Consider the following 57671-nt stretch of genomic DNA (forward strand, 5'->3'; position numbering starts at 1 on the left):
GCCGTACCGAACGTCCCCGCCGAACGACCCGGATACATCCACATCACATCGTCCGCATCCACCGCGACCAGATCCTCGAACCGGTCACCATTCACGCTCTCCGCCGGCCGATCCGGCGCCGGTGCCGGCGGGTTGCCGAAGTAGATGTAGCGGAAGCTGGACGCGGGGACCGTCCGGGTGCCGTACCCGCTCGGGGTCGCCCAGTTGTACTCCTCGATCAGCACCGTGCCGTTCGAGTTGACCCGGGCCACCCAGGCGACGTGGCCGAACGAGCCGGCGTCGGTCTGCGCGACCGCACCGGCCCGTGGCGTGCCGCTGACCGTCAGGCCGGCCCGTCGGGCGGCGTCGTCCCAGGTGTTGGCGTTACTGAAGTGCTGCCCCTTGTAGCGGTTGGTGAAATCGATGCCGAGGCGGTCGTTGAGCCGCCACGCCACGAACGAGGTGCACTGTCCCTTGTAGTAGTTCCACGGGTCGACGCCGCTGCTCTGCCCCCGGTAGGGGTAGTCGTCGACGACCGGGCCGGCATCGGCGGCGGCCGGGCGCGCGGTGACGGCCACGTCCACGGCACCGGTGGTGAACATGCTGAGCGTGAGCGCCGCGGCGAGCGCGACCACGATGGGTCGTAGCCCGGGCAGCCGTCTGGCTGTGCGTGTCAAGGTCGTACCTCCTGTGAGCGCGGGCGGGTTTGCCCAGCGCCGACGGTATGGAAGACCGGGCACACGCTGTGTCAGGTGAACACCCCACAGTCACGACACGGGGTCTGGTGCCGCGCCGAGTTCGTCGAGCGTGATCAGGCCGTCGTGGAGGGCGCGGGTGACGAGGTCGCTCTTGGTACGGGCGGCCCGGCCGACGTTGGCGTACTTGATCCGTACCCGCTCGATGTGGGTGTCGACGGTCTTGACGCTGATCCTCAGCCGCGCGGCGACGAGTTCCTTGGAGGAGGCGGCGAACCAGGCCCGCAGCACCTCCGCCTCCCGATGGGAGATCCGGGGGCGGCCCGGGTCGTCGTCACCGGCCAGCGCCCCGCCGAGCGACGGCGCGGTGTACGGCCGGCCGGCGGCGGCCGCGCGGATCGCCGGCACCAGGTGCTCCGGCCCCTCGGTCTTGGTCAGGTATGCGAGCGCGCCCAGGTTGACACACTTCAGCACGGTCGGGCTGTCCGAGTGCTGGGAGTAGACGACGACCCGGCGGCCATGGTCGGCGAGCCGGCGCAGCTCGCCGAAGGCGGGGTTCTTCGGCACCAGTTCCAGGTCGAAGATCACCACATCGGCGCCGGCGCCCGGCCCGGTCCACACGTTGGCCATCCGGGCCCGTGCGTCGATCAGTTCGATCGTCGGTCGCGCCTGCTCGCACCAGTAACGTACGCCGGCGGCGATCGCGGCATGGTCGTCGACGATCACCGCGGTGATGCGTCCGCCTGCCAGCGCACTTCCACCCATAGCTGCTCCTCGCTGCGAAACGTGTCGAGTCGTACCTGCGGTGTCACCGGCCGGGGCAGGTCCACCGGCCCGCAGTCGGCGAGTACGTTCACACAGACCAGGTCGGGTCCGCCGACCACGGTGACCCGGGCCCAGGAGGCGGCCGTGGCGAGGACCGTGAGCGGGGCCTCGGTGAGGTCGCGGCGGACCGGCGGCGGCAGGTCGGGCCACTGTCCCCGGGTGTCCAACTCCACCAGTACGCCCTTGCGGTCCGCGATGTCGGCACAGTGCCGCAGTTCGTGCAGCAGCCGGTTCGGCACGACGTCCACCTCGGCGAACAACCGCCGCATCCGGGCCGCCTCGATGGCACAGTCGTGCTGGACCCCCCGGTCGGTCGGGTCGAGCCGCCCGGTGGCCAGCCCCTCCAGCAGCGGGACCATGCTCAGGTCCAGGTCCGCGAAACGCTGCCGCCGCCGCTGGTGGGACTCGACCGCGGCGGCCTCCACCACGGCGACCTGTTCGGTCTGCCACTTCGCGGCGGCCGCCGACCGCGCGATCCCCCGGAACGCCGCGGCCGTCACCGCCATGCACAGCGGGTAGCCGATGACGCCGATCGACCCGGTCGCGAACCGGAGCACCGTGGCCCGGTCGGCGGCCGTGTTCAGCACCATGCTCGTCAACGCGATGCCCCAGTGCAGGGCGAGGAAGGCGAGAGGAACCGGCAGCGGCCGCCCGACCAGCGGCGCGAGGCCGACCCAGTTGGCCTGGCCGAAGATCCAGTCCCCGGCGGTGGCGGCGTGCCCGTACGGCAGCGCGGCGTACGACAGCACCGAGGCGGTGACCACCGTGCCGATGGCCGCCCACTGCCACCTGACCGGGGCGAGCCGGCCACGGAACACCAGCACCGCCTCGACGCACAGCACGGCGGCAAGCATCGCGAACGCGCCGGCCTGCGCCCACGCCGGCTCGTAGCGCTCCCAGTCCCGCAGCATGTTCGGCAGGCTCAGCAGCAGCAGGCCACCGGTCCCGGCGGCCAGGATCCCGATCCGCAGCCGGGCCATCAGCTGGGCCCGCGTCGTGCGTTCGATGACAGCCCGGTGCTGGTCACTCACCACGCCACTCCAGCGACACCGTGGTGCCCGCACCGATCCGGGAGGTGATCCGTACGGTGCCGCCGACCGCGGCGACCCTGCCCCGTACGCAGTCGCGCAGCCCGCGCCTGGTCGGCGCCACCCGGCCCGGCTCGAACCCCCGGCCATCGTCGACCACGTCCACCCGCAGCCGGCTGCCGTCCCCGCTCACCAGCACCCGCATCTCACCGGCGGCGGCGTGCCGCACGACGTTGTTCATCGCCTCCCGGGCCGCGTCGGCCACCGCCCGCCCGACCCGGCCGGGCACCGGCAGGACCGGCGGGGCGGAGAAGTGGACCGGCAGCCGGTTGACCGCCGCCACCTCCGCCCGCAGGAGCTCGACCAGGTCGGACCGCGACGGTGTCTGCCGGCCGTACGCGCGCAGCATCTCCAGGTCCCGCCGCGCCCGCGGTCGCAGCCAGTCGTCGTGCGCCCGGACCTGACCACCTCCCACCATCATCAGGGTGGACGCCGCCGTGTCGTGCAGTGCGTTGACGAGGTCGCGTTCGTCGGCCCGGACGGCGGTGGCGACCCGCTGCGCCTTACGGCCCGCCTCCGCCTCCAGCGCCAGCCGGTCCGCGCTCCCGGCCCCGCGTACGACCAGCGTCCACGCCGTCCGGGACAGCGTCGCGATGGCCAGCACCCAGATCGCCGCGTTCACCACGTCCGCCGCCGGCCCGGTCAGCAGCACGACGGCGAGCAGCGTTCCGGCCGCCCCCGCGGTCGCCACCACGCCGTGGACCAGCGGGGTGTGCCACTGGTACGCCACACACGCGAAACTCACCAGCAGCCGGATCCAGCCGACGTTGCCCTCCGCCGCCGCATCGGTCCAGAGGATGCTGAGGCACGCCGCCACCACCACCGCGACGTCGACCGCCGTCGCCCACAGTCCCGAACGGCGCAGCAGCCACCAGACGTAGACCGCGCTCCACACCGTCACGCCGCCGACCACGACGGCGGTCGGCACCAGGTGCTCACCGGTCGCCCGGACCAGCCCGAGTACGGCGACCGGGCCGAGAACCGCCAGCCGTACACCGGCGGCGAAGCGCCGCCCGAACCGGGACAGGAACACGACCGACTCGCCGCCCTCGACGGGCGCACCGCTCACCGCACCCGGCCCCTTCTTCTCGACCGGTCGCCTGCGGCGTTCCGGTGGACGGTCGTCGACCGGAACCCGTCGGACCATGCCGGGCACGATGGCAGCCCGTCCGCTGCCGGTCGAGAACTTCGATCAAACTCGACCAACGACGTGCCGCCGGACTTCCCCGAGGTCGCTGTCGCGGCTCCAGCGGGATCGCCGACAATGGCGGGGTGGCGGTCCAGAAAGCCAATCAGGCTCAGCCGGTCCCCGATCCCCCGCCCGGCCCCGCCGGTGCGCGTACCCTCGACGAGCTGGTCCGCCGGCTGCGCCGGCTGCACGCCTGGTCGGGCCTGTCCTACCGGGAGCTGCACCGCCGGGTGGTCCGATCCCGCCGCCGGCGGGGCGTGCCGGAGCTGCCGGCCTACAACACCGTCTACCGATCACTGCAGCCCGGCCGGAGCCGGCTCGACGTGGAGCTGGTCGAGGAGATCGCGGCGGTGCTGCGTGACCAGGTCGGCGACGCCGCGGCGGCCGGCGAGTGGCGGCAGGCATACCGGGCGATCACCGGCGGGGACGGCGACGCGGTCGTGGTACCCGCGCTCGAGACGCTCCCGGCCGACCTCGCCGAGTTCAGCGGACGCGACGACGAACTCGACAGGCTGCGTGACCCCGGTCCCGGAATCGTGGTGATCGAGGGCATGGCCGGAGTGGGCAAGACCGCCCTCGCCGTCCATGCCGCGCACCGGCTGCTCCGGTCCGGCCGGTACGGCGACCCGCAACTGGTCGTGGACCTGCGCGGCTTCGATCCCGAGCTGCCGCCGGCCGACCCGGCGGCGGTGCTGGACACCTTCCTGCGCCGGCTCGGGGTGCCCGGCGACCGGATCCACGGCCTCGATCTGGCCGGCCGGACGGCGGAGTTCCGGCGGATGCTGACGGACCGGCCGGCGCTGGTGGTGCTCGACAACGCCGCCAGCGCCGAACAGGTCCGGCCGCTGCTGCCCGACCGCCCGGCCGGCCTCACCCTGGTCACCAGCCGGGCCGAACTGACCGGCCTGCGGGTCACCCACCGGGTACGGCTGGACGTCTTCACCGCCGACGAGGCGCTGGCGTTCCTGCGCCGGGCGGCCGGCCCCGACCGGATCGACGCCGCGCCGGACACCGCCGCCCGCATCGCCGAGCAGCTCGGCCACCTGCCGCTCGCGCTCGGCCTGCTGGCGGGCCGGATCCGCGTCGACCCGGAGTGGACCCTCGAAGACCACCTGGAGCGGCTGGTCGAGCAACGCCGGACGCTCCGCCTGGACCGTGGCGTGGACGTCGCGCTGGCGCTGTCCTATCAGGGGCTGCCGGCCGAGCAGCAGCGGCTGCTCCGGCTCGTCGCGCTGCATCCCGGACGCGATCTCGACCAGTACGCCGCGGCGGCGCTCGCCGACACCGACGTGACCACCGCGACCCGCCGGCTCGACGCGCTGGTCACGGCCACCGTGCTGCGTCGACCGGCGGCCGGCCGGTACGAGCTTCACGACCTGGTCCGGATCTACGCCGGGCAGCGGGCCCGCGACGGGGACCCGGCCAGTGCCCGGCGGGCCGCGCTGACCAGGCTGCTCGGCCACTACCGCTACGCGGCGGCGCGGGCCATGGACCGGTACGCGCCGCACGAGGGGCACCGGCGGCCGGCGGTACCGGACCCGGGCGTGCCGATACCCGCGTTCGCCGACCGGTCGGCCGCCGGCGACTGGCTGGACCGGACCCGCACCAACCTGCTCGCGGCGGCGCGGTACGCGGTGGAGCAGCCGAACGGCCACGACGTACCCGAGTTCCCCAGTGACCTGTCCGGGCTGCTCTTCCGCTACCTGGATATCGGCGCGCACCACCAGGACGCCGGGATCGTCCACCTGCTCGCGAGCCGGAGCGAGGACCCGGTCCGGCGGGCCCGGGCGCTGAGCGACCTCGGTGTCACCAGCTTCCGGCTCGGCCGCTACGACGACGCCGTGGACCACCTCCGGCAGGCCCTGAGCGGGGCCCGGGCCACCGGCGACGAACGGGTCGAGGGGCGGACCCTCGGACACCTCGGCAACATCCTGCTGTGGCTGGGCCGCTACGAGGAGGCGCTGGAGTGCCACGAGCAGGCGGTCGCGGTCAGCCGGACACTCGGCGACCGGCCCGCCGAGAGCGCGAACCTGAGCGGCCTCGGCAACGTCTGCTGGCGGCTGGGCCGCTACGAGGAGGCGATCGGCTACTACCGGCAGGATCTCGACATCGCCCGCGAACTCGGCGACCGCCCTGGCGAGGGACTCACGCTGGGAAATCTGGGGGCGACCTTCGAACGGATCGGGCGGTTCGAGGAGGCGATCGACCACCACCGGCAGGCGCTCGCCATCGCCGACGAGGCCGGCGACCGGATCACCGCGGGCCGGACGCTGGGCAACCTCGGTTCCACCTATCACGCCCTGGGCAACGACACCGAGGCGCTCACGCACTACCGCGACGCGCTGGCGATCGCCCGTGACCTCGACGACCAGCACGGTGAGACCGAGATGCTCAACGGTGTCGGCAACAGCCTGTGCGCGCTGGGGCGCCCGGCCGAGGCGACCGCACACCACGAGCGGGCGCTCACGCTGGCCACCGGTCTCGGCGAGCCGTTCGAGCGGGCGCGCGCCCACGACGGAATCGCCCGGGCCCGGGCCGCGCTCGGCGAGCCCGCCGCCGCCCGTACCCACTGGAGGGTGGCGCTCGACGGCTATGCCGCGCTGGGCACCCCGGAGGCGGCAGAGGTCGCGGCCCGGCTGCGGGAACTCGACCCGGGTCCCGCCGGCCCGGACCGCTGACGCTCCTCTGGTCAGCTCCCGATGCGGTAGACGCGGCGGGCGGTGCCGCCGAACACCGCGGACCGCTCGGACTCCGGGCGGCCGGCCAGGGCGGCGGTCACGACGCCGAGCCAGTCCGGATAGGTGACGGCGAGGGTCGACACCGGCCAGTCGCCGCCGAACATGCAGCGGTCGGCGCCGAACACGGCCAGCGCGTGTGCCAGGTAGGGCACGAGGTCGGCGGTGGTGTGCCCGGGTGCGGCCTCGGTGGCCAGGCCGGACAGCTTGCACACCACGTTGGGTGCCGCCGCCAGCCGGGCCAGGTCGGCCCGCCACGGATCGGGTCGGGCGGCGGCGACCGGGGGCTTGCCCAGGTGGTCCAGCACGATCGTGACGTCGGGCGCCCGTCGGGCCAGGGTGGTGACCTCGGCCAGCTGGTGGTGGCGTACGCACAGGTCGAAGGTGAGGCCGTACCGGGCAAGGGTGCGGACACCGGCGACGAAGGCGTCGGTGGTGGCGAAGCCGGCGGGCTCGTCCTGCACGTTGCGGCGTACGCCGCGGACCAGGGGGCGTCCGGCCAGTTCGGCGAGGCGCGGTGCCGCGCCGGCACCGTGTTCGAGTGGCGCGTGCGCGACGACGGCCCGCAACACCGGCCAGTCGGCGGCCAGTTCCTCGACCCAGTCGACCTCGCGGGCGGCGTCGCCGTCGGCACGCCCGGCCTCGACGAAGACCGCGGCGGCCAGTTCGTGCCCGCCCGTGTCGAGGTCCCGCGGCCGGTAGGGGCGGTGCAGCGCCGGTACGGCGGCCAGCCACGGGTAGTCCATCCGCGCCGGGTCCCAGAAGTGCACGTGTGAGTCGACGACCTGCACGGCGGCCTCCACGGTCTCGTCGTCCTCCGACCGCACGCGGTCACCACCATCCTCGGCGTCCGGGGCCGGCCGCGCCAGGCGCCCGTCCCGCCACCGGGGTCAGGCCCCGATCCGCAGCCGCCGCGGCGGTGGGCCGGGCCGGACCGGTCGGCCCGGCGGCGGCCCCGGCGTCCACGAGCCGAGTACGGCGGTGGCACCGGCCCCGGTGACCGACGGCAGCGCGCCCGGCAGCCCGTGCGCGGACAGCCAGCCCAGCAGCGCGAACGCGTACGCCTCCTTCGCCTGGGCCGGTATCCCCCAGTCGTCGGTGGTGCGCAGCACCCGGTGGCCGGCCCCGAGGTCGCGCAGCCGGCGCATGAGCACCGGGTTGCGGACCCCGCCGCCGGCCGCCAGCACCTCGACGACGCCGTGCCGGTCGCATTCGGCGGCGACCGTACGCGCGGTCAGCTCGGTGAGGGTGGCGATGACGTCGTCGGGCCGGACCGGGTGGCCGTGGGCCGCCAGGCGGTCGTCGAGGTAGCCGGCGTGGAAGAGTTCCTTGCCGGTCGACTTGGGCGCCGGCCGGCTCAGGTAGGGCTCGGCGAGCAGCAGCGCGAGCAATTCCGGGTCGACGGTGCCGGCCGCCGCGAATCGGCCGTCGTGGTCGTACGGCGCCGCGTGGTAGCGGAGGGTGGCGGCGTCGATGAGCGCGTTGGCCGGCCCGACGTCGTACCCGATCACCGGCCGGTCCGGTGCGACGACGGTGAGGTTGGCGATGCCGCCGAGGTTGAGTGCCGCCCGGGGGCCGGCCGGGGCCGGCCGGTCCGGGTCGGGTGCCAGCAGCAGCGCGTCGAAGGCCGGGACCAGCGGGGCGCCCTGCCCGCCGGCGGCGATGTCGGCGCCGCGCAGGTCGGACAGGACCGCAAGCCCGGTCCGGGCCGCGACCCAGGCGGGTGCGCCGAGTTGCAGGGTCCCCATCGCCCGGCCGTCGGCGATCCAGTGGAAGACAGTCTGTCCGGGTGAGACGACCAGGTCGGCGGCGCCACCGGCCAGTTCGACGCCGGTGGCCGCGGCCCGGGCGAAGACCTGGCCGAGCCTGGTGTCGAGTCGGCAGACCGCCTCGATGGTGGTCGGCCGGGGTGGCAGGACGGCGGCGATCTCCGTGCGCAGCGCGTCGTCGAACGGCTGGCTGACCGTGCCGAGTGGCTCCATCCACAGTGTGTCGCCGGCGCGGCGGAACCGTGCGGCGGCGACGTCGACGGCGTCGTACGAGGTTCCCGACATCAACCCGACGATCAGCATCCGGTCACCGTAGCCGTCGCCCGGCCGGTGGGCCGGGCGGGCGCCGCGCCGCCGCCGGATCCCGGTCGGCGCGGCACCGGACCCGGACGCGCGGCACCGGGCCTGTCGGTCGGCGGGACCGACAGGCCCGGTGCGTCGGTGCGACGGTCAGCTCGTGACGATCGAGGCGCCGTAGCTTCCCAGCGAGACGTTGATCGGGATGTAGTACACGTAGTTGTAGCCCGGCGAGAAGAGGGTGCCGGGGCAGTTGGCGGCCGGAACGGGGTTGGAGCCGGCGGTGATGGTGCCCAGGGCGTCGGCCTTGCCGTCGGCGCGGTAGGCGATCACCGGGCCGCCGCTGTCACCGGGAGCGACCGCGCACAGGCCGGCGGTCTGGCGAGCCTGGACCAGCGGTCCGACGGAGCCGCACGGGATGCCGCCGATGGACAGGTAGAGGTTGACCGCGGTGATCTGGACGTTGTTGTGCTCGCCGCTGGTGGAGCCGCTGGTGACGACCCAGTTGCCGACGAAGCTGCCGGCGGTGCCGCCGATGGCGACGCTGGTGGACGAGTTGTTCGGGCCGGTGAAGACCCGGCCCCAGGAGCCGGTGTTGATGATCTCGATGTCCTGGCAGGCGATCTTGCTGTGGATGGTGCCCATCGGGACGTTGGCGCCGGTGGTCACGGTCTGGCCGTTCTCGCCACAGTGTCCGGCGGTGAGCATCTGCTGGGAGCCGCCCACGTGGATCGCGAAGCCGGTGCTGCACCCGCCGCCCGGCGACCAGAACCGGCCGCCGCCGTAGTAGTTCGGGGTGTCGGCCTGCCGGCTGAAGGTGGCGACGGGCTTTCCACCGGCCACGATGGTGACCGGTACGGCGGAGTTGCGGACGGCCGGAGCCGCGCTGACCTGAGCGCTGTTGCCCTCGACGGTGAGCTGGATGCCGCTTCCGTCGACCGCCGGGGTGACGTTGACGACGTTGGGTACGGCGGCGAGGCCGCGGGCCGCGGAAGCCAGTTCGGCCTCGGAGAACCGGGCCGGGATGAGCTTGACGGGCACGTTGCGGTTCAGGTCGGTGACCAGTGAACGCACGCTGGCGCCGGCGTCGCCCTTCCAGTAGACCCGCACCTCGCGGTTCTCCGGAGCGGCGACGATCCCGGCGAAGCCGGCGTTCTTGGCCGCTGCCACCTTCTCGGCGGCGGCGTTGAGCTTGGTCTGGACGGCGATCAGCTCCGACCAGTCGGCGAAGCCACCCGGTACGGCGCCGACCGGCCCCGCGCCGGGCGTGACCGGCTTGGCGTTCGGCGCCGCCGACGCCGGGCTGGTGAGCGACGCGGCGACGAGTACGGCGACGCCTGCCGTGACAAGCGCGCGATGCAGAATCGCGCGCCTGTTCGCGGACCGTGATCCGATCATCTGTGCGACCTCCTACTGCGGAATCGCGGCGGTCGATTGGCCGCCGCGATTCCGTAGTGTTCCGGCCGAGATGCGGCAAGTCACTATCAGTAAAGATTCTTTCGCACACGTCCGCAGTCGTCATTCGAAACAATTGCATTGATCTCAGTTAATGGATATATACAGGTCAACTTCGTTGCGAACATCATTCACATCCCGCCCGCGAATATCATTTCGAAGCGACGCGGACGGTTTCATGAGTGATTCATCAACTCGAACCCGATCGACGCCGCGGACACTTTCCCGACACCGGACCGCCCACCACGATCAGGCCCCGGGCCGGACGGCGGCACCGTCCGGCCCGTCGCCCGCCGCCGGGATCGGTCATTGCCCGGCGGCCGAGCCGATGCACCCGTGGAGTTGGTCGATGAGGTCCGCGTACTCCTCGCCGGGACCGTCGACAGGATGGACGATGGCGCAGACGTGGTCCTGGTAGTGCGTGGAGTAGTGCTCGGTTCCCGCGCAGACGCGGTAGCCGAAGCGCTGGTGGAAACGGTGTTGCCCGTCGTCCATGCCACAGATGGCGACGATGCCGGCCGCGCCGAGTGCCCGGGCGGTGGCGATGGCGCCGGCGTTCAGCACGGCTCCGAGGCCCAGGCCACGGGCCCACTCGGCGACCACGAGCCGGCTGGGCTCGTAGACACCGTCCTCGGACATCCGATGGAGGTCCAGAAGGGCGGCGAGCCGGTCGGGACCGAGCAGGTCCCGGGTCTGGAACTGGCTGTTCAGGGCGGGTGGAACCAGGCGGATGTAGCCGCTGGGTGGCGCGGTCGGCGTGGCGTGGGCCGTGATGTGGTAGGCACCGAAGTCCAGCAACTGGGCGTCGACGTACTGACCCGCCGGGTTGCGGAACTCCGGCCGGCGGCCGCCGGCGTAGAGGATTTCCGCGCGGAAGGCGCGCAGCTCCTGCAGCAGCCTCGTGTTGTTGCACGCGGCCAGCGGTAGCTGGCGGATGCGCAGGTGCCAGCCCCGTTGCTCGACGACCACGTCCCACAACGGGCCGGCGACGGGGGCGGACGTGCGGACCGGTGCGCTCATGCGGAGACCGGGACCTTGCCCAGGTCCTCCTGCGCCAGCCGCAGGCACTCCGCCATGAAGGCCCCGTAGCAGGCCAGCGCGGTCCGGCCGGCCTCGATCATGGTGGGCAGCGCCTCCGGCGACTCGGCCAGCACGCCCTGCAACTGCCGGCGGTTGAACGCGGTGTGGCCGGCGTCCAGCTCGACGTGTTCGGCGAGGAAGCTGTAGAAGCTCTGGTCTCCGCCGAAGACACGCTCGCAGTTGCGCAGGATGTGCGGGGCCATGGTGACCGACAACTGCTCGATCTCGTACTCGATGGCGAGCTGCCCCTGCGGGTTCGGTCCGGCGATCACCCGCTCGTGCAGCTCGATGTACGGAACGGTGCTGGCCAGGGCGGGCTCGGCGAGCAGCGCCTCGACGTCGACCGTGCCGGGCGCGTCCGCGTTGAGCCGGGCGGCGATCGCGCGCGCGTCGGCGACCATCATCTGGTCGTGGCCCGCCTCGGCGCGGGCGTGCGCCTTCAGCGCCTTGCCCAGGGCCTCGTTGCCGAGCTGCGCGCACCGCTCCCCCGCACCGGCGATCCAGGACTCGACGGGGGCGGTCATCGCGACCCCGTGCACGCTGTAGCGCAGCATCCAGCGGACGAGCAGGCGCTCGTCGCACGACGGCGACATCAGCAGGTTCACCGCCTCGTCGGCGGCGAACGCCGCCCGGTGGCCGGCAAGCTCCGCCTCGTACCGCTCGAAGGTCTCAGCACTCACTGGGTATCCCCTTTTTGTGTAAGCCCTCGTGGGTGAAGGGCTTTTCCGGAACATTCCTGCGGGTTTCCGCACCGGGTTCCACGGGCCCGGATCATTCTCCGGGCACCGCGGACCTGCCCTCAAACAATGATCATTACGCCGGCCGTACGCATCGGTAGCCGCTACTCATCAGCATATGACAGCGCGTAACTCCCGTCGATGTTCAGCCCCGGGCGCCCGTCCGGAAACTTGCCGGACATATAGCCGTGTTAGCGGCGGAGAAATCGTCAGGCGTTGGGCGGTTAGCGGGCGACTATTGGTTCGCCCGCTGGATACGGCGCTGGACCAAACCGCGAATACCGGGAAGAAGGATGGCCCGAATCGTCAGATCGCGGGCCCAGACGTGTGCCTTGCTGGGCGGGGCATACTGCGCCATTCCCCTGCGGGCCAGCGCCTGCCGCCGCTGGACCTCGGGGCGCAGCAGCGCCTCCCAGCGGGCCAGCGCCGCCGGGATGTCGCCGCCGTGCTCGCGCAGGGCGGTGCCGAGTTGGTCGGCGCCGGCGAGCGCCAGGGCCGCTCCGGCACCCGCGAAAAGGGTCACGCACCAGGCGGCGTCGCCGAGCAGGACGACCCGGCCGTGGCTCCACCTGTCCATCACGATCTGGCTGACCGAGTCGAAGTAGGCGCGGGTCGGCTCGGCCTCGAACTGGGCGAGGGCGTCGGGCACTCCCCCGCCGAGATCCGCGAAGGCCGCGGTGAGGGCCCGCACCGGCCCGCTCGCCAGTTCGGCCGGCGGATCGGGGCTGCGGTAGGCGAAGAACGCCGACGACCGTCCCGGCCCCAGGTTGACCACCGCCGCGGTCCGCCCCGGACCGATGAAGGTCGTGCCGCTCCCGACCGCGACATCGCCCGGGACCCGCTGGAGCGGGAACGCGGCCACCAGGTGCCCGAAGTCCACCCGGAAATCCGTCTCGGCGCCGAACACGATCTCGCGGACGCCGGAGTGCAGGCCGTCGGCGGCGACGAGCAGGTCGGCACGCTCCGGTGTGCCGTCGCTCAGCGTGGCCCGGACCTCGCCGGGGTCCTGGGCGACCGCCCGCACGGTGGTGCCGAAACGGATCTCGGCGATGTCACGCACCGCCTCGTACAGCACGGATTCCAGGTCGCCACGGAAGACCGAGACCGCCCGCGGGCCGAGCGCCGCCTGCGCGATCGAGGTCGGAATCCTGAACTTCTCCCGGCCGTCGGCCTTGACCAGGATCGAGGTGAACAGCCCGAGGTCCTTGTCGGCCAGCGCGGGCAGCAGCCCCAGCCGCTCCGCCGCGGTGTAGCCCGGTCCGAGCAGGTTCACCAGGTAACCGCCACCGCGGCGGTGCGGGGCGCGCTCGATCACGAGCACGTCGGCTCCCGACCGGGCGAGCCGGAGCGCGGTGGCCAGACCGGCGATGCCGGCTCCCACGACGATCACCCGCTTCCCGCGTACGCCGCTGTCCGCGTCACCCGTCACTGCCACTCCTCACTCCCGACCAATATGAGCGGATGCTCAAAGTCAGTATGAGCATCCGCTCATACTTGGCGCAAGGCGATCGGCGGGCGCCGTGGAACGCATAGGGTGGACGCCATGCCCAGAGGTGTCGCCATCCCGCAGATCAGGCAGCACCTGTTCGCCGCCGTCGAGCGGGTGATCGTCCGCGACGGGCCCGGCCGGCTCAACGGCCGGGCCATCACCGGCGAGGCCGCCGTCGCGACCGGACTGCTGTACGCCCACTTCGCCGACCTCGACGACTTCCTGGCCGGATACGCCGTCGACCGGACCTTCTCGGTCTCCGCCCACGCGGCGGCGCTGCCCGAACGGGCCGGCACGGGCGACATCGCCGCGAACCTGTGCGACGCCGCCCTCGCAACCCCGCCGGCGACCCTCACGGCACTGACCAGGCTTCTCGTCGCACGACCGGACCTCATCGCGCGTGTCCACGCGGTGCTCGGGGACGACACGAGCGGCATCGACGCCATCGAGGGCGCGGTGACCACATACCTGACCGAGGAGCAACGGCTCGGGCGCCTCGCCGCGGCCGTTCAGCCCGCCCCGCTCGCGCTGGCGGTGGTCGGCGTACTCCACCGCCTCGCGCTCACCGCCGACACCGGGTCGGACCTGCCCGCGTCGGTCCGGCAGGCGGTCACCGCGCTCGTCGGCAACTTCACCACCGCCGTACCGCGCCGGTAGGCGGCGGCGACGGCTAGGGTGCCGCTCCCGCGTGGACGGCCCGGGCGAGGCGACGTACGGCCTCGTCCATCAGGTCGGGTGGCGCCGCGGCGTAGGTGAGGCGAAGATGCGGGGCCGGGGGTTCGGCCGCATACCAGGGGCGGCCGGGGAAGACGACGACGCCCTCGCCGGCCGCGGCGGCGGCCAGTGCGATGTCGTCGGTACCGTCGGGCAGGCGGACCCACAGGTGCAGTCCGCCGCGCGGGACCGGCTGGCCGGCGAGTTCCGGCAGGTGACGGTCCAGCGCGGCCAGCAGCGCGTCGCGGCGGTCGCGCAGCGCGGTGCGCAGGGTCTTCCGGTGCCGGGTCCAGGCGGGCGCGGTGACGAAGTCGAGCGTGGCCTGCTGCAGCGGGCCGGCGACGTAGAGGTCGTCGAGCAGCCGGGCCGCCCGCAGCCGGGCGCCGGCCGGGCCACGGGCGCCGATCGCGGCGACCCGCAGCCCCGGAGCCGCCGACTTGGTCAGCGAGCGCAGGTAGACGACGTGCCCGTCCGGGTCGTCGGCGGCCAGTGGCGGCGGGGCCGGCCCGTCGATGGTCAGGTCGCGGGCGTAGTCGTCCTCGATCAGGAACGCCTCGGCGTCGCGGACGGCCCGCGCCACCTGGTCCCGGCGGTGACCCGCCAGCGTCGCGCCGTGCGGGTTGGCGTGCAACGGCTGGCAGTAGAACAGCCGGGCGCCGGTACGGGCGAACGCGGCCGCGAGCTGGTCGGGCCGTACGCCGTCGGCGTCGGCGGGCACGGGGACGATCCGCAGTCCGGCCGCCCGGCCGGCGGCCAGCGCGCCCAGGTAGGTCGGGGACTCGACGAGCAGGGTGTCGCCGGGCCCGGCGAGCGCGCGCAGCGCCGTCGACAGGGCGGCCTGCCCGCCGGGGCAGATCACCATGTCGTCGGCGCGCAGCCCGGCGCCGACCTCCCGGGCGAACCAGGCACGCAGATCCGCCCGTCCCTCGGTCGGTCCACGCTGCCACGACGCGGGCTGCCGGGCGGCCCGGGCGAGGGCGGCGCCGAGCGCGGCGGCCGGCTGGAGATCGGCGTCCGGGTAACCGCCGGACAGCGGGATCGCCCCGGCGGATGGTAACGCCAGTAACGCCTGCATCTCCTCCTCGCCGGGCCGGCGGGGGCCGAGCGCGACGGTCTGCCAGGACAGGTCGGGAGCGGGTCGCCGGTGCGGCGGGGCGGCCACGAAGGTGCCTCTGCCGGACCGTGTCTCGACCAGTCCTTCCGCCACCACCTGCCGGATCGCTCCGGCGACGGTGACCGGCGAGGCCCGGTGCCGGGCGGTCAGCTCGCGCACCGACGGCAGCCGGGTGCCGGGCTCGGCGGCGGCCACGAGGGCACGCAGATCTTGGATAACGCGATCGGCGGCGTTACCGTTATTCATGAATGAACAGAGTAGCGCTACCGACCGGACGACGGTAACGGCACACCGGGCGGCCGGCCTCTCCCTCGGCGCGCTGGGCGTGCTCGCGTTCAGCCTGTCGCTGCCCGCCACCCGCGTCGCCGTGCAGCAACTCGACCCGTGGTTCGTCGCCTTCGGCCGGGCCGTCGGCGCGGCGCTGCTGGCCTTCGCGTACCTGCGTCTCACCGGTGCGCCACGGCCCACCCGCGACCAGTGGCGGCGGCTGTCGGTCGTCGCCGTCGGCGTTGTCGCCGGCTTCCCGCTGTTCACCTCGCTGGCGCTGACCACCCAGCCGTCCGCGCGTGGCGCGGTCGTCATCGCCGTACTGCCGGCGGCGACCGCCGTGTTCGCGGTGCTGCGGGCCGGCGAGCGACCACCGGTGCTGTTCTGGGTCGCGAGCACCGGCGGCCTGGTGGCGGTGCTCGCCTTCCTGACCACCGGCGGGGCCGTCCACGGCGCACTGTCCGCCGCCGACCTGTTCCTGCTCACCGCGGTCGTCCTATGTGGACTCGGGTACGCCGAGGGCGGAGCGCTCGCCCGCGAACTCGGTGGCGCCCGCACGATCTGTTGGGCGCTGCTGCTCGCACTGCCGGTCACCGTTCCCGTCACCGCCGTCGCCGCGATCGCCGCTCCCCCGCGCGCCGACGTCGTGACCTGGTCGGCGTTCGGTTACCTCACCGTGGTCTCCATGTTCCTCGGCTTCTTCGCCTGGTACGCCGGCCTGGCCCGGGGCGGCATCGCGTACGTCGGCCAGGTCCAGCTGGCCCAGCCGGTGCTCACCCTGATCTGGTCGGCGCTGCTGCTCGCGGAGGCCGTCACGCCGGCCTCGATCGTGGCGGCGCTGGTGGTGCTGACCTGCGTCGTGTTGATCCAGCGCACCCGCGGTTCGGCACGTCCCGACCGGGACGGACTGCAAAAAACCTGCAAACAGTAACTATTGCATTCATGGAAACCGCTTTCCTACGATTGCGTTTCATTGATGTTTCATTGTGGAGCCGGGCGAGGGCATATCGGGCGATGCCACCAGCGGCGCGGGCAGTACGGCGGTGTCCGCTCCGCCATCACAGCATGGGAGATTCTGATGAGACGCAAACCGTTCCCGGCGGACCCCGCCGACGCGGTCGGCGCGGACCTCGGCCCGCCGTCGCCCGGGGTGGCCGCCACATCGACCCCGCACGGGGCTGACCGGCTGTCGGGATCCGCACCACCGCGATCGACACCCGCAACGTCCCGGTAGCGGCGACCGCCGTCGCCGCCGGCACCCCCCGATTCACTCCACCCCGACGGTGATCGCCGCGCGGGTGGCACTCCGTGCCCGCAACCGCGAGCCGACCGTGTATGGCGACACGGGCGGCGAGGCGGCGAACCCGGCACGGTGCCCGCGACGCGACGTCGACCCGATTCATCGACAGGAACACCGGGGTCCGGGGCGACCGCTACGCCCCGCCGACCTGACCGGCCCCTACCAGCGAACGAGCATTCGAAGACAAAGGAGAGGCGAGATGAGACGACCAGTCGCACTGCGACTCCTGGCGGCGCTGTCCACGGCGGCCGTCGGAGGCGCGATCGTCGTCGCCCTGCCGTCGCCGCAGGCGTCGGCGGCGACGGGCACCGTCACCGGCTACGCGACCCAGAACGGCGGGACCACCGGCGGGCGGGGCGGACAGACGGTACGGGCCACCACGGGAACCGCGATCCACGCCGCCCTGTGCAACCGGGCCAGCAGCAGCACCCCGATCATCATCCAGGTCGAGGGGACCATCAACCACGGCAACACCACCAAGGTGTCCGGCTCGAGCTGCAACACCGCCGCCGGCGTGATCGAGCTCAAGCAGATCAGCAACGTCTCGATCATCGGGGTCGGTGGCGGAGCCGTCTTCGACCAGATCGGCATCCACATCCGCGAGGCCAGCAACATCGTCATCCAGAACGTGACCGTCCGGAACGTCAAGAAGTCGGGTTCCCCCACGTCCAACGGCGGCGACGCCATCGGCATGGAGAGCGACGTCCGCAACGTCTGGGTCGACCACGTCACCCTGGAGGCCTCGGGCGGCGAGTCGGAGGGCTTCGACGGCCTCTTCGACATGAAGGACAACGTCCAGTACGTGACGCTGTCCTACAGCATCCTGCGCAACTCCGGCCGGGGTGGCCTGATCGGGTCCAGTGAGAGCGACCGCTCGAACGGCTACGTCACCTACCACAACAACCTGTACGAGAACATCGACTCCCGTACGCCCCTGCTGCGGGGCGGCATCTCCCACATCTACAACAACCACTACGTGGGCATCCACGAGTCCGGCATCAACTCCCGGGCCGGTGGCCGCGCCAAGGTGGAGAACAACTACTTCAAGAACGCCAAGGACGTGCTCGGCACCTTCTACACCAGCGAGCGCGGCTACTGGCAGGTCGCCGGCAACATCTTCGACAACGTGACCTGGTCCAGCCAGGGCAGCGACAACTACCCGGCCGGCCCCAACCCGCAGTCCAACACCACCGTCAGCATCCCGTACTCCTACCGCCTCGACGGGGCGAACTGCGTGCCGGACATCGTCCGCCAGACGGCCGGCGCCAACAAGGGCATGCGGGTGTCGGACGGCAACTGCACGCCGACCAACCCGACCCCGGGTCCGACCAACCCCACGCCGGGGCCGACGACCCCGACCCCCGGTCCCACCACCCCCACGCCCGGACCGACCCAGCCCGGCGGAACCAACCTCAGCCTCGGCGCCGGCGCCGACGGCTCCAGCAAGGGCAGCGGGACGAGCTACGGCAACGTGATCGACGGCAACATGAGCAGCTACTGGTCGCCGTCCGGCTCGACCGGTGACATCTCGGTGAAGTGGGGTTCCGCCACCCGGGTCGGCAGGATCTCGATCCGCGAGGCGTCCGGCGCCGTGGGCGCCATCGGAAACTGGCAGGTCATCAACCACGACACCGGTGCCGTCCTGGCCTCCGGCAGCCGGGCGGGCGTCGTCAGCTTCACCCCGACCTCGCTGAAGAAGATCACCTTCCGGATCACCAGCGCGAGCGGTACGCCGCGGGTCGCCGAGTTCGAGACCTACGCCGGGTAGCACCCACCGGGTTTCGACCCGGTGACCACCGGCCACGGCTGACCGCCCACCACGGGGGCGGGGGCGTCGGAGACGACGCCCCCGCCCCCGTCGCCGTGGCCCGGTGCGGCCACGGGCGCCCCCGGCCCCGCCGGGTCTCGTAACCTGCTTCCTGGACAACCTCGTCGATGGGAGGGCAGGAACCGTCGTGCCACAGGTGAGCGCAGCCACGCCAGCGGACGTCCCGGCCCTCGCCACCCTGATGGAGGAGATGGGCCGCTTCTACGGCGACACGGTGTTCGAGCCGCTGGCGCGACGGATCGCGCAGATCGAGCAGGCTCTCTTCGGCCCCCGCGCCGTCGCCGACGTGCTGCTGGTCAGGAATACCGACGAGCCGGTGGGATTCGCGTCCTACACCTTCCTGTGGCCCGCGGTCGGCGTCACGAGATCCCTCTACCTCAAGGAGCTCTACATCGGCCGGAGCCACCGCGGCCACGGGCTGGGAACTCTCCTGATGAGCCACGTCGCCGCCGTCGCCGTGCGGCACGACTGCAGCCGGATGGAGTGGGCGACCGGCCTGGAGAACAGGGACGCGCAGGAGTTCTACCGCTCGCTCTCGGCGACGGTGCACGCCGGCAAGGTCTCCTACCGGCTCGGCCCGGCGGAGATCTCCACCCTGAGCGGTCCGGCCCGACGGGCCACCTGACGGTCCGCCGGGCCAGCTGCGCTCAGTTGGACCAGGTGTATCCCGCCAGGTTCCAGGCTTCCTGCGCCCGCGTGAACCCGAGGACGGCGGCCACCCCGACGGCGACCAGGAGAACAGCGGTGGTCCTGACCATGGTTCGTGCCCCCATGACGATCTCCTATGGACAGCGATGCGATTCCATGTCGGCACTCATCTTCATCGACGCCGGACGCTGCGCGCAACGGCCGTAAGGGCGACCCCGGCGGCCGGCCGCCACGGGGACCGGGCGGGTCCCCGTGGCGGGTCGTCGTTCACAGCATGGACATGTGGACGTGGTCGGTGTGGTCCGAGGCTCCGACGTACGGTTGCCAGCCGGTCGCCGGCATCCAGATCTGCTTGTACCAGATGACGTAGTAGATGCCGAGCTGGTCGGCGTTGCGGACCAGGAAGGCGGCCAGGTTGTTGCCGTAGAGCCGCTGGTCGGTGGTGCGGGCGGGACTGAATCCGCGGGACTGGAGCGACCAGTCGCAGGCGCGTCCCTTCGGATGCTCCCAGCGGTCGCCGGTGCGGAAACAGCCGACGAACCGGTTGAAGCCGGCCCGCTTGACCTCGTTGTACGCGTGCAGGGTGCGGCGGGTCAGGCAGCCGGAGGTCGTCGGGTCCTTCTGGTTGCAGGCCTCGGACGGCCAGTTCCCGTTGCCACCGTTCGGGGCCGGGCGGGCCACCGGCGAGTCGGCCACGACAAGTCCGCCGGCGGTCAGGCCCGAGCCGCCGAGCAGTGCGAGTTCCTTCTCGGCGTCGCGTTTCTGCTTGCCCATGAGGGCGTGCTGCCGCTGCTGCTGGGCGACCTCGGCGTCGATGGCCTGCTTGGCCTGCTCGGCGCGGGACCTGGCGGCGTTGAGGTCGCGGACCTTCCTCGCGTTCACCATGTTCAGTTCTTCGAGCATGATCATTCGGGACAGGAAGGAGTCCGGTGTGGCGCTGTTGAGCATGACGGCCGCCGCCTGCAGGCGCCCGTCCCGGTAGGACTGGGCACCCATGACCTGGACCTGACCGCTCAGACCTTCCAGGTCGTGTTCGGCCTTGTTCAGCTCGAGGGTGAGATGCAGCTGCCGGGCGCGGGATTCCTCGAGTGCCGCCTTGGCCTTCACGAACTCCCGGTTGGTGGATTCGAGTACGTCCCGAAGCAGCGGCGGCCCGTCGGTTCCGTGCCCGGACGGCGGCGGCTCGGGGGGAACCGCGAGGGCGGGCGTGCCCAGGGTGACGACCGCGAGCCCGGCGGCGACCGCCCGGACCAGCGCCCGTACCGGCCAGCGCGGCCGGACCGGCCGTAGCCGTTCGGGTGGGTGCTTGGAAGTGTTCATCGTGGTCTCCAGAAGGACTTCCGGCCGGGCCGGCGGGGCGGGCGCGTGGGGGGCGCGCCGGTGCGACTCCTCTTGTGGAGATCTGCCTACGTTCGACTGACGGCCAACCGGATCAGGCTGGGACGCAGATGTGCACCCACCGCCGGCTCGCCGACGCTCCTGCCGGACGTGCCCCCGGGGGCGGACTGGAGCGACCGGGTGGCGGGGATCGCGGTCTCGGGTGCCGCGGTGCCGGACGGGAGGGCGGCGCAGCGCTGGACGTCGTGGCCCGACGAGTCGGCGGCGCAGTGCTGGTTGGAGAGTGCGTCCAGCACGACGGTGGCCGAGCCGGCGGGATGGGAGCCATGGTGATCGGCCGGGCACGTGCCGCAGATGCCGGGATGAACGATGATCATGCCGACGAGGACGGCGGTGAGCAGGCACAGGCGACGGAGGTGTTGCCGCAACCGCCATGGCGCCCCGGATCTCATCGCCGCCGATCCTAATGGCCCGCGGTCCGGCCCGGAGCGGGTGGTCCCGTCGATCACGGGCGGGCGCGGCCCGGTCACCGGCGCCGCCCGGTGCGGCCGCCGGGGACCCGGTCGTGCGTTCAGCAGCCGCAGCCGCTGCCGGCGCAGTTGCCGGCGGCACCGGTCCCGGCGCCGGCCCGGGTGCCGCGCTGCCGGTGCAGCCACCACATGCCGAGAGCTGCCACGGTGAGCGCGGCGGAGACGGCGAGAAGGGCATTCCTGAGTACGGCCGCGCCGGCGGCGGTGACCACGCCGGTCGCGATGAGCAGGGGGATGACGCAGCAGGCGGCGCAGGCGAGGGCGGCGAGGCCGCCGGTGATCTTGCTGCGGGTGGGCGGGTCGCCGTCCGTCCGGTGCGGCTTGTGCCCGGGGCGAGTGGCGGGCGGCGGGACGGTCTGGTTCACGCGGGGTCTCCGTCGGGGTCGGCGGCGCTGCCGATGGTCAGGAACGGGATCGGGCAGTCGGCGCAGGTGCAGTCGGTGAGGCTGTCGCAGCGGGCGTCGACGACCTCGACCAGGGTCGTCCGGATGGCGTTCAGGTCGGCGATCCGCGCGTCGATCTCGGCGATCTTGTCGATCGCGCGCTGTCGCAGGTCGGCGGTCGGGTGCCGGCGGCGGCCGGTGTCGAGAAGGTCGGCCACCTCGTCGAGGGTGAATCCGAGCCGCTGCGCCGCCTTGATCACCTGGAGCAGGGCGACGGTGTCCGGCGGGTAGAGCCGGTGGCCGCCGTTGGAGCGGGCCGGTTCGGCGAGCAGGCCCCGGCGCTCGTAGTAGCGCAGGGTCTGGATGTTCACCCCGGCCTGTTCGGCGACCTCGCCGCTGCGTAGCCCGGGGGTCACCGGGCCGGCCCGGGCGCGGCCGCGGCGGCCCGGCCGACCAGGGACCGCAGTACGTCGGCGTGGCCGGGTGGCACCCGTACGTCGAGGGTCAGCGGGCTGTCGTCGTGGGCCGGGCTGACGGTGAAGGTGAAGAACGAGCAGCAGCTCGCTTCGCGCGCGGTGAGATCCCGTACCGCCGTTTCGAGGTCGGGCGGGCCGGCCAGGCTGAGTCGGGCGTGGGTCGGGGTGAGCGACTCGACGGCGCGCACGGCGGTGGTGAGCAGGGCGTCGAACTCGGCCAGCCGGGGTGGCCGGTCGGCGGTGGGCAGGGTACAGGTGTCCGGGACGACGAACGGCATCACAGCCTCCTCGTACGGGCGGTTCCGGTGCCGGGTCGGCGCCGGCCATCCGACGGTAAGCCTGTACCCGGGTACCGGATGCAACAGCCCGGACCGCCGCGGGCCCGCACCCGCGTGCCCGACGGGTCGGCGCCACCCGTCGGGCCGGCGGCCGGTCAGGGTCGCGACGGCTCCCGTCGCGCCCGCAGGACGGTGTCGTTGCGGTGGTGCGTCCCCGGCGGCGCGGGAACCGTCCGTGGCCGGATCTCGTCGACCAGGACGGCCCAGTCGTCGTCGAGCAGCCCGGCGACCTCTCCGGGTTGGTAGAAGTCGGCCGGGTCGACGTCGAGGTCGTGCCGCGGCGGAAGATCGGCCAGATCGTGACTGACGACGAGCAGGGTTCCGCCGGGTGCGACCGTGGCCAGCAGGCTGTGCAGTACGGCGTGGCCCGGTTCGCGGCGCAGCGGGAAGTACTGGGCCGAGACCAGGTCGAACGGGCCGGCCGGTGGTGGCTCGGTGGCCAGGTCGACCCGGGTCCATGTCACCCGGCCGGTGTCGTCCCCGGTCGCGGCGCGGCGCAGGGCCACGTCCGAGATGTCGACGGCGGTCACCTGCCAGCCGCGCCGGGCCAGCCAGAGCGCGTCGGCACCCTCGCCGCATCCGAGGTCGAGGGCCCGCCCCGGCGGCAGGTCGGCCACCTCGGCGACGAGGACGCCGTTGGGGTTGCCGCTGAAGAGCCGTTCCCGGCTGAGGTACCTGTCGTCCCAGAACTTCGCGTCCATGGTTACCACCCTCGGGTTCGTTAGTGCCGGAGGTGACCACCTCCGGCGCCAACATGCCGCACCCCGGACGGGTTGACAAAGAAGTTTGCGGAAACCGCAAAGTGGCACCCCTGCCGTCCCGTACGTCGGACACCGTCACCCGGGCACCGCCCGAAGGCCCGTACGATGTCGGACGGTGCTGGTTCGCCCGACCCGTGAGGGTGGGGCGTCGTAAGAGGGAACCCGGTGCGAGACCGGGACTGCCCCGCAGCGGTGAGTGGGAACGAACGCCGTCAACAGAGCACTGGACCGCGAGGTCTGGGAAGCGACGGCCAGTAGGCGACCATCGGGTCACGCCCACGAGTCCGAAGACCTGCCAGCGCCGCGCACGCCGCCGGTGTGCGCCGCCGGCGGCCTCTCGGGAGGGCCAGGGCGGAAGCCGGTACCGACCCGTACCCTGCCTTCCCCCTCCCGTGCCCCGCCGGGCACCTCGAGGGAAGGACCCACCGTTGAGCACCGCATTCGGCCAGAGCACCGTGCTCGGCTATCCGCGCATCGGCACCGACCGAGAGCTGAAGAGGGCCGTCGAGGCCTACTGGGCCGGCACCGTCGACGCCGGCGAACTGGAGCGCACCGCCGCCGGGCTACGCGCCGAGGTCTGGCGGGCGCTGCGGGACGCCCGTCTCGACGCGATCCCGTCGAACACCTTCTCCTACTACGACCACATGCTCGACACCGCCGTCGCCGTCGGCGCGGTTCCGGACCGGTTCGCCCGGCTCGGACTGTCCGAGTTGGACACCTACTTCGCCATGGCCCGTGGCGTCGACGCCGAGCCGGCGCTGGAACTGACCAAGTGGTTCGACACCAACTACCACTACCTGGTGCCGGAGATCGGCCCGGACACCGCCTTCGTCGCCGACCCGGCCAAGGCGCTGCGCGAGTACGGCGAGGCCCGCGAATTGGGCATCACCACCCGGCCGGTGCTGGTCGGGCCGGCCACGTTCCTGCTGCTGGCCAAGGGCGACGATCCGTTCGCCCGCCTCGACGACCTGGTCGAGGCGTACGCCGGGATCCTCACCGCCCTGGCCGACGCCGGGGTGGCCTGGGTGCAGCTGGACGAGCCCGCGTACGTCGCCGACCGCGCCCCGGCGGAGATCGACGCGCTGCGCCGCGCCTACACCCGGCTCGGTGGGATCGAACACCGGCCACGGATCTTCGTGGCCACCTACTTCGGCGAGCTGGGCGAGGCCCTGCCGGCCCTGCTGGACACGCCGGTCGAGGCGATCGGCGTGGACCTGGTCGCCGGGCGGGGCAACCTCGACCGGCTCGCCGCCGCGGGGCCACTGCGCGGCAGGACCATCGTCGCCGGCCTGGTCGACGGACGGAACATCTGGCGTACCGACCTGCGTGCCGCGGCGACCGCCGGGGCGGCGGTCGCCGGGCTCGCCGACCACGTCGCCGTCGCCACGTCCTGCTCGTTGCTGCACGTCCCGGTCGACCTGTCCGTCGAGACCCGCCTCGACCCGCACCTGTACGAGCGGCTCGCGTTCGCCCGGCAGAAGGTGGACGAGGTCGTCCTGCTCGGCCGCGCGGTGCGCGACGGCACCGGGCACCTGCCGGCACCGCCGCGCCCGGCGCCGGCGGCGTGGCGGCACGACGACGTACGGGCCCGGCTCGCCGCGCTCGGTCCCGCCGACCGGCGGCGCGGTGACCACGCCGACCGCGCCGCCCGCCAGCAGGAGCGGCTGGGGCTGCCGGAACTGCCCACCACCACCATCGGGTCGTTCCCGCAGACCGTCGAGCTGCGTAGGGCGCGCGCCGCCCACCGGGCCGGCACCCTCGACGAGGCCGGCTACACCCGGCGGATGCGCGCCGAGATCGAGCACGTCATCCGGCTCCAGGAGCGGCTCGGTCTGGACGTGCTCGTGCACGGCGAACCGGAACGCAACGACATGGTGCAGTACTTCGGCGAGCAACTCGACGGGTTCGCCGCCACCGAGCACGGCTGGGTGCAGTCCTACGGCTCCCGCTGCGTGCGACCGCCGGTCATCCACGGCGACGTGACCCGTAAGGCGCCGATGACCGTCGCCTGGTCGACGTACGCCCAGTCGCTGACGAGCCGGCCGGTCAAGGGCATGCTCACCGGCCCGGTCACCATCCTCGCCTGGTCGTTCGTCCGCACCGACCAGCCGCTGGCCGACACCGCCGACCAGGTCGCGCTCGCCCTGCGGGACGAGTGCCACGACCTGGAGGCGGCCGGGATCAGGGTCATCCAGGTCGACGAGCCGGCGCTACGGGAAACCCTGCCCCTGCGCGGGGCCGACCAGAAGACCTACCTGGACTGGGCGGTGGCGGCCTTCCGCCTGGCCACCAGCGGCGTCGCCGACGACACCCAGATCCACACCCACCTGTGCTACTCCGAGTTCGGCGAGGTGATCACCGCGATCGACGCCCTCGACGCGGACGTGACCAGCATCGAGGCGTCCCGTTCCCGGATGGAGGTCCTCGACGACCTCGCCGCGGTCGGCTACCGCCGGGGTGTCGGCCCCGGGGTGTGGGACATCCACTCGCCACGGGTGCCGTCCCACGCCGAGGTGGTCGAGGCGCTGCGCCGCGCCGTCGCGGCCGTGCCGGCCCGGCGGGTGTGGGTCAACCCGGACTGCGGCCTGAAGACCCGCGGCTACCCCGAGGTCGAGGCGTCGCTGCGGCACCTGGTCGCGGCCGCCGCCGAGGTACGCGGCAACTGACGGCACCAGGTCGGGCGGGCTCTCTCCGGTCCGCCCGGCCGGGCGCCGGCGACTTCGGCGTACGGCACGGCGTCCGGGACGCCCCCGGCGGATTCACCTGCGGCGGCTGAGCGTACGCAGCCCGGCGCCGGCGCCGACCAGGGCCGCGCCGAGGACCAGGATGCCGCCGATGGCGAGCCCGGTCTGCGGGAGCCGGCCGCCGGGGTCGGGTGACACCGACGGGGTCGGTGGCGCGGGGGTGCCGGTCGGCCCCGGGCCGGGGGTCCCGGTGGGGGTCGGTTCCGGGCCGGTGGGGGTGGGTCCGGGCGTGGTCGGCGCCGGTGCGATCGACACCGTGACCTCCGTCCGGCGCGCGGTCCCGGAGTCGGGCGCCGCCGACACGGCCCGGAATCCGCCGGCCAGCGGTGCCCCGAGGGCGGCCGAGACCACGGCCGGCGGCACGGGCGCGGCCGGCGCGGCGGTGGCCGTGGCCGCACCGGTCATCCCGGCGGTGAGCAGGAGCCCCACCGCGACCCGTGGGACGGCCGCCCGGTTGGCCGGACGCGGGGCGCGGCCGGCCGGTGTCATGACGCCACCGGTCGGACGGTCGGCGCCGCCTCCGGCGTGGCGTCGAAGCCGCCGGCGGCGACGATGCGGTGCCAGCGCCGGTTTCGCAGCCACCAGCCGAGCAGCAGCGCCCCGGCCAGCAGCAGCCCGGCCGCCAGCGGCCACGGCACCGCCCACAGCGCCGAGTCGCGGCTCAGCGAGGGCAGCGGCGCGCCGCTCTCCTCCGGGTTGACGGTGACGGTGGTGGTCAGCAGGCCGGCCGGGAACACGCCGGGGAACCGTTGCGTCAGGCGCAGTTCCGAGTCGGGCAGCAGCTCGGGGATGTCGATGACCTCGCTGTTGGCGACGCGTATCCCGAACGGTCCGGTGACCTGGACCCGGGCCTTGCCGGAGAAGCGGACGTTGCCGTCGTTGGCGATCCGGTACGTCACCGTCATGTCGCCGCCGAGCGACAGCGGCGGGTTGGCATAGTCGACGTCCAGGGCGGAGATCAGGGCGGCCGGTTCGACCGGGCCGGCGACCCGCAGGTAGATCCGGGCGGCGATGCGTCGCTCGACGTTGACGGTCTGCCCGTCCTCCTGCCGTTCCTCGGTGTTGACCGAGGCGATCACGCCACCGATGTGGTCGCCGGGGCTCGCGTTGGCCGGTACCGCGAGTTCGAACGGGACGTCGGCCCGCTTGCCGGCCGGCACCGTGTACGACTTCTTCGGCAGGGTGACCCAGCTTCCGACGCCGGTGGCCGGCTCGTCGGCGGTCAGCAGGGCGAATCCGCCGTCCGGGGCGGTGAAGGCGTCGGTCGCGTACACGTTGACGGTCAGCGGCTTTCCGGTGAGGTTGCTGACCGCGACCCAGTCGGTGATCTTCTCCTCGGGGTTGAGCTCGTACGCGAACTCGTTGCGCCCGTTCGGTCCGCGCGGGCTCGACGGCTGCACGCTCCACCGGAACTCCTCGGCCGGGGCGTACCCGGGCAGCGCCGGTGGCGGGGCGGGCGCGGCGGCGGCCGGACCGGTGGCGCCGAGGATGACGGCCGACCCGACGAGCAGCCGGACGACCAGGCGGGTGGCACGGGAGTGGGTCATGTCAGCGGCTCCGTGGAGTCGGTCCGGCAACGGTGGTGGGGATGCCGGGCCCGGCGGGCCCGGCATCCCCCGGTTGCGGAAAGGTCAGGCCAGGGTCAGGGTCAGGGTCGCCTTGTACTCCCCCGGCGCCACGTTGTCGGGGATGGCGAGGTCGAGGTCGGCGCCGCAGGCGAAGACGCCCGCGCTGGCACCGGCCGCCGACGAGCACAGCGTGCGGGTGTCGCCGAGGTCGGCCGCGGTTCCCGCGGTGACCGCGCCGGAGCCGCTGGTCTTGCTGGCCGACGGCGTCCAGGACAGGTTGCCGCCGGCGATGGTCGCGTCGGGTCCGACGAAGTCGGCGAGCTGGCCGGTCAGGTCCCAACCGGCGTTGCTGCCCCGAAGGTCGGTGACGGTGGCGCCCTGGAGCGCGCCGGTGGCGTTGCCGCCGACGGAGCCGCCGGCCAGGATGGCGGTATCACCGGCGAGGTCGAGGGTGAACGCACCCGGGGCCACGTCGGCGATGATCTCCTGCTGCTTGGTGATCACATCGTCGCCGGGCTGGATGGTGAACGAGGTGGACGAGGAGGTGGACGCGCCGAAGACGGTCGCGTCCGACGGCACGAACGCCGCGGTCAGCGAGTGGGTGCCGACCGGGAGCGCGGTCGTGGTGAGGGTGGCGGTGCCGGCCGAGACCGGGGCCGAGCCGATCACCGAGGCGCCCCGGCGGAACTCGACGGTGCCGGTGGCGGTGTTCGGGGTGACGGTGGCGGTGAGGGTGACCTCGGTGCCCTGCTCGACCGGGCTCGCCGGCACGACGGCCAGCGCGGTCGAGGTCGCCTCGGCGACCGGGATGCGCCAGGTGTCGCCGGTGACGACGATCGCGGTGCGGTACTCGTCGGGGTGCCGGCCCTCGGTGAGGCTGAAGCACTCGACGATGACCCACCACTCACCGGCCGCCGGAGCCGTGCCGCCCAGCGCCGTGGTGAACGACCGGTTGGCCTCGATCGACACCGGAGCGGCGTCGAACCCGCCACCACCCAACGGACGACCCAGGTTCGAGTACGGCCCACCCGGCCGGCCGACCCGCAGGCCGGCGTTCTCGCCGTACCCGGTCGGGCAGGCGGCGCTGCCGGCGGTGGCGAACATCGGGGTGTCGTTGACGTTGCCGCTGGTCTGCGACAACTGCACTTCGCCGAGCGAAGCCGCCTGCGCGGGACCGGCGACACCGACGAGGACGCCGCCGGCGAGCGCGGCTGCCCCCAACAGCGCGACCGCCCGAGCCAAGACACGCTTGCTCATGAATCACTTCCTCTCGTGAGGGTGATGGTGCCGGCCGGACCCTGCTGGTCCGACCGGCAATGAGGCTCTACACGGGCAGTGACCCGGCATTCAGGCCAACATCTCCGCCGGACGTGCGGAAGGAGAACACTGGGTGCCGCCTGAAGGCGGGGCCGGCTCACCCGAATCGGCCGTTCACATAGTCGGCGGTGCGCTGGTCCTGTGGCCGGTCGAACATCAGCTCGGTCGGTCCATGTTCGACGATGACACCGGGGGTGCCGTGTGCGGCGAGGAAGAACGCGCACCGGTGGGACACCCGGGCCGCCTGTTGCATGTTGTGCGTGACGATGACGATGGTGACCTCGTCGGCGAGTTCGGCGATCGTCTCCTCGATGCGGCGGGTCGAGGTCGGGTCGAGTGCCGAGCACGGTTCGTCCATCAGCAGCACGCGGGGACGTACGGCGAGGGACCGGGCGATGCAGAGCCGTTGCTGCTGCCCGCCGGACAGGGCCCCGCCGGGTGAGCGGAGCCGGTCGCGTACCTCGCGCCACAGGCCGGCCTTGGTGAGGCTTTCCTCGACCAGGTCGTCGCGGGCGGCGCGGCCGACCCGGGTGCCGGTGAGTCGCAGGCCGGCGACGACGTTGTCGTAGATGGACATGGTGGGAAACGGGTTCGGTTTCTGGAAGACCATGCCGACCTGGCGGCGGGCGTCGGTGAGCCGGCGGTCCGGGGAGTAGAGGTCGTGGCCGTCGAGCAGCACCTCGCCGGCCAGTGACGCGCCGGGGACGAGTTCGTGCATCCGGTTGAGGATGCGCAGGAAGGTCGACTTGCCGCAGCCGGACGGGCCGATGAGTGCGGTGACCCGGCCGGCGGGCATGGTCAGCGACACCCGGTCGAGGACCTTGTGGTCGCCGAACCAGGCGGACACGTCACGTGCGTCCAATGTGGCCAGTTCGGGGGCCGGGACGGGGTCGACGAGGGTCGGGTCGGTGGTCTGGGTCACCGCGGCGCCTTCCGGTCGGGGTGGTTACAGCAGGTTGGGCAGGAGTCGGGCGACCTGGTCCGCGGCGGCGCCGCCGAGGGCGGCGACCAGCGGCACGCCGACGGTCCACGCCGGCCAGCCGCCCCACCGGCCGCGCAGGTAGGCGACGGCGAGGGTGGCCAGCAGCAGTGCCTGGCTCCACAGCATCAGCGGGGTCCAGGCGTCCGGGTCGGTCGCCATCGGCTGCTCGGCGGCGGGCAGCGAGGCGGCGCCGAACCTGCGGGCCGGGGCGGGTTGGGCCGGTGACACCAGGTCGGCGTCGACCCGGAGCAGGTCCTGTGGCAGGTACCGGTCGCCGTCGGCGGTGATCAGCGTGAGCCGTCCGGCGCCGGACGGCAGTCGCGGCGGGGTCGGGTCGCCGGGGCGGCGGGTTCCGGTGACCCGGTAGCTGTGCTCGCCCTGCCCGGTGACGACGGTGACCAGGTCGCCGGGGATGAGCAGGTCCAGGTCCCGGAACGGGCCGCCGTACGCGGCCTGGCGGCCCATGACGACGCTGGTGCCGGGCTGGCCGGGCAGCACGGTGTCGCGGCGGTGGCCGGGGCCGTCGCGCAGCACCTCGGCGTCGCTGCCCTCGAGGACGACGGCCCGCAGCCCGATGGCCGGTATCCGCAGCACCGCGACCGGGGAGCCGGTCTCGACGATCCGTTCGTCGCCGGCGATGCCGTCGGTGAACTCGAGCCGGGTCTGGCCGACGGGGGCGGTGCCGCGGGCGAGTTCGGCACGGTAGTCGGAGTAGAGCGTCTGCTGGCCGCGGGCGTACTGGAGGTGCGAGACCAGGGTGAGGTGGACGACGAAGCCGAGCGTGAGCATGGCCAGGATGGTCAGGGCGGTGCCCGGCAGGTAGAAACCGAGCCGCCCCGTCCTGGACGGGGCGGCACCGGGTGGTGTCGTCGGTGTTGCGGTGGTCACCGGTCCGGCCCGTTCCCGACGGACGGGTCCGGTGCGCCGGTGCCGGCCGGGCCGTCCGGCCAGGTGACCGGGGCCGGTTCGGGGCGCCGCCGCCGGGTCAGCAGCATCGCGCCGGAGCCGGCACCGACCAGGGACAGGCCGGCCATCCCGAAGGTGATCAGCGAGATACCGGTCTTGGGCAGCATGCCGCCCCCGCCGTCGGGGTCACCGCCGGGGTCGTCACCCGGGTCGTCCGGGTCGCCGCCCGGGTCGTGGGCGGTGATCTCCACGGTCCGGACCGCCGACTCCGACGGCCGGTACGCGGTGGCGTCGGCCGGGGTGAACACCGCCTTGAGCGAATGGGTGCCGACCGCCAGGGTGGCGGTGAAGGCCGCGGTGCCCTGCGCCACGGCGGCGGTGCCGAGTTCGGTCTGGCCGTCGAGGAAGCGGACGGTTCCGGTGGCGCTGTTCGGGGCGACCGTCGCGGTCAGGGTCAGCGGGGTGTCGGCGGGCTGGCTGCCGTCGGGGGTGACGGTCAGGGTGGTGGTCGTGTCGGTGGCCGGCAGGCCGTCGGCACCGATCCGGTAGCCGTTGACGCTGTTCGACACCGCCTGCGTGTGGCGGTCGGCGTCGGCCGGCCGGAAGGTCGCCTGGAGGTCGTACGCGCCGTCGGCGAGGCCGGTCATGGTGAGGGTGGCCCGGCCGTCGGCGACCGGCACGTCCTGCACCGGGGCGAAGGCGGCCTCGCCGGAGTCGCGCCGTTCGAAGGTCACGGTGCCGGCCGCGCCGGCGGGGTCGACGGTCGCGGTGAGCACGGGCTGGCCGCCGCTCGGCGCCGGGCTGGCCGGGTCGACGGTGAGGTCGACGGTGACCGGTTCGGCGCCGACGTAGACGACGAGTGGCTGGTTGGCGGCGGAGACCGCGTGCGTCTCGCTGTTGGTGGGGGTGAACGTCGCGATCAGGCTGTACTCGACCTTGCTCGCGTTGAACAGTGGCAGGTCGCTGGTCTGGAGAACCGCGGTGCCGGTGTCGGTGACCGGCACGGTGCCGAGTTCGCCGCTGATGCCGTTGCCCGAGTCGGTGGCCCGGCGGAAGGCGACGGTGCCGGGTACGGGCGGTGTGACGGTCGCGGTGAGCGTGACGGGCGCCCCGGCCGCGACCCGGTTGGCGGGTTCGACGAGGAGGGTGGTCTGGGTGGCGGTCGCGGTGCAGTCGGTGCCGACCCGCCATCCGGTTCCGCAGACCTGGATGCTGGTCTGGAACTCGTCGGGGTGCCGGCCCTCGGTGAGGCTGAAGCACTCCACGATGACCAGCCATTCGCCGGCGGCCGGAGCCGCACCACCGAGTGCGGTGGTGAAGGACCGGTTCGCCTCGATCGAGACCGGGGCCGTGTCGAAGCCGCCGCCGCCCAGCGGACGCCCCAGGTTCGAGTACGGCCCACCGGGACGGCCGATCCGCAGGCCGGCGTTCTCCCCGTACCCGGGGGGACATGCCGCACTGCCGGCCGTGCCGAACATCGGGGTGTCGTCGACGTTGCCGCTGGTCTGCGACAGCCGCACCTCGCCGAGCGAAGCCGCCTGCGCGGGACCGGCGGCGACGAGCACCACCCCGGCGACGACGGCGCAGAGGCTCAGGGCGGTGGTCACCAGCGCGGCCAGGATTCGCCTGCTCATCGGTTTGCTTCCTTTGCGTGACGGATGCACCGGTCCGGGCGGCCCGTAGGCCGCCCGGACCGGCGGGGAACTAGCTGTTGAACCGCAGGTTGGTGTAGCCGCAGGCGGCGTTGAGGTCGTCGAGGGTGGTGGTGCGCAGGCCGAAGCCGAACAGCTGCACGACGTTGCGGTTGGTGCCGCCGTCGTTGACGGTCGCGGTGCAGACCGCCGAGTTGGCGCCGACGAACGTGGCGGCGATCGTCGGGTCGGTGAGCTTCGCGGTCGGTACGACGTTGTAGACGTCGCGCCGGAGCCCGAAGTTGGGGTTGGTGGTGCCGCCGACCAGCGGCTGCTGCACCGACTGGCCGGGCATGCTGATGCCGACGAGGCGGGCGGCGCCGCGCCGGTCGGTGACCGGTACGCCGGTCAGGTTGGCGATGGCGGTGACGTTGCTCTGGGCCACGAACTGGCCGGAGGAGAACGGCACGACGTGGGTCAGGTTGCCGGTCAGCGCCGAGCCGTCGTGCTCCTGGGTCCGGGGCGGCCCGGTGAGGCACGGGTAGTCACCGAGGCCGATCTCGGTCTCGTTGATCTGCATCTTGCTCATCCAGAACTCCCAGGTGCCGGAGCCGGCCTGGATGGTCCGGGGCTGCACCGGGTTGCCGGCGACGGTGGTGTCGAAGCACTTGTAGACCCGCTGGATCTGGGCGAACGACATGTTGAACGGCAGGTCGCCGTTCTGGTTGACGGCCAGCGAGACGGCGTCGACGCCGAACGGGATGTAGGTGTAGTTGCCGGTGCTCGACGGGGTGCCGCCACCGCCGTACGACGACGAGCGGGCGTAGTCGACGCAGTTGCGGATGTCGGCGCCCTCGTAGAAGCCGGGGCCGCCGTTGGTGCCGCCCAGGTTCTCGCCGTTGGCCGCCCGCAGGGCGCGCCGGCCGTTGCCGGAGCCGTTCGGCCGGTTGAGGGTGCAGCCGGCCGACTTGACCTTGATGGTGTCGGTGCCCCGGGCGTCCCAGGAGGCGACGACCTTGCCACCGCCGGAGGTGATGACGTTGCCCAGGCCGTTCATCACGTCCTGGGTGGTGTCCGAGCCGACACCGGCCAGGACGCGGTAGTCGGTGGCCGGCGACGGGTCGGCGGCGGCCGGGGTGGCGGCCATGACGACGGCGAGTGCCGCGCCGAAGCCCGCCGCCGCCATCTTGCCGAAGGTGTGGACCTTCATGCTTGCTCCCTTTCTGGTGACAGGTGAGTCGGGAGAATCGTCTGTCGCCGTGCCGGTGGCCGAAACCGCGTGCGGGCGAACGTTTCGGGCCGCTGTCTTCCGCCAACACGTAGGCCGGATGAACGACTGTTTGCGGACCGGTGGGCCGGCCCGGGACCGTCGTTCATGGACGGTTCCGGGGTGTGCGTACGGCCAGGCGGCGCAGTACGGGGCCGGCCACGCCGCCGAGCAGGCCGACGACGAGCGCGCCGACGAGTACGTACCGGATCGCTCCGGCGGCGCTGCCGAGGGTGGTTCCGGCGACGGGCCGGACGGACGGGGCCGGCGACGGTGCGACCGGACCGGGCGACGGCGGTGCCCCGGTGGCCGGTACGCCGGTCGGCAGGCCGCCGGCCGGCGGCGGCGGTCCGGCCGGGTCCTCCCCGCCGGGCGGTGGGGTCGTCGGCGCGGTCGCCTTTTCGAGGGTGTCGGCGGCGGTGCGGGTCAGGTCGCGCATCGGCTGCGGCAACGGCACGTACCCTTCGGGCAGGTTGCCGGGTGCGACCCCCGTGGTCTGGCCGGGGCCGGCGGCGTGCCGCAGCATCGCCGCGTAGTCGCGTCGGGCGTCGGCCGGGGCGCCGGTGTTCGCGATCGCGTACGTGACCATGGTCAGCGGGTACGCGCCCGGGGTGGCCCGGACCCGTTCCGGGTCGACGGCCACCACGCCCGGCACCTCGGTCGGCGTCATGGCCGCCAGGGCGGCCGTCATCTGCGCGGTGGTCGCGCTACGGCAGTCGGTGGCGACGTACGTGCCGGCCGCGTCGGGTGCGGCGGCGCAGAGTTCGGCGGTGTGCAGGCCGTACCGGGCGGCGGAGGCGGAGTCGGTGACCGACATCGCCAGCCGGAAGCCGGGCTCCTGGCGCGCGATCCGGGTCCACTTCGGCTGTTCGCCGGCCGGCAGGTTGATCGTCTGCAGCGGTACGGCGGTGCCCTTGCTGTCGGCGCGCAGGGTCAGCAGGGCGGCTTCGCCGAGGGAGCCGGCGTACGGCCGGTAGTCCAGTGTGCAGTTGGTGTACTCGACGTCCTGGAAGGACTCCTTGGCGCAGGTCTGGTCGGCCTTCGGGAAGTAGTCGACGGCTCCGGAGGCGAACAGCCGCTGGTAGGCCGGATTGACCACCATGCCGGGCCTGCCGGTGCCCTGGTCGTCCGCGGTGCCGGCCAGCCAGGCGCGGGCCGCCGGGTCGGCGAGGACCCACCGCCACAGTTCCCGGGTCGCCATCGAGTTGCCGACCGGGGTCATCAGGCCGTTGAGGGTCGCCGAGGGGGTCTGGTCCCAGAACCGGAAGACCGGGTTGAGGTCCAGGAACTCCTTGTCGTACTTGATGCTGTTGGGGTTGTCGGCCGGGCCGCCGATGCCGGACACGTCGCGGCGGTACGACTGGGTGAGGAGTTTGGCGACCAGCCGCGGGGTCAGCCGGAGCTGGGACAGCACCGCGCCGCGCAGCCGCTCCTGTTCCCCGCCCGAGGCGTACGGGTCGAGGTTGCCGTCGACGTTGAAGGCGACGACGACGCCGCTGGCGGCGACCGGGGCGTGCACCAGCGGCGGTTCGGTGCCGGGCACGGGGGCGGAGCTGAACACCACGCCGGGTGCGCCGGCGGACGGCGACAGCACCTGGTTCTGCGCCTCGAAGTCACCGATCGCCGAGTAGCCGATGACCGGGCCCGAGTTGGCGCACAGGGCCGGCTGCCAGGAGGTGATCGCCTCGGCGACGAGTTCGGTGCCGGCGGTACGCCGTTCGGCCTGGGTCAGCGAGCAGGCGGCGCCGACCGCCCGGAAGTCCAGCGGGACCACGATCCGGTGCCGCCACACCGGCGGGCTGAACGGTGAGCCGTGGACGGCGGCGGTGGTGGAGACGTCGGTGCCGGCGTACGGGTCGTGGCGGCCGCGCGGCACGATCACGAGGTGGCAGCGGCGGGGTCCCGCGCCGGCCGGGGCGCCGCAGCCGAGGTGGGGCGCGCGGGCCGCGTTCTGTACCTCGAAGGCGACCCGGCCGGTGCCGTCGGCGGCGCTGAGCGCGTAGGGGTACTCGTTCGTCGACGCCTCGTTGAAGTGGGCCCGCAGGACGTCGTCGTCGGTCTGGTCCATCGTGCCGCCGGGCACGTTGGGGTTGGGCTTGGTGCCGAACGGCTGCCGTGGGCTGCCGTCCGGGGTCCGGGCACCGCCGACGGTGCGGAACGGCACCATCTGCGCGTCGGCGGGCAGCGGCTCGGCGGGGTCGGGGTGCGGGTAGCCGGCGATCGCGTCGAGCCGCCGCCGGCTGGCGTTCTTGCCGGCCGGCGCGTCCGAGCCCTGGGCCATCGCCGGCTGCGGCAGGCCGAGACCGAACTGGCAGGTTTCCCGGAACGCCAGGCCGAGCGGGTCGTCGGGGGCCTGCGGGTCGCCCCAGCACTGCATCAGCTGGAGGTAGTCGACGCCGACCGGCCGGTTGCGCGGGGTCGGTTCGGCGCCGGTCCAGGTGACCAGGATCGCCTGGTTGGTCAGGTCCCGGGTCTGCGAGACGGTGATCTGCAGGGCGGAGAAGTCCTCGTACCCGTCGGCCCGGCCGGGGACGGTGACGGCCGAGCCGGCGCCGTCCTCGCCGCGCGCGGGCCCGGCCGCCGGCGGTACGGCCAGCAGCGGTGCGAGGGCCAGCAGGCCGAGGACGAGCGTGGCGACGCGGGACCGGCGGGGGGCCCGGGTCCGGCGGGCGGTCATCGCCGGTCTCCGCGGTCGCGGCGCCCGGCGAGGGTGTGTGCCAGCAGCGGTGGGCCGAACAGTACGCCGACCAGCAGGACGCCGGCGATCAGCATCACCGTGTGCCGCAGCCGCCAGCCGCCCTCGCCGTCGAGGGACACCGGTACGGCGGCGACCTGTTCGCCACCGCCGCCGGTGCCGGGGTCGACGACCTCGCCGGTCTCCGGGTCGACGATGCCGCCGGTCGGGTCGACGGTCGCGCCCGCCGACGGGGCGGCCGACGGGCCGCCGGACGGCGTGGGTCCGCTGGGGCGTGGGTTGGCGCCGGCCGTGCACCGGGCGGCGGCCTTGACCGGCGTCTCCTGCCGGGCGCCGGCGGTGCCGGTGGGACTCTGCGTCGGCCCCTGCCGGTCGCAGGCGGCCGGTTGGGGCGCGTTGCGGGCCAGCGTGTTGGTGCCGTCGCGGGAGAAGGTCGGGTTGTTGCAGTTCTCGATGCCGATGTTCCGCTGCGGCGCCCCGGGGATCTTGCGGACCTGCTCCATGCCGGCCCGGACCAGGTTGATCGGCAGCGGCGAGTAGCCCAGGACGTCGGCCTGCTGCTGGCCCTCGCACAGGAAGTAGTTCGCGAAGGAGGCGAGGGTGAAGCCCTTGTTCTCGGTGACGTTCATCTCGATCCGCTGTGGAACGATCATGTACGAGTACGACGACAGTGGATAGACGCGCGGGTCGTCGTAGGTGTAGACCCCGTCGAGGATCTGGGTCAGGTAGTCCGGCGACGACGGGTTGTCGTTGATGGTCGCCCGGGTCAGCGCGACGGCGACGTTCGCGGCCGTCGGTTCGACGTAGTAGTTCGCGGCGTTGAGCATCTTGACGACCGGGAACCGGGCGTTGAGCGCGTACGAGTACTCGACGTAGGTGATGGCGCCCTCGGCGTTGTCCTGTCCGACGTAGCCGGAGACGCCGGTCGAGCCGGTGGCCCCGACGAATCCGTCGGCGGACCGGAACGGGTAGGTGGAGGTGATGCCGCACGGCGCGGGCTTGCCGAACCTGGCGCAGTAGGCGTTCCAGATCTGCGGGTGCTGCTTGCTCATCCACAGGGTCAGTTGGGCGCTGGTGCCCGACCCGTCCTGCCGCACCACCGGGACGATGTTGCGGGCCGGCAGGGTCAGTCCGGGGTTGTGCGCGGCGATCTGCGGGTCGTTCCAGCGTTTGATGGCCCCGGTGAAGATCTTGGCGATGACCTCGCCGGACAGCCGCAGGTTGGTGACCCGCCGGCCGCCGATGGTCAGGTTGTACATGAACGCCGTGCCGCCGGCGACGATCGGCATGTACCCGAACCCGCGGTCCGGCCGCAGGTCCGAACCGCCGAAGACGTCCCGCAGGCCGTACGGGATCTCCGAGACGCCGAAGTCCGAGGTCCCGTTGCGGAACTGGTTGCGGCCGTCGGTCGAGCCGGTCGCGTCGTAGTTGACGTAGATGCCGCGCTGCTCGACGTTGCGCCGCCAGTTGTCGAGCGCGTTGGCGCTCCACGACGATCCGGTGCCGCTGATCTGCACCAGCGTCGGGGCGGCCCGGGCGGGCACCGGCGCCGCCGCCAGCACGACCATGACCGCCGCGAGGGCGGCCAGGAGGGAACGGCTGCTACGCATCACTTACCTCGCTGTCACTTGCGTGGACTCCGGGTGCCTGACGGGCCCGGGCGCGGGCGGCGAACCGGGCCGCGTCGCGGCGGGACGCCCGGACCCGGGCGCGGGCCGCGCGGCGGCTGAGCTGGCCGGGCGCCCGCCCGCCGACCAGTCGGGCGATCGCGAACAGGATCAGGACCAGCCCCATCAGTACGGCGGCCGCCCCGAAGCCGCGCGCGATCATCGCCTCGTCCGGGCGACGTACGGCGTCGAAGACGAACAGCGGCAGCGATGTCTGGGGGCCGCTGGTGGGGTTGGCGTTGGTGTACGCGGCGAAGCCGGCGGTGAGCAGGACCGGGGACGTCTCGCCGATGCCGCGGGCGGTGCCGAGGATGACCGCCGTGGTCAGGCCGGAGCGGGCGGTCGGCACGACCACGTGCCAGATGGTCCGCCACTGCGAGGCGCCCAGCGCGAGCGACGCCTCCCGCAGGGTGCCGGGCACCAGCCTGATCACCACGTCGGCGGCCCGGATCATGATCGGCAGCATCATCACGCCGAGCGCGAGCGACGCGGCGAACCCGGACTTGCCCATCCCGAGGGCGAGGACGACGGTGGCGTAGACGAACAGCCCGGCGACGACCGACGGCAGCGCGGTCATCGCCTCGGCGATCGTGCGGACCAGCCGGCTGAACGGGCCGGGGAGTTCGCTGAGGAAGACCGCGCAGACCAGGCCCAGCGGCACGGTGACCGCGAGCGCGATGGCGATCTGCATGAGGGTGCCGATGATCGCGTGCCGGATCCCGCCGACGCTCAGCGGCTGCAGCGGCCCGGCCCGCCCCATGTCGTCGGCGAAGAAGTTGAGGTAGACGAGGGCCTCGCGGCCCCGCCACAGGGTGAACACGACGACCACGACCAGCGCCAGCAGCATCAGGGCGGCGAGGCTGTGCACCACGGCGGCGGCGAGCCGGTCGCGGACCGTCGGCCCGCTCTCGTCGAACGAGACGAGCAGGGTGTAGAAGCCGAGGAACGCCAGGTAGGACACGACCACGAAGCCGAGTGCGCCGTCGAACGGCGCCAGCCGGGTGAACAGCAGGGCGGTCAGGCTCACGCCGGCGACGGCGGCACCGGCCAGCGCGTATCCGTCGGTGCGGCGCGGTCGTCCGATCACCCGGCGCCGCTCGGGGACGTCGGGGCGGGGTTCGGCGGCCGGCAGCACCGTCGACCCCGGCACGGCCGGTCCGGCCTTGGTCAGGTCAGGCGATGTCGACACGTCACACCTCGCTCGCGGCGCCGGAACGGCTGCGGCTGATGACGATCGACGCCACGAAGTTGACCACGAGGGTCATCAGGAACAGCACCAGACCGGCGGCCATCAGGGCGGCGATCCCCAGGGCGGTCGAGTCGCCGTACCGCAGCGCGATCAGCGCGGAGATCGAGCCGGCGCCGTTCTGCAGGATGTGCGGCTGCACGACGAAGACCATCGACACGATGAGGTAGACGGCGATCGTCTCGCCCAGCGCCCGGCCGAGCCCGAGCATGGTGCCGCCGATCATGCCGCCACGGCCGAACGGCAACACGACCGACCGGATCATGCCCCAGCGGGTCGCGCCGAGGGCGTACGCGCCCTCCCGCTCGCCGACCGGTGCCTGGGAGAACACCTCGCGCATGACCGAGGTGATGATCGGGGCGACCATCATCGCCACGACGACACCCGCGATGAACGTCGACGAGGTCAGCGCGGTCGGGCTCGCCACCGGGTCACGCGGGTCGTAACCGTCCACCTTGAACAGTGGTATCCAGCCGAGGTAGGTGGCCAGCCAGCGGGGCAGCCCCTCCCCCTGGTCACCGGCGACCAGCAACCGCGGCTGGAGCAGGAAGAAGCCCCAGATGCCGTAGACGACGCTCGGCACGGCGGCCATCAGGTCGACCAGGTTGACCAGCAGCGGCCGGATCCGCCGGGGCGCGTACTCGGAGATGTAGAGGGCGGCACCGGTCGCCAGCGGCACCGAGATCGCGATCGCCACCAGGGCGATGAGCACCGTGCCGGTCAGCACCCCGGCGACGCCGAAGTTGTTGCCCGCCGGGTCCCAGTCCTGCACGGTCAGGAACCGCCAGCCGGCCACCTCGATCGCCGGCCACGCCTGGATGGTCAGGAAGAGCCCGACGAGCACCATGATGAACAGCACCGCCGCGCCCCCGGCCCGGGCGATGCCGCGGAACACCAGGTCGGACGGGCCGCGCCGCTGCACGATGCGGCGGGGTCCGGGAGCGCCGTCCGGCTGGTCGGCGGGCGGGCCCGCGACGGTGGGCGGCGGCGGGGCGGCGTCGGGTCCGCGCAGCGTCGTGGTCGTCACCGGGGTGTCCTGGTCGGCTGTCCGGGGCGGGGCACCGGGCGGATGCCGGTCGGCGGGGTACGCCCCGACCACTGCGGCCGGAGGTCGTCGTCGCGGCCGCGCCGGCCGTCCCGTCCGGTGCCGCGGGTCCCGTCGACGATCGCGGCCTGCGGGACGGCCTCGAGGAACCGCTCGACGTTGTAGGCGCACTCCCGGCCGCGCAGGTACGACCGGCTGGAGACGGCGACGACGGCCCGGTCGAGTTCGGCCCACCAGCACCACTGACCGTTTTGCTCTACAGTGGACTCGTTCACCCGCAGCCGGTCGTGTCCCTGTTGGAGACACACCACGGCGTCGCGGCACTCGCCGTACGTCGGATGACAGCCGCTGCCCCGCCCGAGCGGGCGGTTGTTCGGCGACACCAGCATCCAGAAGACGCCGGCCTGCGGACCGTCCCCGTCGATCCCCCGCTGCGGCGGCACGGCGAAGAACACGAAACGTGATCGCTGCATCCTGATGCCTTTCCTGGCCCGTACCGAGGCACGTATCGCCCGGCTCCCCAACTCGGCCCCCGCCGTCGGTCAGCGTGCGCAGGCTCGATGACCGGACCAGCAGACCGGGACTCACGCCAGACATGCGCAAGGTGAACAGGAAGTACGCGGACATCAACCATCCGTATGACCGATGCCCGCTTACGGATGACCTCCGGATCGGGAACGGGGACGGTTCGCACCGCCCGTCCGGGCGGCCGTCGCGGCCGGCCGGGTCGCCAGCCACCCGACTCCCACCAGCGCCAGCACACCGACGACACCCGCCAGCCACCACAGGCTCACCCCGAGGGAGGCCGACCCGGTGCGGGCCACGGGTAGCGGCGTGGGAGCGCCCGGCGCCGCCTCCGTGCCGGGGCCGGCATCCGGTACGACGTCCGACGCCGACGGTTGCGGTCCGGCCGACGGCGACGCCGCTCCCGCCGGGTTCGCGGTGGCCGCCGCTGCCGCCGTACCGCCGCCCGGGCTGAGGCGCCAGCCGCCGCCGGCGACGGTGATCGAGGTGACGAACCGGCCCGGATGCTGCCCCTGCGTCTGGCTGAAGCACTCCGCCACCACCCACCACTCGCCGGCCTGCGGAGCCGTGCCGCCGAGGGCGGTCGTGAAGGACCGGTTCGGCGTGGCGGTCACCGCCGCCCGGTCGTAGCCGCCGGAGGTGAGAGGGCGGGCGAGATTGGTGTACGGCCCGCCGGGCCGGCCGACGCGCAACAACGCGTCGGAGCCGTACCCGGCCGGGCAGGACGCCGACGTCACACCGGAGGCGAAGACGGGAGTGGTGTCGACGGACCCGCTGCCCGGGTCGAGCCGGACGGTCCCCAGGAACACGGTCTGGTCCGGCGCGGTCCGCGCGACCGGATACACGGCCGCACCAACCGCCAGGACGGCGTGGACGAACAGGCGAAGGACTCGGATTGGCTTCACCAGACGGTCGTACGGACGACCGGCGACGGCACGTCCACGCCGGACCACGCGCCAGACGGACAACGGGTGAACGGGAGCCGGACCCCTACGGTGCGCCCGCTTCCGGCACCGGGTTGAACTCGTCGTCGACCAGGCCGAGCCGGTGCGCCAGCACCGCCGCCTGCACCCGGTTACGTAACTCCAGCTTCTCCATCACGGCGGACACGTGCGTCTTGACGGTGGTGACCCCCAGGTGCAGCCGCACACCGATCTCCGCGTTCGACAGCCCCGCGCCGACCAGGGCCAGCACCTCCCGCTCCCGGGCGCTGAGCGACCGCAGCGCCGCCCACGACCGGTCGGGCCCCCGTTCCCGGTCGTGGGCGGCGAGCGCCCGGCGCAGGACGCGGGCCAGCACCGGCGGCGCCAGCAACGTCTCGCCCCGCGCCGCCCGGCGCACCGCGTCCACCAGTTCCTCCGGGGCGCCGTCCTTCACCAGGTAGCCGATCGCGCCCACGCCGATCGCCCCGTAGATGTTGACGTCGTCGGCGAAGGTGGTCAGCACCAGCACCCGGGCGGACGGCTGCCGGTCCAGGATGCGTCGGGTCGCCTCGATGCCGTCCGTCCGGGGCATCCGGAGGTCCATGAGGATCACGTCGGGCCGCAGCCGCTCGGCGAGGCGTACGGCCTCGTGGCCGTCGCCGGCCTCGCCCACCACCTCGAAGCCGCCGGCCGTCTGCAACAACAGGCCGACCCCGGCCCGGACGAGTCTCTGGTCGTCGACCACCAGCACCCTGATCACGCGTTCTCCCTGATCGGCAGCCGGGCCGACACCCGCCAGCCACCGCGGTCCGCGGCCGCCGCGGTGAGCGTGCCGCCGAGCAGGCCGACCCGCTCCCGCATCCCGGCCAACCCGTACCCGGACGCGGGCAGCACGGGACGCTCGCGCACCGCCCCGCTGTCCACCACCTCCAGCAGCAGCGTGCCGTCGGCCACCCGGATGTCGACCGTGGCGGTGGCTCCGGGCCCGGCGTGCTTGAGGGTGTTGGTCAGCGCCTCCTGCACCACGCGGGCGGCCGTCGTCCCCACCGACAGCGGCACCCGGGACAGCGTCTCGGGGACGCTCACCCGGACCGTGACACCGGCCTCGCCCACCCGCCGGGCGGCGTCCCCGATCATCTGTTCCAGCTCCACCTGCGGGCCGTCCCGCTCGACCGTCTCCGGGTCCCGCAGCACCTCCAGCAGTTCCCGCAGTTCGTCCAGCACCTGGCCGGCCGTTTCGCGCAGCTCACCGAGGGCGGCCACCGCCGGCTCGGTCCGGCCGGTGTGCTGCACGGCGTACCGCGCCGCGCCGGCCCGCAGGGCGATCGCCGCGATGTGGTGGGCCACGATGTCGTGCAGGTCCCGGGCGATGGCCGCCCGTTCGGCGAGACGGGCGGCCCGGGTCTCCGCGGCGCGGCGTTCCCTCATCTCCCGGGCCCGCTCCTCGGCCGCCGCCGCGGCGAGGCGTACCCCACGCAGGTAGCGGCCGAACGCCACCGGCGCCGCGGCGACGCCGGCCAGCATGATCAGGCTGAGCACCCCGGTGACGCTGAACCGCACCGCCGCGTCGCCCTGGAACAGGACGTTGGCCAGCGCCACGCCGAGGAACAGCGCGTACGCCGCCGCCGTCGACGCACGGCCGGACCGGTACGCGACGTACCCCAGCGCGACCGCGGCGGCGAGCAACGAGGTGCCGCCGCCGGCCGGGGTCGCCGCCACGGCGACGAGCAGCAGTGCCGACTCCACGACCAGCACCGGCCAGGGCCGCCGCCGTACGGCGATCAGGGCGAGCCCGGTGAGGACCGCGACGACGATCCCCGCCCAGTCCCCACGTGCCGCCCCGGGCTGGACGATCCAGGTGCCGGCCAGCCCCAGCCCGGCCGTGACCAGCCCGAGCAGGACGTCCGGCCACCAGCGGCGTCGCGCCTCCGTCACCGGCCCACCATACGGCGGCCGGTACCCGCCACCGGCCCTCCCACCGGCCACCTCGCCTCCTCCGGGTGGCCGGGACACCGACCACCGGCACGACGGTGGCGCCCCGGCCGCGCGCCTAGCGTCGACCGCTGTGACCAGCGACGCCCCGACCTTCCTCGCCCAGTTCGTCCGGCACCCGTTCACCACCGGCGCGGTGCTGCCCAGCGGGTCCGGGCTCGCCGCGGACATCACGGCGGCGGTGCCCCGTACGGGACATCCGCTCGTCGTCGAACTCGGCCCGGGGACCGGGGTGTTCACCCGGGCGATCCAGCGGCGGCTGGCCGGCCGGGGACGCCACGTGGCGGTCGAGGTCAATCCGGCCTTCGCGGCCGGACTGGCCCGCCGGCACCCGGCGGTCGAGGTGGTACGCGCCGACGCCGCCACGCTCGGCCGGGTGCTGCTGGACCACCGGCTGCCGGCCGTCGACGTGGTGGTCAGCGGACTCCCCTGGGCCGCGTTTGCCGCCGGACGCCAGCGGGCGATCCTCGACGCCGTGGTGGGAGCGCTCGACGCCGGCGGTGTCTTCACCACCTTCGCGTACCGGCACGCGCTGCCGGCCCGGCCCGCGCGCCGCTTCCGCCGGCTGCTCGACGGGGCGTTCGAGGAGGTGACCGTGGGCCGGACCGTCTGGGGCAACCTGCCGCCGGCCCTGGTCTACCACTGCCGCCGGCCGACCGGCGCCGGGAATCCTCCACCCGCCCCGGCGGAAACGCCGGCGTGCGCAGGCACCGGGCGCGCACCGGCTGCGACCGGTCGCGGGGCCGGGACCAGGAGCGACCCGCCCGTACGCCGTTGACACGTACCCGTCGAGCGGCCGGGCGGGCCGGTGGGCGGGTCAGGCGTGGCGGCGGGAGCGGGCGACCAGGTATCCGATCGCCACCCCGACCGCCAGGACGGCCACCGTCCGCGAGGGGAACCCGGACCGGAGCCGGTCGAGACCCGCGCGCGGGTCGACCACCGTCGCGGCGGCGTCCGCGACGGCGTCGACCACCGTGTCCCCGAGCTTGCTCACGTTCACCACGCCCACCGTCCCTCCACGTCCTCGGTTGCCGCGAGCCCCGTACCCGCCGGCACGCCGGTGAAACGGCCGGGCCGGCGGGTCCGGTACGGTCGCGCCGTCGTCACCATGGCCGTCATCGTCGCCCGGGTCCGGGTGCCCGGCCACGGTGCAGCGAGGAGATCCGATGCGGCAACCGCCCGGGCCGCCCGCCGACGGCGACCGCGCCACCGCACCGGGGTTCGGGCACGGTGACTGCCACGACACCGCACTCGGCACCCTGCTGGGCCTGGCCGGCGTCACCCACCCCGAGGACCTGATCCTCGGCGAGCTGGCGTTCGGTGTCACCGTCGACCGGGGCGTCGCCGACGGGCTGTCCCTGTCGTACCGCAGCGGGCCCGCCCTGCCCCCGGCCACCGGCCCGGCCGGCACCGGAATCACGCTGACCCGGCGGCGGGCCACGGACCTGCCGGACCTGTGCCGGCACCTGCGCGACCGGACCCGCGACGGGCGGGCGGTCGCGGTGACCGTCGACCAGTACGACTACGAACCCGCCCCGTTCCACCGCGTCGCACACGTCCCACACGACCTGGTGGTCACCGCCGCCACCGGCAGCGGGCTCGACGTGCTGGACAGTTTCCCCGCGTCCCGGTTCGCCGGCACCGTCGAGCCGTCCCGGTTCGCCCGGTGGGCCGACTCGCCACATCTCGGCGCGGCCCGGTACGCGACCGTGGAACTGGCGGTGCGACCCGGCGCGGCCGAGGACGCGGCCGGCTGGCTGGCCCGCAACTGGCGGGACCGGATCCGGCGCAACATCGCGGCGATGCTCGACCCGTCCGACCGGCACGGGGTCGCCGCGATCGGCCTGGTCGCCGACCGGCTGGCGGACTGGCTGGCCGGCCCGGACTTCCAGCCCGACGCCGGCCGCCGCCGGGAGCTGGCGGTGAGCAGCTTCACCGACCTCGGCGCGATGCGTCGCGGGCACGCGCTCTGGCTGTCCCGGGTCGCCGGGCTCGACCGTCCGGCGCTGGGCGAGTGCGCCGACCGGGTCCGCGCGGTGTCGCGGCAGTGGGACGTCGCCGCCTCGCTGTGGCTCGCCGGTGCCCGGTCGGGTCAGGTGGTCGATCCGGCCGCCGCCGACCTGGTCGCCAGGGGCCTGCACCAGGTGCCGAAGCTGTTGCGGCTGATCGCCGCCGCCGAGCGGCGGATGGTCGAGCAGATCGACGCCGCTGTCCACACCGGAGGATGACCGGACGCCATTGACCGGCCGGCCGGCGACCGGCTACTTTCTCGCTGGTCGAAACGCTTCGACTCTCCATCCGGGCGGGCAGCGCGCGAAGAGGCGCGCCCGCGTGTCCCGGCCCGCACGGCCACACCCCGCCCCGTCGCCCCGGCGGCCGGGAAGGAGTCCGATGCCCACGAACCAGGCGCCGGTCCACGAGGAGGCGCCGTCGGCCGGCCCGGCCGCGGCGGTCGTCATCGACCTGCTGGAAGAGGTGGTGGCCCGGACCCCGGACGCCGTCGCGCTGGTCGAGAACGGGACGGTCATCGACTACCGCACCCTGTGGCGCGACGTCACGGCGACGGCATCGGCGCTGGTCGGCGACGGCGTCGCGGCCGGCGAACCGGTCGGAGTGGCCGTACAACGCTCGGCCACCGGGATCGGCGCACTGCTCGCGGTGCTGCGGGCCGGTGGCGCGTACGTGCCGCTGGATCCCGCCGACCCGCCGGACCGGCTGCGCGACATCGTGCGGACCTGCGGCCTGCGGCGGATCGTGCCCGCCGCGCCACTCCCCCCGGCCGTCACCGCCGGCCTGCCGCTACGGATCATCGAGCCCGTGCCGGCCCCCGGACCGGGCACCGCCGCGGCGCCCCTCCGGCCGGCGACCGGCGGGCTGGCGTACATCATCCACACCTCCGGGTCCACCGGCCCCGCCAAGGGCGTCCTGGTCGGGCACCGGGCCCTGGCGACGGCCGCCACCGCCCTGCTCGAGTCCTGGCGGATCGGGCCCGGCGACCGGTTCCTCAGCTTCGCGGCACCGACCTGGGACACCAGCGGCGAGGAGACCTACCCGACGCTGCTCGGCGGGGCGACCCTCGTCATCGACCGGCAGGCCACCGACGGCACCGTGACCGGGCTGCTCGCGGCGGTCGAACGCAACGGCGTCACCGTCGTCGACCTGCCCACCTCGTTCTGGTACGAGGTGGTGGACTTCCTCCGGACGACCCGCCGGCCACTGCCGCCGTCACTGCGTCTGGTCGTCATCGGCGGCGAGGAGGTGGCCGCCGGACCGGTCCGCGCCTGGTGCGAACTGGTGCCCGACCGGGTCCGGCTGGTCAACACGTACGGCCAGACCGAAACCGTCCTGGTCACCCACCAGGCCGAACTCGGCGGCGCCGCCGGCCGCCGGCTGCCCGACGACGTGCCGGTGCCGATCGGCCGGCCCCTGCCGCACGTACGTCAGGTGCTCGTCCCGACGGCACCCGGCTCCCCGGTCGCCGAACTGTACGTCGGCGGGCCGGGGCTCAGCCTCGGATACCGGGCCCGGCCGGGGGCCACCGCACAGCGGTTCGGCCCCGTACCCGGCGCCGGCGGTGACCGGCTGTTCCGCACCGGTGACCTGGTGACGGCCGGCGCCGACGGCCAGCTCGCCTACGTCGGCCGGGTCGACCGGCAGCTCAAGATACGCGGCCACCGGGTGGAGCCGGAGGCGGTGGAACGGGCCCTGCTCGGCCATCCGGGGCTGGTCGCCGTCGCGGCGTACGGGATCGACGCGGCCACCGGCGGCCGGCGACTCGCGGCCGCCGTCGTGCCCCGGTCGGGAACTGCCGTGACCGGGCCGGAGCTGGCCGCCTGGCTGCACGACCGGCTGCCCGCCCACCTGGTGCCGACCCGCTGGTCGGTGCGTACCGCGCTGCCGATGCTGCCGAACGGCAAGGTCGACCACGCGGCGCTCGCTCCCGACGACGCTGGTGACGGCGGCGGGCCGGCGGTGGTCGGCGACCCCGTCGTCGCCGACGTCACGGCGATCTTCAGCCGGGTCCTCGACCGCTCCCACGGCCCGGACGACGACTTCTTCGACGCCGGCGGCGACTCGATCCTCGCCGCCCGGCTCATCTCCCGTCTCTACCGCCGTTTCGACGTCGAACTCACCTTCGTCGACCTGTTCGAGTGGCGTACGCCGCGCGGCCTGGCCGACCTGCTGCGGCCCGCCGACTCGGCGGCCGCCGGCCACACCGGTCCCGCCGACGGCTGGACGGAGCCCCGTCATGGGTGAGCCGGCACCGGACCGCCACCTGGTGGAACTCCTCGCCATCTGCGCCGATGTCCTCGGCCACGACGTCGCCGCCGGGGAGAACTTCTTCGACCTCGGCGGCGACTCGGCGCAGGCCACCGACCTGTTCCTGCGGCTGGAGGCCCGGCTCGGCGTCGAACTCGACGTCACCGTGTTCTTCGAGGCCGCCGACTTCCGCGACCTGGCGTCCCGGCTGGCCGGATCCACCGCGCCGGCGCTGGACGGGTCCGGGCCCGGTACGCCGGCATGACCGGGTCAGCCGACCCGACGCAGCCGCCCCGCGAGCCGGGTCAGTGGTTGCGGCGTGGCGAAGTCGTCCGGTACCAGGCCGGACCAGCCGTCGGCGGCGAGCCGGTCGAGGACCGCCGGCACCAGCAGCAGCCGGCCACCGACTGCGAGATAGCAGTGCCGCGGGTCGGCGTCGTCGAGCCCGTTGAACCGGGCCACCGCGTCGCGCAGCGCCGCCAGCGCCGGCCGGCCCGGGTCGCCGTCGACCCGGGCGTCCGCCGGCTCCTCCCCGGGGCGCAGGTCGGCCCGCACCGGATCGCCGATGTCCGCGCCGAGCCGGGCCGCGACCTGGTCCAGGGTCAGGTCCGGGCCGTCGAGATGGGTCCGCAGGATCCGTTCCGGGCCGGCCAGCAGGGCCCGCATCTGCGCCGGGTCGAAGACCATGCCGTTGAAGCTGGCCAGGACCCACATCGCGCCCGAATCGACGGTGGTCATCAGGTAGGAGTCGAAGCCCTCCCGGTCGATCCTCGTCTCGTTGCGACCCATCCCCAGCTCCAGCTCGCCGGCCGTGGCCAGCAGGCCGGTCAGCTCCCGGTCGTCGCGCCGCTGGAGCTCGGTCAGCTCGGGGCCGTGGTCGAAGTTGACCGTCGTCCCGGACGCGAACGCGACACCGCGCCGCCGCTCCTCCGCGGCCAGGATCTCGCGCAGCGTCAACTGTCCCAGCCGGTACCGGCTCTGCACCCGCAGCATCCGCAGGCGCAGCCGCTCGATCAGCGTGCCCACCGTCGGCCGGTCGGAGACGTCGACCGTGGTCGGCAGGATGCAGTGGTAGCAGCCGACCACCTCGCGCTCCCGGCCGGTCCGCCCGCCGAAGTGGTCGCGTACGACGGTCGCCGGGGCACCGGACATGATCGCCAGCAGGGCGTGCACCAGCGCCGAGTAGACCACCGCCGGGCTGGTGCGGTGCCGGCGGGCGGCGAGGACCAGGGCCGCGGGCAGGGCGGCGGAGCGATAGCTGGCGCCGTACCGCTGCAACACGTCGGGGCGCAGCGGCACGAACAGGCGGGCCGGGATCCGGCGTACCTCGTCGCGCCAGAACCGTTCCGCGGCCTCGCGGCCGGGCGCCAGCTCGCCGGACCGCTCGTCCAGTGCCGAGTCGGCGGGCTGGTGGCCGCCGGGGCGTACGTCGCCGGCCGGCGGCGGGTCGGTGTCCGCACCGGTGGTGCCGGTGTCCGGCCGTTCCTGGCCGGCCGGGTCGGCGGGCATCTCGCGGCACGCCGCCGCCAGCCCGGTGAGCACGAGCCGTTCGCTGTGCCCGTCGAAGACGGCGTGGCTGACCACGATCAGCAGTTCCACGGCGCGATTGCCGGAGCGGACCACGCCGAACCGGACCAGTTCGGTGTCGGCGGCGGTGAACGGCGGCTCGGCCAACGCCCGGCGGAACGCGTCCCGGGCGGCGTCGGAGTCGTCGTCGCAGAACCGGACCGCCGGCTCGGCGGCGGCGTGCACGACCTGGACCGGCGAGCCGGCGTCGTCGAGCCGGAACGTGGTGCGCAACGCCTCGTGCGCGGCGACCAGGTCACGCAGCACCGTCACCGCGTGTCGGTGCGGGATCGGCGGATCGGGCCGGTAGGAGACGGTGATGGCGTTGCAGCTTCCGGTGTGCAGCTTCCACCACTCGAACTGCTGGGCGCCGCCGAGCGGTGCCCGCCGAACCTCCACGCCTCCGGCCACCGGACGATGATGCCACGGCCGGCGACGGGGAGCCGACGGTGAAGGCCGGCACGGCCGCGGACGGTCCCGACAGGACGGTGCCGGCGGGGTCCACATTGGGCGGGCCTGCGGGGCTGCCGCTGCTGCCACCGGAGGAGCTGGCGGCGACGCTGCGCCCGGCCGGCCGGGCGCGCGGGCTGCCCGCCGCCGCCTACACCAGCGAGCGGGTGTTCGCCTTCGAGCGCGACCGGTTCTGGCGCGGCGGCTGGACCTGCCTCGGCCGGACCGACCGGCTCGCCGAGCCCGGCGACCAGGCCGGCCTCGACGTCGCCGGCGCCGGCGTGCTCGTCGTACGCGACGCCACCGGACGGCTGCGCACCTTCCGCAACACCTGCCGGCACCGGGGCCACGAACTCGTCGCCCGCGACTGCGTGGTCCGCCGCCCGACCGTCTGGTGCGCCTACCACGCCTGGGTCTACCGGCTCGACGGCACTCTGCGCAACGCACCCCGGTACGACCCGCCGCCGGACGCCGACCTCGACCTGCTGCCGGTCCGGTCGGCACAGTGGCGGGGCTGGCTGTTCGCCGACCTGTCCGGCGACGCGCCACCGCTGCCCGACGTGGTCGGCGATCTCGACAGCGCGCTCGCCCCCTACCGGCCGGAGGAGCTGCGGGTCGTCGCCAGCCGGAGCTACGACGTCGCCGCGAACTGGAAACTGGTCGTGGAGAACTACCTGGAGTGCTACCACTGCCCGAGCACCCACCCGCAGCTCAGCCGGGTGCAGCGCACCGAGGGCGGGGAGAGCTTCACCCCGACCGGTGGCTGGCTCGGCGGGCACCTCGACCTGCGCAACTCGGCCAACGCCATGTCGCTGGACGGGGCCGGCCCCGGCTGGACCTTCCCGGGACTCGACGAGGACGCCGCCCGCCAGGTCCGCTACCACCTGCTGCCGCCCGACCTGTTCGTCACGGCGACCCCGGACCACCTGGTCACCCACCGGCTGGTCCCGGTGGCGACGGACCGGACCCGGGTCGAATGCGAATGGCTCCTCCCGGCCGAACTGGTCGCCGCCGGCACCGACCCCGGCTACGCCGTCGACTTCTGGCACACCACGAACCGGCAGGACTGGGCCGCCTGCGAATCGGTGCAGCGCGGGATCTCCGGCGGCGGCTACCGGCCCGGGCCGCTGGCCGCGCACGAGGATCTGCTGCACACCTTCCTCGTCCGGGTCGCCACCGCGTACCGGACCGGCGGGCCGCTGTCACCGGCCGGCCCCACCGGGGAGCCGGCGCCGTGACCGGCGGCCTTCCGGCCGGCACCGGCCCGGCGGAGCCCACGGTGGACGTGGTGGTCGTCGGTGCCGGCCTCGCCGGACTGGCCGCCGCCACCGAACTCGAAGCCGCCGGACGGCGGGTCCAGGTCGTCGAGGCACTGTCGCGGGTCGGCGGGCGGACCGCCAGCCACCACCGGTACGGGCAGGCACTCGACGCCGGCGGCGCCTACGTCGGCGCCCGCCACACCCGGGTACGGGAGCTGGCCCGCCGGTTCGGGCTGCCCCTGATCCCGACCGCCGCCCCCGGGGCGAACCTCTACGACCTGCGCGGTGAACCGGTCCGTGCCGACGCCGGCCGCCCGGCGTTCAACGCACTCGCCGTCGGCGACGCGCTCGACCGGCTCGACGACCTCGCCGCCGACGTACCGCCCACCGATCCCCGGACCGCCGCGGACGCCGCCGAACTCGACCGGCTGACCGTCGCCGGATGGGCCGCCCGCGAACTCGCCCACCCCGACGCCCGGCTCCTGGTCGACCTGCTGGTCCGGCAGATGCTCGCCGCCGACCCGGCCGACGTCAGCCTGCTGCACCTGCTGTTCTACCTGTCCTCCGGCGGCGGACTGCACTACCTGACCGCGTTCTCCGGCGGCGCCCAACAGGACCGGATCGCCGGCGGCGCCCACCTGCTCGCCGACCGGATGGCGGCGGCGCTGACCCGACCGGTCCGGCTCGGCACCCCGGTCACCGACCTGCGCCCCGGCGACGATTCCCACCCGGTCCGGGTCGTCGGCCCCGGCCTCGCCGTCCGCTGCGCGTCGGTGATCGTCGCGGTGCCGCCCGGCCCGGCGGCCCGGATCCGGTCGCTTCCGCCCGGTGTCCGGCAGCCACCGGCCCCGGCCCGGACCATGGGCGCCACGGTCAAGCTGCACCTGGTCTACGACCGTCCGTTCTGGACCGATGCCGGCCTGTCCGGCTGGGTGACCGCCGGCACCGGCCCGCTGCGGTACATCGTGGACGACTCGGCCGGCCGCGCCGGGCTCGGAGTACTCGTCGGCTTCGTCACCGGCCCGGACGCCCACCGGTACGCCGCCCAGGCCCCGGTCGTCCGCCGGGCGGCGGTGCTCGACCGGCTCGCCGGCTGGTTCGGTCCCGCGGCCCGGCGGCCACTGGCCCTGCTCGAACGGGACTGGCAGGCCGAGCCGACGGTCGAGGGCTGCTACGCGGCCGTACCCGAGCCGGGCTGGTGGACGACGGCCGGCCGGCCACCGTGGTCGGCGACCGCGCCGGACGGGCCGGTGCTCTGGGCCGGCACCGAGCGCAGCCCCGAGTTCTACGGCCACCTGGAGGGCGCGGTCCGGTCCGGGCAGCGGGCGGCCCGGCAGATCGTCGCCGCCGACGCGGCCACCGGCCGGGTGGCCCGGTGACCCCGGACGTCCCGCCGCCGGTGGCCGACGGGCTACGGTTCGGTCTGCTGCTGCCGAACGCCGGCTACTACGCGGACCCGGGCCGGCTGCTCCAGCTCGCCCGGGCCGCCGAAGAGTCCGGGTGGGACGGCGTGTTCCTCTGGGACCACCTGCTGCTCGACCGGGCCACCCGGCTGCCGCTGGCCGACTCCTGGACGGCCGTCACCGCGATCCTGGCCGCCACCCGGCGGATCCGCGGCGGCCCCCTGGTCGTCCCGCTCGCCCAGCGGCAGCCGTGGAAGGTCGCCCGGGAGACGGTCACCCTCGACCACCTCTCCGGTGGCCGGCTCGTCCTCGGTGTCGGCCTCGGCGCCAGCGCCGACACGGACTTCGCCGCCTTCGGCCTCGACCCGGCCCCGGCCGTACGGGCCCGACGGGTCGACGAGTCACTGGCGCTGCTGGACCGGTTGTGGAGCGGGCAGGAGATCAGCCACCACGGCGACCGGTTCCGGCTGGACCGGGTCACGTTCCTGCCCCGACCCGTGCAGCGGCCCCGGATCCCGGTCTGGGTCGCCGCGACCTGGCCGGCCCACGGCCCGGGTCCGCTGGCGCGGGCGGCCCGCCGGGACGGCGTCGTCCCGATGGTCCGCGAGCCCGGCGGCGGGCTGCGTGGACCGGACCGGGCCGAACTCGCCGCCATCCTGGCCGCGGTGCCCGACCACCCGCCCGGATGGACGGTGGCGGTGCCCGGCCGGCTGCCGCCCGCCGACCGGCCCCGCGCCCGGGCCCTGGCCGCCGGCTACCGGGACGCCGGCGCCACCTGGTGGCTGGAGTCCTTCGACCCGTGGCGCCGCGATCCCCGGCAGGCCTGGTCGTGGGCCGGCCAGGAACCGCCCCGACCATGACCCCGACACCCCGCCGTCGCGGGCAGCCCCCGGCCCCGGCCGGCGAAGGACGAGGAGGCACCCGGTGACGATCCTGACCGACGCCCGGCTCCTGGCCGGCGCCCTGCGCGTCGCCCGGGCGCCGCTGACCGCCGTACTGGTGCTGCTCCTCGTCCTCGGCGCGCTGTTGCCGCCGGCGAGCGCGGTCGCGATGGCCCACCTCGTCGGCCGCATCCAGGCCGCCGTACCCACCGGCGCGACGCTGTCGGTGCTGGCGCTGCCGCTGCTCGCGTTCGTCCTGGTGCTGCTGCTCGGCCACCTCGTGGACACCGCGGTGGCGCCGCTGGCGTTCCTGGCCACGGCCCGCGTCGACGGCGCCCACCGGACCCGGGTCGCCGGCCTCGCCGCCGCCGGCGAAACCATTGCCCCGCTCGAGGATCCGCAGGTCCAGGCGCTGATCCGGGCGGCCCGCGCCGATCCGGAGAACTGGACCGAACACACCCCCGGCGCGGGCGCGGTCGCCGGCCTGCGGCTGGCCGGCAACCTCGTCGGCGTCGCCGGTGGCTGCCTGGTCCTGGCCCGCTACGCCGGCTGGCTGGTGCCGCTGCTGTTGCTTCCCGCCGTGGTGAACGGGTTCATCCGGCAGCGGGACGCGGCCCGGGCGGTCGCGGTCTGGCGGGGCGGGGCCCTCGCCGGGGCCCGCCAGCAGCGGTGGCAGGACGCGGCGACGTCGCCGGCCGAGGGCAAGGACATCCGGATCTACGGCCTCGGCGACTGGCTGACCCGGCGGATCCGGCGGCACGCCCTGGCCGGCGACGGTCCGGTCTGGGCGTCGCTGGCCCGGGCGATCCCGCGCGAGGCCGGCCAACTGGTGCTTGTCGGCGTACCCCTGGTGACCGGCTACGCGATCGTCGCCGCCGGCGCGGCCGGTGCTCCGGCGGGACCGGACCGGGTCGTCGCCGCCACCGCGGTACTGGCCGCCGGCGTGGCGATCTTCCAGGCGCTGGGCTGGAGCGAGGACCTGCGGGTGGCGGTCTCGGCGGCCGGATGCCTGCGCGCCACCGTGGACCTCGCCGAGCGGCTGCCCGCCCCGACCACGGCCCCGCTCCAGGCCGCGGTCCCGCTCCAGTCGGTGGGCGCGGATGCCGCCATCCCGGTACGCCCCGACGGGCCGGCGCTCGTGCGCTTCGAAGGGGTCTCGTTCGGCTACCCGAACGCCCGGCGGCCGGTGCTCGACCATCTGGACCTGGAGATCCGGCCCGGTGAACTGCTCGCCGTGGTCGGCCTGAACGGTGCCGGCAAGTCGACCCTGATCAAGCTCCTGGCCGGGCTGTACGAGCCCGACGAGGGCCGGATCACCGCCGACGGCGTCGACATCGCCACCATCGGCGCGACCGCCTGGCGGCGCCGGCTGGCCATCGTGTTCCAGGACTTCGTCCGCTACCACCTGCCGGCCCGCGACAACGTCGTACTCGGTCGCGGCGACCAGCCACCCGATCCGGCCGTGCTCGACGCCGCCGCCGGCGACGCCGGCCTCGCCCCGGTGCTGGCCCGGCTCCCCGCCGGCTGGGACACCCCGCTGGCCCGCAGCGCGACCGGCGGGGTCGACCTCTCCGGCGGCCAGTGGCAGCAGGTCGTGCTCGCCCGCGCCCGCTACGCCGTACGGATGGGAGCCGACCTGCTGGTCCTCGACGAGCCGACCGCGCACCTCGACGTCCGCACCGAGTTCGAGGTCTTCAACCGACTGGCCACGAACCGGGGCGGGGCGAGCGTGGTGCTGATCTCGCACCGCCTGTCCACGGTCCGCCAGGCCGACCGGATCGTGCTCCTCGACGGCGGCCGGATCACCGAGAGCGGCAGCCACGACGAACTGGTCGCCCGGCAGGGCCGGTACGCCGAACTGTTCGCGATCCAGGCCCGCCGGTTCGCCACCGAACCGTCGACCAAACCGTCGACCGGGCCGGCGACGACGGCCGGATCCGGCGCACCGACCGCCTCCACGAGCGGCGGCCACGGATGACCGGCCGGCCGGGGACGGACCGCACCGGGTCCATCCGCCGCTACCTGCTCCTGTGGGCCGAACTGCTGGTGGACTCCTGGCGCCGCGCCCCGGTGTTGACCGCCATGCAGTTCGTCATCCCCGCCGGGATGGCGGCCGCGGTCACCGGCGGCGCACTCGCCCTGCGGGCGGCCGTCGATGCCATGATCGCCGCGGATCCCTCCGCCGCCGTCGTCGCCGCCATCGGGGCGGGGCTGGCCGGCGCGGCGGGCATCGTGCTCGGCGCACTGGACTCGCACACCGCCGGGATCCTCATCGGCAAGGTCGCCGTCCTCGACCTCAACCCGCGCATCCACCGCGCCATCACCACCCTCGACGGCCTCGAACACCTGGAACGGACCGACTTCCAGGACCGGCTCACCCTGCTCCGCAACGCCGGCTGGGAGATCGTCCTGAGCCTGTGGTCCGCCAACGGCGTCCTGTTCGCCGTACTCGAACTCACCGTCATGCTGCTCCTGCTCGGCACGGTGAACCCGTGGCTGCTGTGGCTGCTGGCGTTCGCCGCCGTACCGCTGTGGTTCGACCAGCGCGGCAACAACGCCGTCATCCGGGCCGACCTCGCCACCGCCGAACCGATCCGTCGCCAGCGGCACCTGTTCGACCTGGCCACCGACCCCGCCAGCGGCAAGGAGATCCGCGTCGCGGGTACGGGCGACGAGATTGCCCGCCGCCAGGCCGGTGCCTGGGACGAGGCGATGCGCCTGCGGTTCCGGGCCCGGCTGGTCGCCGCCGGCTGGCGGACGACCGGCTGGCTGCTGTTCACCGCCGGCTTCGGCGCCGCCCTGGCCCTGGTCGTGCACCAGGCCGCCAACGGCACCGGTTCCGCCGGCGACCTCGTGCTCGCCGTCACCGTCGCCGCCGCGCTGCGGCAGTCGGTGTCGACCGGCGTCCGATACACCACCAACGTCGCCAGCGCCGGCCGCGTGATCGAACCGTACCTGTGGCTGCGTGACTACGTACGCGCCAACCGGGACCGGACCGGGGCGACGACGCCCGCACCGGCCCGACTGGCCCACGGGATCACCCTCGACCGGGTCGCCTACCGCTATCCGGGCGCGGCCGGCCCGGCCCTGGCCGAGGTCAGCGTGCACCTGCCGGCCGGGTCGGTGGTCGCCCTGGTCGGCGAGTACGGCTCCGGCAAGACCACCCTCGTCAAGCTCCTCGGCAAGCTCTACCGGCCGGACAGCGGACGGATCCTCGTCGACGGGATACCGCTCGACGAGTTGGAGACCGCGGCCTGGCGCACCCGGATCAGCGCCACGTTCCAGGACTTCGGCCGGTTCCCGACCCGGTTCGCCGAGAACGTCGGCGTCGGCGACCTGCCGCACCGCACCGACCGGGAACGGATCGCGGCGGCGGTACGGGAGGCCGACGCGACCGGTCTGGTCGACCGGCTGCCGGACGGTCTCGACACCGAACTCGGCGCCTCCTTCGGCGGCACCGACCTGTCCGAGGGGCAGTGGCAGAAGACCGCGCTGGCCCGGGCCGCGATGCGACCGCGACCGCTGCTGTTCCTGCTCGACGAACCGACCGCGTCCCTCGACGCCCCGAGCGAGCAGGAGATCTTCGACCGGCAGATGGAACGCTCCCGCCGCCGCGCCGCCGAGACCGGTGCCGTCACGGTCATCGTCTCGCACCGGTTCTCCACCGTCACCGGTGCGGACCTCATCCTCACCCTGCACCACGGCCGGCTCGTCGAGGCGGGCAGCCACCGGGAGCTGACGGCCATCCCCGACGGTCGGTACGCCACGCTCTACCGCATGCAGGCCGAGGCGTACAGCCGGCGGGGCCGGCCGGCGGGCACGGGCGACTGATTCACGGCGTCTTCCGTCCACCGACCATGGTTATGATCGCGCGAAATCGTCCGAAGGGCAGGAGCGCGGATGCGGGTCGGGATCTCCGGGACGCACGGGACCGGGAAGACGACGCTGGTCGAGGCGCTGTGCGCGCACCTGCCGGGTCACGTCGCGGCGGACGAGCCGTACTACCTGCTCGAGGAGGAGGGGTACGAGTTCCAGTTCCCGCCGTCGCCGGAGGACTACCGGGCGTTGCTGACCCGCTCGGTACGGAGTCTGTGCTCGCCGCCGGCACCCTCGGGAACGATCTTCGACCGGACCCCGCTGGACTACCTCGCATACCTGGCCGCGACCGGCGCGGACCCGGCGGAGGAGGGCGACGCCGCGCTGCTCCGCCCGGCGTTCGCGAGCCTCGATCTGCTCGTCGTCACGGTGATCACGCCCGAGACGGAGCGGGTCATGCCGGCGGCGGAGCTGCCCGGCCTTCGTAGCCGGA

51 protein-coding genes and 1 riboswitch (1 of these 52 running past the window's edge) are annotated in these 57671 nt (G+C 73.9%); of the genes, 16 read left to right on the plus strand and 35 right to left on the minus strand.

Going from position 1 to position 57671, the window contains the following annotated elements; translation table 11 throughout:
- The 4 genes from AB0I42_RS20760 to AB0I42_RS20775 form a co-directional block, all read right to left on the minus strand.
- Positions 1-656 (minus strand): CHAP domain-containing protein (locus AB0I42_RS20760; protein WP_357539181.1); only part of this gene is annotated, 656 nt, incomplete at its 3' end.
- A gap of 90 nt (positions 657-746) precedes the next feature.
- Positions 747-1439, minus strand: a complete 693-nt coding sequence (locus AB0I42_RS20765; protein ID WP_357539182.1) for a response regulator transcription factor — start codon at positions 1437-1439, stop codon at positions 747-749.
- A complete protein-coding gene (locus AB0I42_RS20770; protein WP_357539183.1) occupies positions 1397-2530 on the minus strand; it encodes a hypothetical protein in 1134 nt (377 codons plus the stop codon). The genes AB0I42_RS20765 and AB0I42_RS20770 overlap by 43 nt, the downstream gene beginning before the upstream one ends.
- Positions 2523-3734 carry an ATP-binding protein gene (locus AB0I42_RS20775; RefSeq protein ID WP_357539184.1) on the minus strand — a complete coding sequence of 404 codons (1212 nt, stop codon included), beginning with the start codon at positions 3732-3734 and terminating at the stop codon, positions 2523-2525. The genes AB0I42_RS20770 and AB0I42_RS20775 overlap by 8 nt, the downstream gene beginning before the upstream one ends.
- Before the next feature lie 125 nt (positions 3735-3859).
- Between AB0I42_RS20775 and AB0I42_RS20780 the strand changes: the two genes are divergently transcribed.
- Positions 3860-6454 (plus strand): tetratricopeptide repeat protein, encoded by a 2595-nt coding sequence (locus AB0I42_RS20780; RefSeq protein WP_357539185.1) that lies wholly within the window; start codon positions 3860-3862, stop codon positions 6452-6454.
- An 11-nt stretch (positions 6455-6465) separates the two neighbouring features.
- Here the strand turns inward: AB0I42_RS20780 and AB0I42_RS20785 are convergent, their stop codons facing one another.
- The 6 genes from AB0I42_RS20785 to AB0I42_RS20810 all read right to left on the minus strand — a co-directional run bounded on the left by AB0I42_RS20785 (position 6466) and on the right by AB0I42_RS20810 (position 13278).
- On the minus strand, positions 6466-7338 hold the full coding sequence (locus AB0I42_RS20785) for an amidohydrolase family protein (RefSeq protein ID WP_357539186.1): 873 nt from the start codon (positions 7336-7338) through the stop codon (positions 6466-6468).
- Positions 7339-7401: 63 nt separating this feature from the next.
- Entirely contained in the window at positions 7402-8583 is a 1182-nt protein-coding gene (locus tag AB0I42_RS20790) for an anhydro-N-acetylmuramic acid kinase (protein WP_357539187.1), read from the minus strand.
- Between the two features lie 147 nt (positions 8584-8730).
- Entirely contained in the window at positions 8731-9975 is a 1245-nt protein-coding gene (locus tag AB0I42_RS20795; RefSeq protein WP_357539188.1) for a hypothetical protein, read from the minus strand.
- Between the two features lie 363 nt (positions 9976-10338).
- Positions 10339-11052 (minus strand): hypothetical protein, encoded by a 714-nt coding sequence (locus AB0I42_RS20800; RefSeq protein WP_357539189.1) that lies wholly within the window; start codon positions 11050-11052, stop codon positions 10339-10341.
- On the minus strand, positions 11049-11792 hold the full coding sequence (locus AB0I42_RS20805) for an iron-containing redox enzyme family protein (protein WP_357539190.1): 744 nt from the start codon (positions 11790-11792) through the stop codon (positions 11049-11051). The genes AB0I42_RS20800 and AB0I42_RS20805 overlap by 4 nt, the downstream gene beginning before the upstream one ends.
- A gap of 292 nt (positions 11793-12084) precedes the next feature.
- Complete coding sequence (locus AB0I42_RS20810) at positions 12085-13278, minus strand: FAD-dependent oxidoreductase (protein ID WP_357539191.1); 1194 nt, start codon at positions 13276-13278, stop codon at positions 12085-12087.
- 114 nt (positions 13279-13392) lie between these two features.
- On the opposite strand from AB0I42_RS20810, the gene AB0I42_RS20815 reads away from it, so the two are divergent.
- Positions 13393-13995, plus strand: a complete 603-nt coding sequence (locus AB0I42_RS20815) for a TetR/AcrR family transcriptional regulator (protein ID WP_357539192.1) — start codon at positions 13393-13395, stop codon at positions 13993-13995.
- Between the two features lie 13 nt (positions 13996-14008).
- On the opposite strand, the gene AB0I42_RS20820 is transcribed toward AB0I42_RS20815, so the two are convergent.
- Positions 14009-15412: a PLP-dependent aminotransferase family protein gene (locus AB0I42_RS20820; protein ID WP_357539193.1), complete on the minus strand. Its 1404-nt coding sequence runs from the start codon at positions 15410-15412 to the stop codon at positions 14009-14011.
- On the opposite strand from AB0I42_RS20820, the gene AB0I42_RS20825 reads away from it, so the two are divergent.
- From AB0I42_RS20825 to AB0I42_RS20835, 3 genes are all read left to right on the plus strand, one after another.
- Positions 15411-16364, plus strand: coding sequence for a DMT family transporter (locus AB0I42_RS20825; RefSeq protein ID WP_357539194.1), 954 nt, complete (start codon positions 15411-15413; stop codon positions 16362-16364). The genes AB0I42_RS20820 and AB0I42_RS20825 overlap by 2 nt on opposite strands.
- 568 nt (positions 16365-16932) lie before the next feature.
- Positions 16933-18501, plus strand: coding sequence for a polysaccharide lyase family 1 protein (locus AB0I42_RS20830; protein ID WP_357539195.1), 1569 nt, complete (start codon positions 16933-16935; stop codon positions 18499-18501).
- A 196-nt stretch (positions 18502-18697) separates the two neighbouring features.
- Entirely contained in the window at positions 18698-19186 is a 489-nt protein-coding gene (locus tag AB0I42_RS20835) for a GNAT family N-acetyltransferase (protein ID WP_357539196.1), read from the plus strand.
- 22 nt (positions 19187-19208) lie between these two features.
- Here AB0I42_RS20835 and AB0I42_RS20840 read toward each other — a convergent pair whose 3' ends face one another.
- From AB0I42_RS20840 to AB0I42_RS20870, 7 genes are all read right to left on the minus strand, one after another.
- On the minus strand, positions 19209-19334 hold the full coding sequence (locus AB0I42_RS20840; protein ID WP_357539197.1) for a hypothetical protein: 126 nt from the start codon (positions 19332-19334) through the stop codon (positions 19209-19211).
- A 142-nt stretch (positions 19335-19476) separates the two neighbouring features.
- Positions 19477-20529, minus strand: a complete 1053-nt coding sequence (locus AB0I42_RS20845; protein WP_357539198.1) for a hypothetical protein — start codon at positions 20527-20529, stop codon at positions 19477-19479.
- Between the two features lie 86 nt (positions 20530-20615).
- Positions 20616-20999 carry a hypothetical protein gene (locus AB0I42_RS20850; RefSeq protein ID WP_357539199.1) on the minus strand — a complete coding sequence of 128 codons (384 nt, stop codon included), beginning with the start codon at positions 20997-20999 and terminating at the stop codon, positions 20616-20618.
- A 119-nt stretch (positions 21000-21118) separates the two neighbouring features.
- Positions 21119-21442, minus strand: coding sequence for a hypothetical protein (locus tag AB0I42_RS20855; protein WP_357539200.1), 324 nt, complete (start codon positions 21440-21442; stop codon positions 21119-21121).
- Positions 21439-21876 carry a MerR family transcriptional regulator gene (locus AB0I42_RS20860; protein WP_357539201.1) on the minus strand — a complete coding sequence of 146 codons (438 nt, stop codon included), beginning with the start codon at positions 21874-21876 and terminating at the stop codon, positions 21439-21441. Before AB0I42_RS20860 ends, AB0I42_RS20855 begins: the two co-directional genes overlap by 4 nt.
- Positions 21873-22214, minus strand: a complete 342-nt coding sequence (locus tag AB0I42_RS20865; RefSeq protein ID WP_357539202.1) for a hypothetical protein — start codon at positions 22212-22214, stop codon at positions 21873-21875. Before AB0I42_RS20865 ends, AB0I42_RS20860 begins: the two co-directional genes overlap by 4 nt.
- Positions 22215-22369: 155 nt before the next feature.
- The gene (locus AB0I42_RS20870; protein WP_357539203.1) at positions 22370-22975 is read right to left on the minus strand and encodes a class I SAM-dependent methyltransferase; all 606 of its coding nucleotides are present in this window, start codon (positions 22973-22975) and stop codon (positions 22370-22372) included.
- A 162-nt stretch (positions 22976-23137) separates the two neighbouring features.
- A riboswitch (cobalamin riboswitch) is annotated at positions 23138-23350 on the plus strand.
- A 113-nt stretch (positions 23351-23463) separates the two neighbouring features.
- Between AB0I42_RS20870 and metE the strand changes: the two genes are divergently transcribed.
- Complete coding sequence (gene metE, locus AB0I42_RS20875; RefSeq protein WP_357539204.1) at positions 23464-25701, plus strand: 5-methyltetrahydropteroyltriglutamate--homocysteine S-methyltransferase; 2238 nt, start codon at positions 23464-23466, stop codon at positions 25699-25701.
- A 93-nt stretch (positions 25702-25794) separates the two neighbouring features.
- On the opposite strand, the gene AB0I42_RS20880 is transcribed toward metE, so the two are convergent.
- The 15 genes from AB0I42_RS20880 to AB0I42_RS20950 form a co-directional block, all read right to left on the minus strand.
- Positions 25795-26268, minus strand: a complete 474-nt coding sequence (locus tag AB0I42_RS20880; protein WP_357539205.1) for a hypothetical protein — start codon at positions 26266-26268, stop codon at positions 25795-25797.
- Positions 26265-27326 carry a DUF916 domain-containing protein gene (locus AB0I42_RS20885; RefSeq protein WP_357539206.1) on the minus strand — a complete coding sequence of 354 codons (1062 nt, stop codon included), beginning with the start codon at positions 27324-27326 and terminating at the stop codon, positions 26265-26267. Before AB0I42_RS20885 ends, AB0I42_RS20880 begins: the two co-directional genes overlap by 4 nt.
- Positions 27327-27410: 84 nt before the next feature.
- Positions 27411-28604, minus strand: coding sequence for an Ig-like domain repeat protein (locus tag AB0I42_RS20890; protein WP_357539207.1), 1194 nt, complete (start codon positions 28602-28604; stop codon positions 27411-27413).
- Between the two features lie 157 nt (positions 28605-28761).
- Positions 28762-29535, minus strand: coding sequence for a phosphate ABC transporter ATP-binding protein (locus AB0I42_RS20895; protein ID WP_357539307.1), 774 nt, complete (start codon positions 29533-29535; stop codon positions 28762-28764).
- 75 nt (positions 29536-29610) lie between these two features.
- The gene (locus AB0I42_RS20900) at positions 29611-30534 is read right to left on the minus strand and encodes a class E sortase (RefSeq protein ID WP_357539208.1); all 924 of its coding nucleotides are present in this window, start codon (positions 30532-30534) and stop codon (positions 29611-29613) included.
- Positions 30531-32186, minus strand: coding sequence for an Ig-like domain-containing protein (locus AB0I42_RS20905; RefSeq protein ID WP_357539209.1), 1656 nt, complete (start codon positions 32184-32186; stop codon positions 30531-30533). The genes AB0I42_RS20900 and AB0I42_RS20905 overlap by 4 nt, the downstream gene beginning before the upstream one ends.
- Before the next feature lie 70 nt (positions 32187-32256).
- A complete protein-coding gene (locus AB0I42_RS20910; RefSeq protein WP_357539210.1) occupies positions 32257-33393 on the minus strand; it encodes a hypothetical protein in 1137 nt (378 codons plus the stop codon).
- 163 nt (positions 33394-33556) lie between these two features.
- Entirely contained in the window at positions 33557-36127 is a 2571-nt protein-coding gene (locus tag AB0I42_RS20915) for a hypothetical protein (RefSeq protein WP_357539211.1), read from the minus strand.
- Positions 36124-37755: a substrate-binding domain-containing protein gene (locus AB0I42_RS20920; RefSeq protein ID WP_357539212.1), complete on the minus strand. Its 1632-nt coding sequence runs from the start codon at positions 37753-37755 to the stop codon at positions 36124-36126. The genes AB0I42_RS20915 and AB0I42_RS20920 overlap by 4 nt, the downstream gene beginning before the upstream one ends.
- Positions 37748-39001 carry a phosphate ABC transporter permease PstA gene (gene pstA, locus AB0I42_RS20925; protein ID WP_357539213.1) on the minus strand — a complete coding sequence of 418 codons (1254 nt, stop codon included), beginning with the start codon at positions 38999-39001 and terminating at the stop codon, positions 37748-37750. The genes AB0I42_RS20920 and pstA overlap by 8 nt, the downstream gene beginning before the upstream one ends.
- Position 39002: 1 nt before the next feature.
- Positions 39003-40085 carry a phosphate ABC transporter permease subunit PstC gene (gene pstC, locus AB0I42_RS20930; protein ID WP_357539214.1) on the minus strand — a complete coding sequence of 361 codons (1083 nt, stop codon included), beginning with the start codon at positions 40083-40085 and terminating at the stop codon, positions 39003-39005.
- Complete coding sequence (locus tag AB0I42_RS20935; RefSeq protein WP_357539215.1) at positions 40082-40576, minus strand: hypothetical protein; 495 nt, start codon at positions 40574-40576, stop codon at positions 40082-40084. The genes pstC and AB0I42_RS20935 overlap by 4 nt, the downstream gene beginning before the upstream one ends.
- A 180-nt stretch (positions 40577-40756) precedes the next feature.
- Entirely contained in the window at positions 40757-41533 is a 777-nt protein-coding gene (locus AB0I42_RS20940; protein ID WP_357539216.1) for a hypothetical protein, read from the minus strand.
- 85 nt (positions 41534-41618) lie between these two features.
- The gene (locus AB0I42_RS20945) at positions 41619-42311 is read right to left on the minus strand and encodes a response regulator transcription factor (RefSeq protein ID WP_357539217.1); all 693 of its coding nucleotides are present in this window, start codon (positions 42309-42311) and stop codon (positions 41619-41621) included.
- Positions 42308-43486 carry a histidine kinase gene (locus AB0I42_RS20950; protein ID WP_357539218.1) on the minus strand — a complete coding sequence of 393 codons (1179 nt, stop codon included), beginning with the start codon at positions 43484-43486 and terminating at the stop codon, positions 42308-42310. The genes AB0I42_RS20945 and AB0I42_RS20950 overlap by 4 nt, the downstream gene beginning before the upstream one ends.
- Positions 43487-43616: 130 nt before the next feature.
- Between AB0I42_RS20950 and AB0I42_RS20955 the strand changes: the two genes are divergently transcribed.
- On the plus strand, positions 43617-44321 hold the full coding sequence (locus AB0I42_RS20955; protein ID WP_357539219.1) for a methyltransferase domain-containing protein: 705 nt from the start codon (positions 43617-43619) through the stop codon (positions 44319-44321).
- Between the two features lie 39 nt (positions 44322-44360).
- Here the strand turns inward: AB0I42_RS20955 and AB0I42_RS20960 are convergent, their stop codons facing one another.
- Entirely contained in the window at positions 44361-44537 is a 177-nt protein-coding gene (locus tag AB0I42_RS20960) for a hypothetical protein (protein WP_357539220.1), read from the minus strand.
- A 172-nt stretch (positions 44538-44709) separates the two neighbouring features.
- Between AB0I42_RS20960 and AB0I42_RS20965 the strand changes: the two genes are divergently transcribed.
- The 3 genes from AB0I42_RS20965 to AB0I42_RS20975 all read left to right on the plus strand — a co-directional run bounded on the left by AB0I42_RS20965 (position 44710) and on the right by AB0I42_RS20975 (position 48068).
- Entirely contained in the window at positions 44710-45771 is a 1062-nt protein-coding gene (locus AB0I42_RS20965) for a hypothetical protein (RefSeq protein ID WP_357539221.1), read from the plus strand.
- A 163-nt stretch (positions 45772-45934) separates the two neighbouring features.
- Positions 45935-47800, plus strand: a complete 1866-nt coding sequence (locus tag AB0I42_RS20970; protein ID WP_357539222.1) for a non-ribosomal peptide synthetase — start codon at positions 45935-45937, stop codon at positions 47798-47800.
- A complete protein-coding gene (locus AB0I42_RS20975; RefSeq protein WP_357539223.1) occupies positions 47793-48068 on the plus strand; it encodes an acyl carrier protein in 276 nt (91 codons plus the stop codon). The genes AB0I42_RS20970 and AB0I42_RS20975 overlap by 8 nt, the downstream gene beginning before the upstream one ends.
- A 5-nt stretch (positions 48069-48073) precedes the next feature.
- Here the strand turns inward: AB0I42_RS20975 and AB0I42_RS20980 are convergent, their stop codons facing one another.
- Entirely contained in the window at positions 48074-49780 is a 1707-nt protein-coding gene (locus AB0I42_RS20980) for a condensation domain-containing protein (RefSeq protein WP_357539224.1), read from the minus strand.
- A 149-nt stretch (positions 49781-49929) separates the two neighbouring features.
- Between AB0I42_RS20980 and AB0I42_RS20985 the strand changes: the two genes are divergently transcribed.
- The 6 genes from AB0I42_RS20985 to AB0I42_RS21010 all read left to right on the plus strand — a co-directional run.
- On the plus strand, positions 49930-51057 hold the full coding sequence (locus AB0I42_RS20985) for an aromatic ring-hydroxylating dioxygenase subunit alpha (protein ID WP_357539308.1): 1128 nt from the start codon (positions 49930-49932) through the stop codon (positions 51055-51057).
- A complete protein-coding gene (locus tag AB0I42_RS20990) occupies positions 51054-52457 on the plus strand; it encodes an FAD-dependent oxidoreductase (protein WP_357539225.1) in 1404 nt (467 codons plus the stop codon). Before AB0I42_RS20985 ends, AB0I42_RS20990 begins: the two co-directional genes overlap by 4 nt.
- Complete coding sequence (locus AB0I42_RS20995; protein WP_357539226.1) at positions 52454-53341, plus strand: LLM class flavin-dependent oxidoreductase; 888 nt, start codon at positions 52454-52456, stop codon at positions 53339-53341. The genes AB0I42_RS20990 and AB0I42_RS20995 overlap by 4 nt, the downstream gene beginning before the upstream one ends.
- 64 nt (positions 53342-53405) lie before the next feature.
- The gene (locus AB0I42_RS21000) at positions 53406-55340 is read left to right on the plus strand and encodes an ABC transporter ATP-binding protein (protein ID WP_357539227.1); all 1935 of its coding nucleotides are present in this window, start codon (positions 53406-53408) and stop codon (positions 55338-55340) included.
- Positions 55337-57193 (plus strand): ABC transporter ATP-binding protein, encoded by a 1857-nt coding sequence (locus AB0I42_RS21005; RefSeq protein WP_357539228.1) that lies wholly within the window; start codon positions 55337-55339, stop codon positions 57191-57193. The genes AB0I42_RS21000 and AB0I42_RS21005 overlap by 4 nt, the downstream gene beginning before the upstream one ends.
- A gap of 69 nt (positions 57194-57262) precedes the next feature.
- Positions 57263-57671: the 5' portion of an AAA family ATPase gene (locus tag AB0I42_RS21010; protein WP_357539229.1), read on the plus strand. 140 nt of this gene lie beyond the right edge of the window; the window shows 409 of its 549 coding nt (coding positions 1-409); it begins with the start codon at positions 57263-57265; its stop codon lies beyond the right edge, outside the window.

The sequence above is a fragment of the Polymorphospora sp. NPDC050346 genome, from assembly GCF_040655695.1.
Classification (GTDB): domain Bacteria; phylum Actinomycetota; class Actinomycetes; order Mycobacteriales; family Micromonosporaceae; genus Polymorphospora; species Polymorphospora lycopeni.

Coding starts and splice junctions, on each gene's coding strand:
- AB0I42_RS20765 (WP_357539182.1), bottom strand. CDS start 1,439: ATGGGTGGAAGTGCGCTGGCAGGCGGACGCATCACCGCGGTGATCGTC.
- AB0I42_RS20775 (WP_357539184.1), bottom strand. CDS start 3,734: ATGGTCCGACGGGTTCCGGTCGACGACCGTCCACCGGAACGCCGCAGG.
- AB0I42_RS20790 (WP_357539187.1), bottom strand. CDS start 8,583: ATGCTGATCGTCGGGTTGATGTCGGGAACCTCGTACGACGCCGTCGAC.
- AB0I42_RS20795 (WP_357539188.1), bottom strand. CDS start 9,975: ATGATCGGATCACGGTCCGCGAACAGGCGCGCGATTCTGCATCGCGCG.
- AB0I42_RS20800 (WP_357539189.1), bottom strand. CDS start 11,052: ATGAGCGCACCGGTCCGCACGTCCGCCCCCGTCGCCGGCCCGTTGTGG.
- AB0I42_RS20815 (WP_357539192.1), top strand. CDS start 13,393: ATGCCCAGAGGTGTCGCCATCCCGCAGATCAGGCAGCACCTGTTCGCC.
- AB0I42_RS20825 (WP_357539194.1), top strand. CDS start 15,411: ATGAATGAACAGAGTAGCGCTACCGACCGGACGACGGTAACGGCACAC.
- AB0I42_RS20820 (WP_357539193.1), bottom strand. CDS start 15,412: ATGAATAACGGTAACGCCGCCGATCGCGTTATCCAAGATCTGCGTGCC.
- AB0I42_RS20830 (WP_357539195.1), top strand. CDS start 16,933: ATGAGACGACCAGTCGCACTGCGACTCCTGGCGGCGCTGTCCACGGCG.
- AB0I42_RS20840 (WP_357539197.1), bottom strand. CDS start 19,334: ATGGGGGCACGAACCATGGTCAGGACCACCGCTGTTCTCCTGGTCGCC.
- AB0I42_RS20845 (WP_357539198.1), bottom strand. CDS start 20,529: ATGAACACTTCCAAGCACCCACCCGAACGGCTACGGCCGGTCCGGCCG.
- AB0I42_RS20850 (WP_357539199.1), bottom strand. CDS start 20,999: ATGAGATCCGGGGCGCCATGGCGGTTGCGGCAACACCTCCGTCGCCTG.
- AB0I42_RS20865 (WP_357539202.1), bottom strand. CDS start 22,214: ATGCCGTTCGTCGTCCCGGACACCTGTACCCTGCCCACCGCCGACCGG.
- AB0I42_RS20870 (WP_357539203.1), bottom strand. CDS start 22,975: ATGGACGCGAAGTTCTGGGACGACAGGTACCTCAGCCGGGAACGGCTC.
- AB0I42_RS20880 (WP_357539205.1), bottom strand. CDS start 26,268: ATGACACCGGCCGGCCGCGCCCCGCGTCCGGCCAACCGGGCGGCCGTC.
- AB0I42_RS20885 (WP_357539206.1), bottom strand. CDS start 27,326: ATGACCCACTCCCGTGCCACCCGCCTGGTCGTCCGGCTGCTCGTCGGG.
- AB0I42_RS20890 (WP_357539207.1), bottom strand. CDS start 28,604: ATGAGCAAGCGTGTCTTGGCTCGGGCGGTCGCGCTGTTGGGGGCAGCC.
- AB0I42_RS20905 (WP_357539209.1), bottom strand. CDS start 32,186: ATGAGCAGGCGAATCCTGGCCGCGCTGGTGACCACCGCCCTGAGCCTC.
- AB0I42_RS20910 (WP_357539210.1), bottom strand. CDS start 33,393: ATGAAGGTCCACACCTTCGGCAAGATGGCGGCGGCGGGCTTCGGCGCG.
- AB0I42_RS20915 (WP_357539211.1), bottom strand. CDS start 36,127: ATGACCGCCCGCCGGACCCGGGCCCCCCGCCGGTCCCGCGTCGCCACG.
- AB0I42_RS20920 (WP_357539212.1), bottom strand. CDS start 37,755: ATGCGTAGCAGCCGTTCCCTCCTGGCCGCCCTCGCGGCGGTCATGGTC.
- AB0I42_RS20935 (WP_357539215.1), bottom strand. CDS start 40,576: ATGCAGCGATCACGTTTCGTGTTCTTCGCCGTGCCGCCGCAGCGGGGG.
- AB0I42_RS20965 (WP_357539221.1), top strand. CDS start 44,710: ATGCGGCAACCGCCCGGGCCGCCCGCCGACGGCGACCGCGCCACCGCA.
- AB0I42_RS20970 (WP_357539222.1), top strand. CDS start 45,935: ATGCCCACGAACCAGGCGCCGGTCCACGAGGAGGCGCCGTCGGCCGGC.
- AB0I42_RS20975 (WP_357539223.1), top strand. CDS start 47,793: ATGGGTGAGCCGGCACCGGACCGCCACCTGGTGGAACTCCTCGCCATC.
- AB0I42_RS21005 (WP_357539228.1), top strand. CDS start 55,337: ATGACCGGCCGGCCGGGGACGGACCGCACCGGGTCCATCCGCCGCTAC.